Origin of the sequence: Lysinibacillus sp. FSL K6-4013, assembly GCF_038630435.1 — a bacterium.
Classification (GTDB): Bacteria; Bacillota; Bacilli; order Bacillales_A; family Planococcaceae; genus Lysinibacillus; species Lysinibacillus boronitolerans.
The window spans coordinates 173,014-230,684 of sequence record NZ_CP152031.1; the positions used below are offsets into that span (position 1 = coordinate 173,014).

Here is a 57,671-nt window from a genome sequence, read left to right on the forward strand (position 1 = left end):
TAACTGCGCTAGAGTTTACAGAAATGGCTGCAAAGCTGAATGGTGTAGCAGCCAAAAAGGCTAAATTAGAAGCACAAAAAACCCTAGAATTCGTAGGGTTAGGGAATGCTCAACATAAAAAAATTGCCTCTTTTTCTGGCGGGATGAAGCAGCGACTTGGTATTTCCCAAGCAATAGTGCATAAGCCTAAATTACTGCTATTAGACGAACCTGTTTCAGCATTAGATCCAGTTGGCCGTAGAGAAGTACTTGATTTATTAAAAGGACTACAGCAAGAGACGACTATTTTGTACTCAACACATATCTTAAATGATGCTGAAGAAATGACAGACCAACTATTATTCTTGCAAAATGGAAAACTCGTAGAACAGGGAACATTACGTGAGGTAAGGCAACGTTTTGATAAGCAAAATTATGTCATTGAGTTTAGTAGTGAAGAAGAGGCTAAGCTTTTTGCAAATCCATCTAATCATGTAATCGGTTGTTATGTCTATATTGAGATAGTGAATGAGGAGCCAACGATGAAGAAGTTGCTTCAACGATTAAGTGAATGTCCGTATACAATTAGAAAGGTAGAGCGACAGACAGCATCTTTGGAAGAAATTTTCATGAAGGTGGCGAAAAAGGCATGAGAGGATTCAATGTACTTCTGCAAAAGGAATTTAGAGAAGCATGGCGGAGTTGGAAGTTTCTATGGATTCCTCTTGTGTTTGCTCTGCTTGGAATGAGTGATCCACTAACAAACTACTATATGATGGATATTTTAAATGCTGTTGGGAATGTACCAGAGGGCTTTGAAATGCTGATGCCAGAATTAATGCCACTTGATTTAATTCAGGCTTCTATCGGGCAGTTTCAAACGATAGGCTTATTGGTGATGATGGCTTCGTTTGTAGGGGCTATTAGTAAAGAACGTGCTAATGGTATGGCCACATTATTATATGCTCGGCCCATTTCATTTGGCGCATATTTTTTGAGTAAATTTGTTGTTATGAGCACCATTTGTTTTGTTAGTATTTTAGCTGGGTTTGCTGCAAGTGTCTATTATACAAGTATTCTATACGGAACGTTGGATATTGGTGCACTGTTTGTAAGCTTTTCTACGTACTATATTTGGTTGCTATTTGTGATAGCTGTTACGTTAATGATGAGTGCCAGTTTTAAAACAGTTATTGCTACTACATGTGCATTTACAGTGATTTTTGTTGGGCAAATCATCGATATGATTATAGGAATCTTTTGGACGATATCACCCTGGAAGCTTGCAAGCTACGGAATTGCAAAAATTCGAGGAACAATAGAGATGTCAGATTACTGGTGGAGCTTAATAATTACGCTAGCTTTGACAATTATCTGCATCGGCATTGGTATCGTGATGATGAAAAGAAATGCGTCTATGACAAAAATCTGAAGAGAAACGGTAAAAACCAACTTATAATGGATTTTTACCGTTTTTTGTTTTAAATCATCCCACCATTTATAAGTAAAATCAATCCCACAAAGAACATAACCCAAGAAAGGGTTGAACTTGTTCTTTGATCAAAAAGCGTTTGAATTTTTCTTAAAGGCTTATTCATAAATCGGCGGAATAATAAATGGAAGCACAAAAGGATAATTCCTGGTGCAATCATTATCAAATTGTAACCAGCTAATAATGGTAACCATTCATAAAACTCTATTTGATTACTCGTTAAAATACCTATTGCCGCGAAATAAGGAAGAGCGGTTGCAACTTCTAAAATAGAAGTTGAGAAACCTAAAGCTACCATAGAGCTCACATGTAAAGATTTTGGTTTAGGTGCTCCATTTGTCTTTCTCTTTGGTACTAACCAACTGCCAATAAATAAAGCTGCCCCCACAATGGTCATGATTAATCGAGCTGAGTAGCTATCTAGCAAATTAGAAATTGGATTGAATATGACCCCTAGACCTAACATTAAAAAAATCCCAGTACTAAAGTAAAACAAGGCTACAGTCATTAAATAGGTTAATAAAAGGCGGATTTGCTGTTTTTTAGCCACAAGCAATACATAGACGGATACCCCAATAATAGAAGGACTAAACATGTCTAACAATGCTAAGGCACCAATCACAAGCAATATTTCTATGTTCATGGTTGTGACCTTCCTAACACCTGTTTTTTTGTTTCATAAACATGAAAAGCCTGCTCTATAAAGTGTAGAAATTCTTCCTCTAAAGGATATAAACCCATTTGTTCAGATTTGTGTGCGGATTTTCTTATTGTCCACATCTTCTCTAAAAACTCATCATTTCCGATATATTCTATTTCAGCCTTTTCCATCATTCGTTTGATAATAATCTGCACGGAATCAGCTTCAGGGCTTTCCTTATGAAGCTGCTTTAACTGACCTAATAAACCAATCCATTCTAAAGAATTAGGATCATTTTGATTTAAATTGGGTAATTTCTGAAAAAGCTCCATTTCGGCAGCTACAAAAATCTGTTGGCGGAAGGCTTGCTTATTATCTCGTTCTTGATTGGAAAGCTTAATGTATTTTTGGATAAGGGACTCTGTTAGCCCACCTTCGATAGACGAGGCATTTTTTAATCCAAGGATGGCGTTCTTCATCTGCTGTAGTTTCTTTTGTTCTTCTGCTAGAAAAGCTAACTGATGGTCTAAACTTGCTTCCCAATTCCACGAATTATTGATAAGTGTTTGAATTTCCTTCAACTTGAAGCCTAATGCCTTTAAAAAAACAATTTGTTGTAACATTTTGAGCTCATTCTCACCATAAATTCTGTGTCCTCCCTCAGTCTTTGCTATAGGAAGTAACAAGCCGATCTCCTCGTAATAACGCAATGTTCGAACAGAAATGCCAGTTTGTTTTGATACATTGTGAATCGTAAGCAACGTAATCACTCCTCCTCTCTGTTAATGACATTATATTAAATGACGTAACGTCACTTTCAAGCGGAATTGTAAAACTACTTTCTTGGAATCTCTATAACTTAGGAATATAATGGGTGTGTAACTCGAAATTTGTCAAATAACTCGGAAAATATATAGACTACTATAGAAAGAGGGGACATGAAATTGGGAACTGAGAATTCCGATCGTTTCCTGACAGCGTTTAATCGAATAGATCATAGACTACGAGATATTGTAGGTGCTAAGGATTTTATGCCTTTTTATCGGCTGATTGATCAAGCAAAGAAAAAGGATGTCTTGGTGAAGAAATATGAAGATGATCTCCGCTCATATGCAGACTTACGAAATGCGATTGTGCATCATCGTACATCATTACATTATGTGATTGCAGAGCCACATACTGATGTTGTAGAACGAATTGAATACATAGATGCTACCCTTGCTAAGCCGACGCTTGTAGGGCAAATGTTCCGTAAAAGAGTATTGATTTTTCAAGAAAATGATTCTTTAAAACATGTTTTAAAAGTGATACGTCAGCGCAAATATACACAATTTCCTGTTTATTATAATAAGCAGTTTAAGGGGCTAATCACAACAGTAGGAATCACAAATTGGCTTGCGTCAAAGATGGGTGGGGATCATCTACCGAAAAGAATTCCAACCCTGCATGATATCTTATTGCATGAGAAAAATAGCGTGAATTACAAATTTGTCAGTAGATCTATATCCATCTATGAGGCTGAGGAAATATTTAAACAAGGAGTCGAAAGAGGGAGACGCTTTGAGGCATTATTAATAACGGAGCATGGTCAACCACATCAAAAATTACTCGGTATTATTACACCATTAGATATTGTCAAAATTGATTGATAAAAAAACGAGACTTGACAAGCAATTAAGGGCTTGAATGTCTCGCTTTATCTTTTAAGCTGATGTACAAGGAACCATTTGTTTGGACTTGAGCAAAATAAACTTCTTCTACAGACTGCACATTTTGCTTTTTCAATTTCTTCATTACCCAGTCTTCTGTCAGCTCAAGTTCAACAATATTTTCGGTAATAAGTTGACCATCAGAAATAACTTCGGTAGGAAGATAGGTAGGTGGTGTTACATCTGCTTTAACATCCTGCTTTGTAGCCACTTGTTCAGAGGTTTTTTGTAGTACACTGAGTTTCCCATTCGTTTCTAGTAAGGCATACTCAACGTCCTGTACGGAGAAAATAGCTTGTTCACGAAGCATCATTGTAAGCTCATCTAGATGAAGACGATTTTTTTGTAGGGCTGATTCTAATATAAGACCCTTTTGAATCACAATCGTTGGCTTATCATCAATGAGAACGCGGGCCTTTTTAGATTTAATCGTAATAACGGTCATTAAATACGTTAAAGCACTCCACCAAACGAGGGAAATCATACCATCCAAAAAGGGTGTTTCTTCCTGAGAGGCAATTTCTGAAGCGATCGACCCAAATGTAATACCTGTAATGTAATGGAAAAACGTTAACTGGCCTAATTGTTTTTTACCAAGTAGACGTGCCAGAATTAGTAAGGCAAAAAACGAAAGTGTTGTTCGTAGAATCATTTCCCAAAAGTGAGCATGAATAAAGCTTTCCATGCATATATCAACTCCTTTTACAGCTGTCGAATTATAGCTTGTGCAAAATGGTCGATAGTATGCGACAATCATGTGTAAATAAAAAAGAGTGAGGTGGCAACATGAATAAACAATTAAACGTAACAAACCCAATCTATCCAATTATGATTGCTATCGGTGTTGCTCACCTTATTAATGATACGATGCAAGCTGTTATCCCGGCGATGTTTCCGATATTTAAGAGTGAGTTAGGATTGACCTTTACACAAATTGGGCTGATTTCTTTCGTATTAAACATATTTGCTTCTGCATTACAGCCTGCTGTAGGCTTTATCAGTGATAAAAAACCAATGCCCTATGCTTTACCCATCGGTATGATTAGTTCGTTTATAGGGATTGCCATCATAGCATTCACAACGCAGTATTGGATTATTATTATTGCGGTATTATTTATAGGCTTTGGGTCAGCTATCTTTCACCCTGAGGGATCGAGAGTTTCCTTTATGGCAGCTGGATCTAAACGAGGTCTTGCGCAGTCTATTTATCAAGTGGGGGGAAATTCAGGGCAAGCACTTGCACCATTAATTAGTGCTTACATCTTTGATATTCTTGGGCAACGTGGGGCTGCGATCATATTAGTCATTGCAACATTTGGTATCATTTTATTAAGTAAAATTGCTACATGGTATAAAAAACAGTTGGAGCAGGAGCGTACCACTAAGAAAAAGAGAGTACTCGTCTCAACATTGCCTCCATTAACAAAGAAACAAGTTGGAATTGCATTAACTTTATTATTTACAATTATTTTTGCACGATCATTTTATACAACAAATATAACGAGCTTTTATGTGTTTTATTTGATGGATCACTATGATGTCAGCCTGCGACTAGGGCAAATATTAATATTCACCTTCATGGCATTTGGTGTAGTAGGTACCTTTTTTGGAGGTTCTTTATCAGACCGTATTGGTAGGAAAAATGTCATTATTCTTTCTGTAGTAGGCCCTATGCCATTTTGTTTAGCATTGCCATATGTACCATTATGGGCCGCTATGCTATTTTTAGTTATTATCGGTACGTTGATTATGATTAGCTTCTCCGTAACGGTGGTCTATGCGCAAGAGTTAGTCCCAACAAAAATTGGCACAATGGCTGGTTTAACTACGGGCTTTGCATTTGGTATGGGCGCAATAGGGGCAATGGTTATCGGCGTTTTAATGGATTATAAAGGCATTGATTTTACAATGATTGTCGTTTCATTATTACCTTTATTATTACTAGTTGCCTTCTTCTTACCGAAGGATAAACCTGCTTCAGCTGCTGTCTAATAAAAAAACGCGTAGATACGCGTTTTTTTTATTGTCTTAATGGAGCTAAAAATTCTGCTGGCAGTTTCTCCTGATCAATTACATAGCCCTCTGAAATATGAACTTCATGCATTTTATCGTTGTAAGTAAATTTAAAGATGCCGTTGTCAAAATCTGTGCCAATTTCTTTGAAGAATATTCCTTCAATCGATACATACTTAGGACATGTAAATGCTACTTTAAAGTTCTCCTGTTCTTTAATTAAGTAAGCACGTACTCCTTTTTCATAGGTTTCATTTGCATCATCGTCTGTTGGGCGTTGAACAGCTACAATATGAAAATCAACAAAAGGAACTTCTTTTAACAGTACGTTTAGGAACGAACCTTTCGTGATTTCCTCCCAACGGCTTTGTGCGCTTTGCCCAACGATAATTTGCGAAATACTATAATTCTTTGCGACCTCTGCAATAACTTTTTGTATGGGGCGTTTTTCATTATCTTGCAAAATAAATTTTTCAACCTCAAGCTCATCTGATAACTTTTTCCATTGCTCTATATAACTAGATTTTTCTGCGTCAAATGCATCAAGGGGTTGCGAATCGACTGAAAGAATATAGAGTGGGCAATCAAGCATTGTGGCCATCTTATGACCACGACGAATCAAACGTTCGCCATTTAAGCCGTAGTAAACACAAACTAATATACTTTCATCCAAACGCCCTTTTACATGCTTCATAAAAAATGTACACCTCTTATCTGTTGGTATTTTGTTAATTTCACTGTTGATTATGAAAAAATTATCCTAAAACAGCTAAAATCAATGCTGTTACAGTGCATTATGCTCATTTATATTGTATACTTAAAAATGTATAAAAGTTAACGAAAATATATTGGAAAACCCTTGAAGGAATAAGCTTAAATCAATAATTTGAGATTATTTAATTTATGCATTCTGTGCATCTATGTTAATTTGCTTTCATATGCCACACTATTATGCAGTGAGTTAAATAGATAGTCAAGTGTCTTCATTGTACTGATATTAACTGAGTTATAACTGTATAAATTATCTGATTTTCCACAAGTTATTTAGGCTTGCATCGGGTTAGAAGTGACTAAATAACTAAAATAACCATTTTTATAAACAATTAGGCACTTTGATACCCCACCACATTCCATTAAAAAATTTCAAGAATACATCTAATATGTTACTTAGCTTGAACAAATTTCTAAAGTCTTAGCACTTTACATGTCAATCACCACAAAAATTTGCTAGATGATTTTGATAGTAGGAGGTTTTCATTTGGTCACAGTTCTCATTGCGATACTTTTGCCATTTGTTTGTGCTGCTCTAATTCCATTGCTTTACAGGCGACTAAGGCGTGTCACACATCTTGGCTGGTTTGTTTTATCTGTTCCATTCATTTTGTTTCTTTTACTTGCTCGCTATATTCCTCAATTAGCCGAGGGTAAAACGTTTATTCATACATATGAGTGGATTCCCTCTTTTAATATAAATTTCACCACTTACCTAGATGGACTCAGTATGATTTTTGGTCTGCTGATTACAGGTGTAGGTAGTTTGGTCATTTTATATTCTATTTTTTATTTATCAACGAAAGAATCTCTTCATCATTTTTACTGCTATTTATTACTATTCATGGGCGCTATGCTTGGCGTTGTTTTTTCAGATAACCTAATGGTATTATACACATTTTGGGAATTAACAAGTGTGTCATCATTCCTATTAATCGCATTTTGGCATCATAGAAAGGCATCTCGGGCAGGGGCCAAAAAAGCGATGATGATTACAGTCTTTGGCGGACTATCAATGCTTGCGGGTTTCTTAATGCTCTATGTAGCTTCTCATACATTTAGTATTCGTGAAATTGTAGCTAATGTAGAGGTTATACGAGATCATACCTTATTTACGCCAGCGCTTATTCTAATTTTACTAGGGGCTTTTACAAAATCTGCACAATTTCCATTCCACATTTGGTTGCCTGATGCTATGGAGGCCCCAACACCTGTTAGTGCTTACTTACATTCCGCAACAATGGTGAAGGCAGGCATTTATTTAGTTGCTCGTTTTTCACCGGTTTTTGGAGGAGAGGCAGTATGGTTCTGGCTAGTTAGTGTTATCGGCCTAGTTACATTATTCTGGGGCTCCTTTAATGCTGTCCGTCAGACGGATTTAAAAGCATTATTAGCCTTTTCAACAGTGAGTCAGCTTGGTTTAATTATGAGTCTCTTTGGTCTTGGGTCTGTTGGTCATTATTATGGCTATGAGGAAAACTCAATTCTTTACACCCAAGCAAGCTTTGCAGCGCTATTTCACCTTGTGAATCATTCGACCTTTAAAGGAGCTTTATTCATGATGGTTGGAATTGTCGATCATGAAGTAGGTACTCGTGATATTCGTCGTTTAGGTGGCTTAATGTCTTTCATGCCTATCACTTTTACAATTGCTGTGATTGGTAGCTTCTCAATGGCAGGACTGCCACCATTTAATGGCTTTTTAAGTAAGGAAATGTTTTTTGCAGCAGTATTGGCCATTCGTGATGTAGAAGCATTCTCTATTGCTGATATAGGGCTGTTTTTCCCTATAGTAGCATGGGTGGCAAGTATCTTTACCTTTGTCTATAGTTTGATTTTAATTAGTCGTACATTTTTGGGTAAACTACAGCCAGAGAAGATTGATAAAAAACCACACGAAGCTCCACTTGGCATGTTAATATCGCCAATTATTTTATGCTTGTTGGTAGTTGGTATCTTTTTCTTCCCTAATATATTAGGTCATTATATTTTAGAGCCTGCTATGGCTAGTATTTATCCAACATTCCCAACTACAAGTGAGTTAACACCACATATTCATGCATGGCATGGCATCAATGCAGAGTTATTGATGACAGTAGGTGTCATTATTATTGGAATTATCTTATTTAAAACTTTAAAAAGCTGGAAGCCACTTTATCGTCTATTTTCACAAAAGTATACGTTTAATACGTATTACAATCGAATGATAGAGATGAGTGAAAATGGCTCACAGAAGCTTACCAATAAATATATGACAGGTAATTTAACACATTATTTTGTCTATATATATGTATTTTTTGTTGCACTTATCGCAGGTTATTTTGTTTGGTCAGATGCCATGACCTTTAATTTTGACAAAGATTCCGCTATAGAATCCTACGAGTTAATCCTTGTGTTTGTCATGATTTTTGCAGCTGTTTGGATGATTTTTGCAAAGGGTCGAGTGACAGCCATGTTGCTAAATGGTGTATTGGGCTATTCTATTGCCTTCTTCTTTGTTATTTTCCGTGCGCCAGATTTAGCTTTAACACAATTAGTTGTTGAATCGGTTACAACAGCTTTATTCCTTTTATGTTTTAAATATTTACCAGATTTAATGCCAGAGGTACCGCGTAAAAGGGTTCAATGGTCAAAAGCATTGATTTCTATTTTTGTTGGTGCAACCGTAACAATTGTTGGCTTAGCAGTAGTACACTATGATCGCTTTGAACCAGTGTCTACTTACTTCAATGATGCTTATGAATTGGCTGGCGGTTCCAACATCGTTAATACAATACTAGGGGATTTCCGTGCTTTTGATACGATGCTTGAGGTTGTTGTTCTTCTAATTGCTGGCTTAGGGGTCTATGCTCTGACAAAGCTTAAGCCACGAAAGGAGGGAGCAGATCATGAAAATTAATGATGTGATTTTAAGGACCATCACCAAGGTTGTCGTTTTCATTATTTTAACACTCGGTGTGTATTTGTTCTTTGCTGGGCATCACGCTCCTGGTGGTGGCTTTATAGGTGGTCTGGTGTTGGCCTCGGGTGTTGTCTTATTATATCTAGCCTACGATATAGAAACTGTGCATAAGGGGATGCCTTTCGACTTTAAAAAAGTTGCAGCTCTTGGTGTATTGCTTGCAACTGGAACTGCAATAGGCTCGTTGTTTTTCGATGTGCCATTTTTAACACAAGCACATACGTATATAGATGCTCCTATTTTTGGGAAAATGGGCTTTTCAACTGTCACTATTTTTGAAGCGGGTGTTGCTTTGACGGTGGTCGGGGTTGTTGTAACAATTATTTTAAGTATAAGTGAGGATGAGTAGCCAATGGAGTCTTTAATACTTGTTTTAGTAGGTATATTAGTAGCTGTTGCGACGTACTTAATCCTCTCGAAGCAGTTACTGCGTGTTATTTTAGGTACTGCTGTTTTATCTCATGCTGCCCACTTACTGATTCTGACTATGGGAGGTCTAAAAAAAGGGGATGTACCGTTATTAGGAGAATCAGAGGGACCATATACAGATGCATTACCTCAAGCATTAATATTAACGGCGATTGTGATTAGCTTTGCTGTCACGGCCTTTGTTCTCGTTTTAGGGTATCGTGCGTACAAAACAAATGGTTCAGGGAATTTTGATGAATTGAGAGGTACACCTGATGAGTAATATGATTGTTTTACCATTAATTGTACCGGTAATTACGGCTATTTTACTGGTGTTTTTAAAAGAGCATGTGACGCTACAACGCATCATCAGCTTATTGACATTGAGCTTTATTATTATCATTAGCGTCATTTTATTAGTAGAGATTCAAGAGCAGGGAGTGATGCGCATTGATTTTAGTGGATGGGCACCACCATTTGGAATCTCATCTGTAGCCGATTCCTTTGCGACATTATTAGTGTTAGCTGCAAATATTGTAGCCCTCATTTGTATGCTATATGCAATTTTTACAATGGAGCTAAGATATGAAAAAATGTATTTTTATCCATTTACGCTGCTGATGATAGCAGGTGTCAATGGCTCATTTTTGACGGGCGATATTTTTAACTTATTTGTATGTTTTGAAGTAATGTTGCTTGCTTCCTACGCACTGATCAGTCTAGGTGGTGAAAAAATTCAGCTACGTGAAGCATTAAAATATGTGCTCATCAACATTGTTGCCTCTTGGATTTTCTTGGTGGCACTCGCTTTTCTGTATGGAACAGTAGGCACATTAAATATGGCCCATATTTCCATTCGTGTAATGGAGGCAGGAGCTAATCCGCTTATTACAACAGTGGCGCTTATCTTCTTAATCGTCTTTAGCTTGAAGGCTGGACTTTTATTATTCTTCTGGTTACCAGGCTCGTACAGCGTACCACCAACTGCCATTGCAGCTTTATTTGCTGCTTTATTAACAAAGGTAGGGATGTATGCACTTGTACGTACTTTTACGCTGTTGTTCCCTAATAATCCTGAAGTCACACACACAGCACTTGGCATCATGGCGGGAATTACAATTATTGCAGGTTGTATCGGTGCACTTTCTGGTCGTGATGTTAGAACAATAGCCTCCTACAATGTGCTAATTGGCGTTGGTTTTATAATAATTGGGCTAGCGGTAGGCACTGAGTCAGCCTTACAAGGTGTTATCTATTATCTAATGCACGATATGGTAGCGAAGGCTATGTTGTTTTTAGCTGTTGGTATGATGATATATGTCACTGGGGAAACAGTAATTGATAAAATGAGTGGACTTATTCGTAATTATCCCTTTTTTGGATGGTTGTTTTTTATAGCGATGTGTTCACTAGCTGGTATACCACCATTAAGTGGCTTTTTAGGAAAGGTTTTAATCGGGCAAGGTGCGATAGAGGGTGGCCATTTTGTTCTATTAGGACTAGGTTTTTTCTCTAGTTTAATTGTTTTATATTCACTACTGCGGATATTTCTTTCTTCCTTTTTTGGTGAAACCATTATTAGCTTAGAGGATGAAAAACCGTTACCTAAACGTATATTGTTGCCATTAACATTACTGGCTGTTTGCACAATTGGTTTAGGTATTGGGGCAGAAAAACTGGCACCATTTGTCACAGATGCAGCTGAAACACTTTATACACCATCTATTTATATTGATGCAGTTTTAGATGGCCAACAATGGCAAGGTGAGGTGAATAAATAATGGCGATGCAGTTTATTTTAAATTTATTTATCGCAGCACTTTGGTTACTTCTACAGGATGAAGTGACACCACAATTTTCAACATTTTTAATGGGCTTTGTTGTAGGTATGGGTATTCTATATGCGATGCATCGCTTTTATGGTACTCAATTTTACATGCGAAGAGTCTTTTCCATCATCAAGTTATTATGGCTGTTTAACTGGGAGCTATTTTTATCAAGCTATAGTGTATTAAGACAAATCACTACACCTAAGCTAAATATTACACCTGGTATTTTCACCTATAAAACTGTATTAAAGGGTGATTGGGAGATTACAGCTCTTGCTTTACTGCTAACATTAACACCTGGCTCTGTCGTCATGGAGGTATCGGAAGAGGGAGATGTCTTTTATATCCATGCTATGGACATAGAGCAGTCTAAGGATGCCGTTATACGATCGATTGGAAAATTTGAACAAGCAATAATGGAGGTGACACGCTAATGATTAACAATATATTACTTCTTGCACTTGCTTTCTTTAGTATTTCAATTGCGCTGTCGTTATATCGTGTTATCCGCGGCCCATCAATGCCTGATCGAGCAATAGCTCTCGATACAATTGGTGTTAATTTATTATCGGCTATTGCGATTGTCTCTATTATATTGAAGACTAAAGCATATTTAGAAGCTATCCTTATTTTAGGTATTTTAGCGTTTATCGGAACGATTGCATTTACAAAATATATAGAAAGAGGTGTGATTGTTGAACGTAAATCAAATGATTGAATGGGCAGCAGTTATCCTTATTCTTATAGGTTCCATAGTGAGTGTTATTAGCGCATTTGGAATGATTCGCTTACCAGATGTCTATACACGATCACATGCTGCAACGAAAAGCTCTACATTATCCGTTTTAACCTGTTTGTTAGGAGCGTTTATCTATTTCTGGGTGCATGACGGTTTTGTTAGTGTACGGCTTATTTTAGGTATTCTTTTCGTCTTTGTGACAGCACCAGTCGCAGGGCATTTAATTTGTCGTGCAGCCTATCGTTCTCGCGTTCCATTAGCGAAGGGCTCTGGGGAAGATGAATTAAAATCAAAATTGTTCCCTGAAGAACATACGGTTAAATAGAAGGAGGACTGTTTGCCCGAAAGCAAACAGTCTTTTTAGTGCAAAAAAAATGAAAAAGTTGAATTGCAAAATGGATCAATAGATTGTTCAAAGAGAGTGGTGAAATCCCTGCACGAGAGATGAGAGAGCAGTGGCTTGAAGGTAGTAAACATTGGACAAGTCTTAACATTCAAGTGGAGTTTAAATAAGTGAAAGGGAAGTTGAGCGGTTTAATCAACTTCCCTTTCAAATTATGCTTGAAAAACTAATTGATACCCAGAGCCTCTTACCATAACTATTTTAGCTGTGTGACCTGGAATGGTTTCAAGTTTTTTTCTTAAATTGCTGATATGAACTCGTAAGGCTTGTGTTTGCCCAAAGCTATCCTCTTCCCAAATAAGTCGATACAGCTCATCAGCTGGAAAGGCTTGATTGCAATGCTGTGCTAAAAAGAATAAAATTTGGAACTCCTTTGTTGATAAAGTTAATACAGTATCACCGATTGAAACCTTTCCTGAGTGTATATGAAAGTGTAATGTATGAATAATTTTGGTTCCTTCATTTACAGAAGCATGATCAACATGTTGTATCAACTTTTTATGCTCCCTTCGTTCAAGTAGCCGCTCAATTGTTTTTAAGAGTCGGTTGTGGTCAATGGGCTTTAAAATATAATCTATAGCCTGTACATTAAAGGCTTCTAAAGCATAATTTTCGTACGCTGTAACAAAGACAATATCTATATAGCTTGAGACATCTTCTATTTTAGAAGCAAATTCAAGACCTGTCATTTCAGCCATTTCAATGTCTAAAAATAAAATATCAGGTTTTAATATATCAATATTTACGAGGCCATCCTTTGGATTCTGGAAGGTTCCAATAATCTCAATAGAGCCACTTGCCTTTAGCATGGATTCTAATAAACGAATGGCTAAAATTTCATCATCTATAATAATTGCTTTTAACAAGCTGCTCACATCCTCTAAATAGTGATTATTGGAAATCTTATTTCCACAGTCGTTCCTTTGTTTTCGAGGCTATCAAAATGGATAGTAGCGTTATCGAATTTTTTTAATCTTTTAGAAATATTTAGAATGCCAATGCCTTGACTAGCTGTTTTTTCACCATTTTGGATTTGCCTTAAAAGCTCTGAAGATATACCAATGCCATTGTCTATCAGTTGGAAAATCACCATATGCTCTTCCTGCCTTATAACTAATTGTAGCTTGCTACGCTCTTTCCTTACTTTCAAACCATGAAGAAGAGCATTCTCTACTAGAGGCTGAAGTAGTAAAGGAGGAATAAGGCATTGGATAGGCTCATCCATGCAAATATTAAATTCTAATTGCTCAGGATATCTAGTGCGATGAATATTTACATATGCCTCAATAAGACTAAGCTCCTTTTCCAAAGGAACAAGACTGTTGGCATTTTCAAAGGCAAAACTGTTACGTAAAAATGTAGCAAAATCTGTAATCATTGCCCTTGATTTGTCTAAGTCTAAATAGCTTAGGGATAGAATGGAATTTAAGACATTATAAATAAAATGCGGTTTAATTTGTGCTTGTAAAAACGCGGTTTCCATTTTCACAGCTATTTCTGCGGACTCCTTCAATAAAAGAAGATTGCGAACCCTTGTCTTAAGCTCGGTAGCATCCAAAGGTTTATGTAAAAAATCATTTGCCCCAGATTGAAAGGCTGCAATCATATCCTCTGGGCGAATCGCCGCAGTCAACATTAGAATAGGTAGCTCTGTAGACGTGTAATTTTGTCTAACCTGTTGACAAATCTCATAGCCAGAAATAGTGGGCATCATAATATCCAAAATTAATAAATCAATACTAGGTTGCTGTGTAAGGTACTCAAAAACATGGTGTCCATTATCAATTGCTATAATGGAATAGTTTTCTTGTGACAATATATCTATTAGCACCTTTAAATTAACAGCATCGTCATCCACAATAAGAATTTTTTTCTTTCCTATTTGTTCAACAATATGTGGGAATGTTAGGAAAGGATGTTGGTATGTTTGGATTGGCATTGATGGTAATTCCTCATTTGTCGGCTGTGCTTTTCGTAATTTAATTGAAAAGGTTGCACCTTGTCCGACAATTGAATCCACAAATATTTTCCCACCCTGCCGCTCAACAAGCTCCTTTGTAATATGTAAACCTAATCCACTGCCACCGATTGAATAATTGAATTGTTGGAATGGATTAAAAATAGTTTTTAAATTTTCTGGCGCGATTCCACAGCCGGTATCCTTAATTTCAATTACTAAGAATGACTGTTTCTCATAACAAGTTATATCAATTTTTCCTTCATTTGTATACTTCACTGCATTATGAATTAAATTATATAAAATTTGGCGAAGACGATTTTCATCTGCTTGGACAAAGGTTCCCCTCTCAATGTGATTGTAGATTTTGACATTCTTGCTAATGGTATAGGAGAGTACTTCTACAGTCATATGTGTAATGGCATATAAATCAACAGAAGTCATCCGCAATGTTAATTCATTCTCCTTCAGCTTTGAAAAATCAAGTAAATCATTGACTAAATAGGAGAGACGTTCAGCAATATTAAAAATAAGGGATACTTTTTCCTTTTGTTCGTCCGCTGAGATAGGTAAACTATTATCCTTCAGCATAGATTGTGAAATGCCTATAATGCCATGTAAAGGGGTCTGGAATTCATGAGATGTTTTAGCGAGAAACTCATCCTTTAATTTATCTACACGTATAAGTGCCTCTGTTAGCTTGCCTTTTTCTAAATAAGAATCTGCAAAACGATGAGAAATATATAGGGAAAGCATTGTTAGGCAAATAAATGGCAACAACGGTGGTAGAGCACTCAGTTCAAGATTAATATTTGTATTTAACGTCGCAACGATAAAATAAAGCAAAATGGCTAGGGAGCTTAAAGTTAAATACATTACACCAGTCGCACGTCGGTAAATTGCTATAATTTGCACATAGAAAATATAAACAATATTTGCGAATACATACAATGAATTGATATTTTGAAATAGTGAATTAATTGATGTTGGAAGCAATGCAACAAGCATAAGAAGAGTACCTATTGCGCAAAACACTTTCACAACCAAACGATTCATATATTTGATTAAAGCACGGTAAAAATACAACAATATAAAAAGACCTACAGCTATACTAGAGATCATTTGTATTTTCTGAAATGGAGCGTAGGGCATATTTATCAAGGCTAGTAAAAATTTTTCGCCGTGTGTGAGAGTGTAGAGCCCACTTGCGAAACAAAATAAAGAGAAGTAAAGCTGCTCTATACCAAATTTTGAATAAAGATAAGAGCCAAAAAAGTAGATAAACATTGTTAAAAAACCTGCAAGAGTAATTAAATCGTAGAAGAGGGCACCCTCTCGAAGCTTTGCAATACTTGATTGATCCCCTAAAAAAATGGAGCTAATAATTCCTCCTCCCGGTGCATAATCGAAATTTGCTACATGTACAATCAATTCAAGCTCTTTTTTATCAGGCGAAAAATAAGCAGTATACGGGGTATTATGAGGTATATAGCTGCTATCCTCAGCTGGCTCTCCACTATGGCCAACTCGCTTTCCGTTAATATACAATGCGTTCGACATTCGGATATTACTCGTTTTAATCCCTAAAATATCTTCAGTATCATCGATTAAAACCTTGAGTCGATAAGTTCCACTTTCAAATACAGGTATTTGTTTCCCATCAATTGTATATTTTGTCCAAGCGGAAGGGACATCAACAAGATAGCTTTGATAAGCATCAAAGGCTTCACCATCCACTAATTGATTCGGGATAAATGCCCACTCCCCATCTAATTTGATAGGCATATTATCGTGAAATGTATGATGACGTAAATCCATCACACCTTTAATCGCTTGCGGCCCATGAGACTTAGGTTGAGTTAAGAAAAAGGTAATGCCTGCTATCAGCATTGAACCAATAATAATTGCGAACAACAACGATAATTTTTTCATCGTAAAAATCCCTTTCAAATGATTTATATGGATTATACAAGATAACTTACGCCATTAATATAAAATTCCTACTAACGATAAGATCTAAATATTGTGAGCTTAAATGATGATGATCAATCTCTATCTCTGAACTGTTGAAATTAAGTTGTTTTTATAATGGAGGAATAAATAACGATAAAACGGAAAATAGTAAAGTTACTTTATAAAATAAATGAAAATAAAAATAAATTGACTTATCAGAAAATTATGTATATAATATTTGGCTGAAAATTTTTTAGTTTATCTTGATTATTATTTCAAAAGAGTATATCTTAATTAGCAGATAGATTTTTTATTCTTCAATATGAATAAATATCCAATCGATTATTTTAGAGAAATGTATTCTCATACACAATAAATTATAAATAAAAGGAGTTACAGGATATGAAGAACAAATTGTTCATCATGATGCTAGTACTAGTAATAGGTGTACTTGCAGCATGTGGTACTAAAGACAATAATGCAAGCAATACAGGATCTACTACGGATACAGAGGGTAAGCAAGTATTAAAAGTTGGTACATCAGCCGACTATGCACCATTCGAATATGTGGATGCAGCTAAAGGTGAAGAAATTATCGGATTTGATATTGATTTAATCAAATTAGTTGGAGAAAAAATAGGCGTTGATATGCAAGTACAAGATATGGACTTTAACAGTTTAGTGCCAGCACTACAAGCAGGAAAAATCGATGTCGTTATTTCTGGTATGACACCGAACCCAGAGCGTGAAAAAGTGGTTGATTTCTCAGATAAATATAATGAAACAGAGCAAGTAATCCTTGTTAAAAAGGATAGCGGTATTAAAAAAGAAGCGGACTTAGCTGGTAAAAAAATAGGTGTACAAACAGCATCTATCCAGGAAAACTTAGGTAATGAAATTGCGAAAAAGGTTGATGTAGCAGTAGAAGGACGTACACGTATCCCTGAGATCGTTCAAGATATGATGTCTAAACGTTTAGACGCAGGTATTTTAGAGGGTGGCGTTGCGAAAGGCTATTTAAAAACGAATGATCAATTAGAAGCTTTCCCTGTAGAAGAACAGCCTGAAGATTTCAAAGCAATCGCTGTTCCAAAGGGAAGCGATTTGAAAGATAAAATTAACCAAGCTTTAAAAGAGCTAGCTGAAGAAGGCAAAATCCAAGAGCTAGAAGAAAAATGGTTAGAAAAAGTTGAATAATAATCGCGTGCGATAGCTCTACTTTTGGGCTATCGCTTGTGCTTTTCATTATTATCCTTTAAGCCTCTATCAAATTTGTGTTGGGTACAAAAACACAGCTACATCATGATGAAAAGAAAGGAGGGAGCGCTGTGAATTTAGATTTTACAGCTATCGTTCCCTCTATTCCTTATATTTTAAAAGGGATAGGTGTTACACTTCAAATTGCAATCGGTGCATCCATCATCGGTTTTATCGTAGGTATACTTTTAGCATTATGTAAAATTGGTAAAGTGAATTTTTTACGTTGGTTTGCCGATTTCTATACGTCGATTTTCCGCGGTACACCACTTGTATTACAATTATTAATTATTTATTATGCAGTACCACAATTACTAGATATCCAAATTGAGCCTATTCCAACAGCTATTATTGCTTTTGGTTTAAACTCAGGTGCATATATTTCAGAGATTATCCGTGCTGGTATCAATGCAGTTGATAAAGGACAAATGGAAGCGGCACAAGCACTGGGGATTCCATATGCAAAAATGATGAAGGATATTATTATTCCCCAAGCAGTAAAAAATATTTTACCATCCTTAGTAAATGAATTTATTACATTAAATAAAGAAACGGCAGTTGTGACAGTAATTAGTGCATTAGATATTATGCGCCGTGCCTACATTGTAGGGGGTTCGACATATCGTTATCTTGAGCCATTACTTTTTGCAGGGGTAATCTATTACATCATGACGCTTGTTTTAACGTTCCTTGGTAAACGAATCGAGAAAGGAATGAGAAAAAGTGATTAAAATTGAAGATTTACACAAATCCTTTGGACAGAATGAAGTATTAAAGGGTATATCAACTGAAGTTAAAGAAAAAGAAGTAATTGCGATTATTGGACCCTCTGGATCAGGTAAATCGACATTTCTTCGTTGCTTAAACTTATTGGAAACTCCTACAAGTGGAAAAGTAACGATTGCAGGGGATGTCCTTACAGATAAAGGGACAAATATAATGAAAATACGTGAAGAAGTAGGTATGGTATTTCAGCATTTTCATCTTTTCCCACATAAAACGGTGCTTGAAAATTTAACCTATGCGCCAATCAATGTAAAGGGTATGGATAAGGCAACTGCTATCAGCAAAGCAGAAGAATTACTAAAGAAAGTAGGTCTGTTTGAGAAGCGTCAAGAATATCCAAATCGCTTATCGGGGGGGCAAAAGCAGCGTGTTGCCATTGCGCGAGCACTTGCCATGGACCCTAAAGTTATATTATTTGATGAGCCTACATCGGCACTTGACCCTGAAATGGTTAAAGAGGTATTAGCCGTTATGAAAAACCTCGCCGATTCTGGTATGACCATGTTGATTGTGACACATGAAATGGGCTTTGCTCGAGAGGTTGCTGATCGTATCCTTTTCTTAGATGGCGGCAAGCTAATAGAAGATGCTTCACCAGATCAGTTTTTTACAGCGCCATCAACACAGCGTGCAAAGGATTTTTTAGAGAAGGTTTTATAAAATACAAAAGGCATTTAGCTTCCCTGTTTAGACGAGAGCTAAATGCCATTTTTATTTAAAGGACATTTCAAAGAGAAATAGGCTCCTGCAGGAAGTTTATTGTTAAGGAGTCTTCCGGCAATTCATATTATATTGGGATAAATTTGTAACAATAACTTTGCAATTTCCCTACCCACCTCATCATAGCCCCGATGATTAGATATTCCTATTTTTCATTTAGTAGTTTCTCTCTTAATAGCGACTAAAGCGTCAATCATATGTGTTTTAAATTGGGGAGAATTGTCGCAAACCCACCCTACTTCTCGCTTATTCCTTTATAAAGCATGGAGCTTCGCCAATAGCAAACTTGTATTTGAACATTGTGGAAGTTAAAAAAGAATGCTTCTAGCCTCACTAATCATAATAAAAGGTTAAGAAAAATTAACCTAAAAAATGGAATGATTTCATAGTGAAATCTATTGACCTATAATATAATGAAAAAAAGGCTAAAAGTCACCGAATAAATGCAATAATAGTCTTTTTAGTTGGGTATTAAGGATTAGTTATTAATAGGGTTTATAAAATCTGAATTTTTAGATAAATGAAGTGAGGGAGATATGCCACACATGGTTTATGATTCTATAATCATTAAGATTTTCAATAAAAGGATTTTGCCAGGTTTTCAAGGTAATGGAGGAGGAACTTATCTAATTAGCAACCTTCAGCAAAAGACAAAAGAAGAAAATAAACCAGTGATATTACAAGTTCTTCATACAAATCCTGCAAGAAATCTATATGAGAGACTAGGATTTCATGTAGTGTCAACTGATGAACTCTATTTAAAAATGAGGTGGCAATAAACGTATCAAGTCTTTTAAAGCTGCCTCTCGTCCATTATTAAAAACTAAAGAGAGGTGAATGTGAAGTGCCAATATCAAATTCGGCTTTACAGACATATGAAGAAAATTTACAGCAAACGATTCAGTACTTTTTTAATTTAGAGGGACAAATCGAAAGTGTCATTGTACACATTGACAGCAGTATCAAAAACTATATTCAAAAAAAAGAAAGGAGATTTTTATTAGCAAGTAAAAAGAAAGAAAAACATCTCGAAGAAGTAAGAATACTACAATCGGATTTACAAAAATCTTTAATTGGTATGGCACATATTAAACAGCTACTAGTCAATGAAATAAACACTTTGCAAAAAAATAACAGAGAATTACAGCAAACTTTTAAGGAAATGCTTCCCCTACTTCCATTTGCAGTATCAAGCATCCCTTTTGAGACAAGTTTTTCTTCAAATGTTCAATTCAACATATTGCTGTCCCTCTTAATTGAAAAAGAGATAGTAACAAAATTACCCCTCCTAACTGCAACAATTGAATCGAGTCAAGTGAATGAAATAATAGTAACCCTAGAAAATTTTGATGTGAACATTAAAGAGCAAATAAATGAAGCCAAAAGCAGTGTTACTAAATTAATGTCAATCATAACGGATACTGAAAATGAATTGGATAGGCAATTTGGCGATGTGATCTCGAATTTAAAGCAAAGTGATAGATTGACAGCATCGCCCTATACCCAACAGGACTTCATTGCTGAGATTAAAAGCAAGGGAGCACTGTTGAAAATATGGGCAGACCATTATCAAATGCTTCGTACAATGCTTGGAAAAGATATGAAATTCCAAGAAGCTATACATCTAACGGCAAAAGTATTAAGCGAAAGTTTAGAGGAACCAGCGCAAATCTATCAAAACCAGAGTACTTTACAGGGAGCTTATCTACTTGAAACAGGCGCGACCTATATGACATTAGTACAAGATGTAAATCTATCTGAACAACAGGCAAAGCTGTTAGTAGCAGCATACTTATTGCTAAACCAAGAGAGCATAACAGCAGTTGCTGAACAAGTGAAATTAGAGTTTATGGAGATTGAAGCTTTTTATAAAGATAATAAAGAATTATTTTCTTTAATTACTTCCTAATCAGAAAGGAGAAAATGTTATGCCAATTTCGGAATACCAATTAGATAACTATGTGAAGGAACTTCAACCCAGTATCAAAAATATAATTGAACTAGAAGACAAGCTTGGAAAAGCCGGTGGAGGTATAGACAGTATTTTATCCAAATTAAAGGATGAAGGATTTGATCTAGGTGCATGGCTTGGTGACAATCTATTTCGGACAGATAACCCAAAAAGGAAAGAAACAGCTATTCAACTGTTAAATGACTTAAACAATGAATTAATTAATGCAAAAATTGATTTAAATATTTTAAAGCATGATATCCAAGATGAATTAAATACTTTATTAAAAGAGTATGGGGAATGGAAAACTTACTTTGATAATAGGCTACCATTTATTGCGTTCTCCATAGCTGTACCTAAATTTCAGGCTTTTAATCCCTTTCATCGATTAATGCTAGGGTTTGTATTAACCATCGTGTTGAAGGATATATTACTACCAATATTTGAGGTATTAGGGTTAGGTGTTTTCGGTCTTGTTGTCGTGGTGGTGTTAATAGATGGAATAATTCAAGGCGAGAAAAGAATGGAGTTATTTGAAAATATCCAAAAAGAAACAAAGGCTGCGATGGAGGATGTTAAAAAGTTAAGACAGGATATCAATGATGTGCAGGTGCAGGTAAATACCTTTTTTGAAGATGTGGCAAAGAGCTTTCAAGAAACAGGCTTGTTAACGAAGTCATATACAAACCATCAGGAGCTAGTATCGTTAGTAAAACAACAGGCTGGTACATTAAGACGATGGTCGGATCAATATGATTCGATGAAGCGAATGATTAATAAAGGCTTAGATATTGAATTTTCAGCAGAAGTTGTTGCTGCAAATCTAGTAAATAAACAAGATGATGAAAATGAATTAGACAATTACAGCAAACTGTTAATGGGTGCCTACCTTATTGAAATGGGAGAGCAAAATAGTGTTGTTTCTCAAAAGCTTGATATGTCCCTAGAAAGAATTAAAAAAGTAAAAGCAACCTACATGTTATTTAAAATGCATACACCAGATGAAATTGCACAAGTCTTGGAAATGGATGTAAACGAAGTCATGACAATTCAAGAGACGAATAGCGATTTAATAGCAATTGTTAGTTAAAAAATAATTTTAGAATGGATGGATAATATGGCGATTACAGAAGCGACATTAGCAACCTATGTAGAAGAATTACAACCTTCCCTAAAAAATATTTATGAGGTAGAAGACAAGCTGGCTGAATGTAAGGAGGGAATTGATAGTATCATTTCTAAGCTATTGGACGAGGATTTAGAGATTAGTGCTTGGATTGGTGACCATATATTTCGTACAGATAACCCAGAGCGAAAGGCACAAGCAATTAAGCTTTTAAAAGAGCTGAAAAGTGAGTTAAGCGGAACAGCAATTGACTTAAATATTTTAAAGCATGATATCCAAGATGATTTAAATAGTTTGCTAATGGAATTTCTAGAATGGCGAAAGTGCTTTAAAAATACGCTGCCACTGATTTCCTTATCAATCGTTGTGCCTTCTTATAAAAAAATCACTTTAGATAAATACGTCGCGCTTACATTATTTGTAGTTAATCAATGGATTGGAAAAATAAAAGTGCTGGATAGCTTAGTTGCAAAACTTGGTACGCTTGGTGCAATAGCCGCTGTCCTTTATCTTATTACAGGTATTATTCAAGGGGAATTACGGAAAGAGTATTTTGAAAATATTCAAGCAGAAACAAATAAGGCAAAAGAGGATTTAACTAAGACAAAAGAAGAGATTAATCATGGGCAAAGCCAAGTTAATGCTTTCTTTAAAGATCTTGCAAAGACTTTTAAGGAGACAGGACTTTTACACGATAGGGATGTAAATCATCGAGAGCTAGTTTTCTTAGTAAAGGAGCAAAACTATACATTACGCAAATGGTCGGATCAATTTAATGCTATGAAACGGATGCATGAAAAAGGGATGGATTTATCTGTGGCAGCGAGTATAGCTGCAGAAGCATTATGTAAAAACGCTGTGGACCAAAATGAGCTACAAAAAGTCACTAATACTTTATTAGGCTCGTATTTGATTGAGAACCATAAGGATTTAGCTGAAATCTCAAATACTTTAAAAGTTTCTGGAGATCAAGCAAAGAAAATAAAGGCTATGTACATGTTATTTACGAAGCACACACCATCTGAGATAGCAAGAGTTTTAGAAATGGAAGTCCACGAAGTCGAATCTATAAAAGAAGAAAATAAGGATATTTTAGCGAGTGTTGCTTGAAATTAATTGAAATTTCGGAAAAAGGGGTGAGTAGCTTAGCAAAAATGAAAGATAAAGTGAAATTGAGAGTGGCATTACCTGAAGAGGAAGATACCCTTTATTCATTATTTGTATCTACAAGAAAAAGTGAATTTGCCATATTAGAATGGGATGAGCAACAAATAGAAGGTTTATTACGCATGCAATACGATGCTCAAAAAGCTTTTTATCAGCAACAATTTCCTAATGCTAAATATGAAATCATAATGTACGAAGGTTTAGGAATTGGTAGATTGATCACCGAGATACAGCAAGAAGCAATACGTCTGATTGATATTTTTATAATTCCCGAATATAGAGGGAGAGGAATCTGTACAGCGCTATTGAGTGAATTTCAGCATGTAGCTGCTGAATTGAGGTTGCCTATAGAACTTAATGTGTTGATGGGAAATCCTGCACAGAGGTTGTATGAGAGATGTGGGTTTGTTGTTACCGGAGAGGTAGTGCCGCATGTGATGATGGCGTGGCATAGGAATTAATAAATGGTTTTTTGAATTTGAACTTGTTAAGTAGCTTTAGCATTGGAGTTAAAGTGAGTGTCGGAGAACCTTTTCAAGCATATTTGAATTAAAGGAACTTTCCCACTGTAATAATAAATAAAATTAAAGTGAGGTATAAATTATGGCCGAAATGTATATAGGATCTATTGTGGCATGGTCAGCACCATTTGCTCCAAAGTACTGGGCGTTTTGCAATGGTCAAGAACTTCCAATTCAACAGAATCAAGCTTTATTTGCTGTATTAGGAAATCGATATGGTGGAGACGGACAGAATACTTTTTGCTTACCAAACCTGAATGGACGTGTACCAGTAGGTGCTTGTGGGAAATGGGGAATGGGAGGAACTATACCACAAGGGGTCACGCCATATAATTTAGTACAGACTGGCGGTGTGGAGAAAGTAACACTTTCTCCATTGAATATGCCACAGCATACTCATAGTGCAACTACGTCTACATCTAATTTAACTGTAAGTAATATGAACGTTGCAATCCCAGCCGCCTCTCAAGGGGGAGGAAGTAATTCACCAAATAATGCAAGTCTTGCAGCCTCTGTAGATCAAGGTATGGGAACAGCAGATTTTTATACGACGGGAACTACGGATACAACCTTGAAGCCATTTCTCATCTCTGGTGGAACAGTAAGTGGGAATGTAACAACTACGATTTCTCCAGCTGGACAATCGGCGCCCTCTGCATTGGATATTCGGCAGCCTTTCCAAGCAATGAATTATATTATTTGTATTCAAGGTTGGTTCCCTACTCCAGAATAAATAAAATCTATTTTTAAATTTAAATAAAATCAAAGTGAGGTATATTATGGCGGAGAATTACACAGGAACGATTGTAGCATGGCCAGCATCATTTGCTCCACAGGGCTGGGCATTTTGCAACGGTCAAGAACTTTCAATTCAACAGAATCAAGCTTTATTTGCTGTATTAGGAAATCGATATGGTGGAGACGGACAGAATACTTTTTGTTTACCAAACTTGAATGGACGTGTACCAGTAGGCGCGTGTGGAGATGGGGGAATGGGAGGAACTATACCACAAGGAATCACGCCATGTAATCTAGGACAGACTGGTGGTGTGGAGAAAGTAACACTTTCTCCATTAAATATGCCACAGCATACTCATAGTGCAACTACGTCTACATCTAATTTAACTGTAAGTAATATGAACGTTGCAATCCCAGCCGCCTCTCAAGGGGGAGGAAGTAATTCACCAAATAATGCAAGTCTTGCAGCCTCTGTAGATCAAGGTATGGGAACAGCAGATTTTTATACGACGGGAACTACGGATACAACCTTGAAGCCATTTCCCATCTCTGGTGGAACAGTAAATGGGAATGTAACAACCACGATTGCACCAGCTGGACAATTAGCACCTTCTGCATTGGATATTCGGCAGCCTTTCCAAGCATTGAATTTTATCATATGTATTCAGGGGATATTTCCTAGTCAACAGTAGTTGGTGCAAAATGCTAGGTTCATATAACATTCCTTTATTTGATACATAGAAGGAATAGTTTTGTTGGAGGAGATATTTATGAGACAACGTTATAAGAAAATAGTAAGTATCCTACTAATCTTTCTATTATTTTTTCAATGGATACCCAGTGCATTTGCTGATTTTACACTAGCAACACCACCAAGTGTAAGCTATAAAGCAGTGGCTTATGGTGATGGTAAATATGTGGCTACTTCTTTGGGGACGAATACTACAGTTTATTATTCAACAAATGGATCAACATGGACACAATCTACTACTATAACTTCCTCACAAACGATTAATTCAGTCGTTTACGAAAATAACCAGTTTATAGCAGTTGACAACTTATCAAATTTTTATACATCATCGGATGGGCAAACATGGACAACAGCTATTTCAGTGGATGGTAGAAACCCACTTCATTCAGTAACATATGGATATAATAAATATGTTACCGTTGGTGGTAATATACATGTATCAAGCGATGGTATAGAATGGAAAAAAATCCCGCAGATAAATCAACTTTATGGTGTAATATATGCTAATAATCAATTCGTCGCAGTAGGTGCTGATGGAACGATATTGACATCTTCAGATGGGGAAAATTGGTCAAGACAAACCTCTAATACCAAAAATATTTTAAGATCTGTAATTTATGCAAATGGTCAATATGTAGTCGTTGGTCAATCTGGAACGATTCTCACCTCACCAGATGGTATGATTTGGACAAAACGGGATAACTTACCATCAAGTGCAACTACTATCCTCTTAACTAGTGTATCTTATGGAAATGGCCATTATGTAACAGTTGGATTTTCTGGTAAAGCATATTACTCAGCGGATGGAATAAATTGGACTGAACAAGCAACTGGTTTAAGTAGCGGTTTACAGGGGGTTACTTATGGAAATGGTCAGTTTGTAATCGTTGGTGCTAATGGAGCTATACTGTATGGAAATCTAGATGTACCGACTCAGGTTCCCAGAGTTATAACCTTAACTCCAGCGACAAGTATTACGAGTACAAGTGCAAGGGTAGGTGGGGAGATAACTTTTGATGGAGGAGCCGAGATTACAGAACGTGGAATTGTGTATTCAACGAGCGCAGAACCAACTATGGAGAATGGTGAGAAAGTAACTGCTACTGGAACAACGGGAGCGTTTAGTGTTGATCTATCAGGTCTTAATCCAAGTAGTACTTATTATTACCGTGCGTACGCGAAAAATTCGGTGGGAACTAGTTATGGTGAAAATGAGATGTTTGAGACACTATCGGTTTTGCCAGAAATGGCAGGAACGGTAAGCATCATAGGAGAAGCGAAGTATGGTGGTGTGCTAACCGCAGATATTAGTGGAATTACGTATACTCCAATGACGATAACGGATGTGCCGACCTTTCAATGGTATCGTGGTGGAACGGCCATTTCAGGAGCAACCTCTTCCACATATACGTTAGTTCAAGAAGATATCGGTGAGCAAATCAAAGTTACAGTTACTGCTGATGGGACGCATGCGGCAGGAAAAATAACAAGCGTGGAAACAGCTGTAGTAGAAAAAGCGAACAGTCCAAGTACTCCGTCAGCACCAACTGAAGCCAGTAAAACAACAACAAGTATTACGCTAAATGGAGTAGCAGGTCAAGAATACAGTAGAGATAACGGGACGACCTGGCAGGATAGTCCGATCTTTAGTGGACTCACTCCAGATACGGAATATATGTTTATCACGAGAGTGAAAGAAACGGTTACTCATAAAGCTTCGTCAGTAAGTGCAGGAACCCCGATCCAAACTCAACCTGTAGCGATTTCGGTAATGGCAGGCACGGTAAGCATCACAGGAGCGACGAAGTATGGAAACGTGTTCACCGCAGATATTAGTGGTATCACGTATACACCAACAACGACAGCAGATGTGCCGACCTATCAATGGTATAGGGGGAACACGGTAATTCCAGGAGCGACCTCGTCCACATATATGTTGGTAGAGGCGGATATTGGTGAGAAACTCAAGGTTACAGTTACTGCCGATGGAACGCATGCGACAGGAAGTGTAACGAGTGGAGCGACGGCAACTGTGGAAAAAGCGAATGGTCCAAGTGCACCGTCAGCACCAACTGAAGCCAGTAAAACAACAACTAGTATTACGCTAAATGGAGTAGCGGGTCAAGAATACAGTAGAGATAACGGGACGACCTGGCAGGATAGTCCGATCTTTAGTGGACTCACTCCAGATACGGAATATATGTTTATCACGAGAGTGAAAGAAACGGTTACTCATAAAGCTTCGTCAGTAAGTGCAGGAACCCCGATCCAAACTCAACCTGTAGCGATTTCGGTAATGGCAGGCACGGTAAGCATCACAGGAGCGACGAAGTATGGAAACGTGTTAACCGCAGATATTAGTGGTATCACGTATACACCAACAACGACAGCAGATGTGCCGACCTATCAATGGTATAGGGGGAACACGGTAATTCCAGGAGCGACCTCGTCCACATATATGTTGGTAGAGGCGGATATTGGTGAGAAACTCAAGGTTACAGTTACTGCCGATGGAACGCATGCGACAGGAAGTGTAACGAGTGGAGTGACGGCAACTGTGGAAAAAGCAGATGGACCAAGTGCACCATCAGCACCAACTGAAGCCAGTAAAACAACAACAAGTATTACGCTAAATGGAGTAGCAGGTCAAGAATACAGTAGAGATAACGGGACGACCTGGCAGGATAGTCCGATCTTTAGTGGACTCACTCCAGATACGGAATATATGTTTATCACGAGAGTGAAAGAAACGGTTACTCATAAAGCTTCGTCAGTAAGTGCAGGAACCCCGATCCAAACTCAACCTGTAGCGATTTCGGTAATGGCAGGCACGGTAAGCATCACAGGAGCGACGAAGTATGGAAACGTGTTAACCGCAGATATTAGTGGTATCACGTATACACCAACAACGACAGCAGATGTGCTGACCTATCAATGGTATAGAGGGAACACGGTAATTCCAGGAGCGACCTCGTCCACATATATGTTGGTAGAGGCGGATATTGGTGAGAAACTCAAGGTTACAGTCACTGCCGATGGAACGAATGCGACAGGAAGTATAACGAGTGGTGAAACAGCTTTCGTGGAAAAAGCGGATGGACCAAGTGCTCCGCCAGCCCCAACCGAAGCCAGTAAAACAGCGACAAGTATTACGCTAAATGGGGTAGTAGGTCAAGAATATAGTAAAGATAACGGGGCAACGTGGCAGGATAGTCTAATTTTTAATGGACTAATCCCTGAAACGGAGTATACATTTATCACGAGAGTGAAGGAGACACCCACTCACAAGGCATCACTGGTAAGTACAGGAACATCGATCCAAACACAAACTCAAACTGTAGAGGTTCCAGAAATGGGAGGTACGATAAGCATCACGGGTGAGACGAAGTATGGAAGCGTGTTAACCGCAGATATTAGTGGGATCACGTATACGCCACCAACGACATCAGATGCACTAACCTATGAATGGTATCGAGGGAATACGGCCATTTCAGGAGCGAACTCTTCCACATATATGTTGGTTCAAGCAGATATTGGAGAGACGATTAAAGTAAGAGCCAGTGCCGATGGAACAAATGCAACAGGAAGTGTAATGAGTGGGGAAACAACTATTGTGGAAAAAGCGGATGGACCAAGTGCTCCGCCAGCCCCAACTGTAGCCAGTAAAACAGCGACAAATATTACGCTAAATGGGGTAGTAGGTCAAGAATATAGTAGAGACAACGGAACAACGTGGCAGGACAGTCCGATCTTTGGTGAACTAACGCCTGATACAGAGTATACGTTTATCACGAGAGTGAAAGAAACGGCGACGCACAAAGCTTCATTAGTAAGTGCAGGAACCCTAGAGAATACTTCTGTGATTAGTACGTTTACTATCACCTACAACGGCAATACAAACACAGGGGGCACAGTTCCAACAGATAGTGAAACGTATGAGCAAGGAGAAACTGTAACAGTTCTGGGTAATACAGGAAATCTGGTAAAAGTGGGTTACACGTTTGAGGGCTGGAACACGCAAGCAGATGGAAGAGGAATAGATTATGCACCAGCTTCAACTTTCCTAATGGGTAGTGAAAGTATCATATTATATGCAAAATGGAAGCCAGTGACTGTGACTTATACGGTAAGCTTTGATGTAGCGGGGGGAAGTCCTGTCTCTAATCAGACGGTGGTACATGAAGGAAAAGCAAGTCAGCCAACCCCAGCACCAACGAAAGCTGGCCATATATTTGAAGGCTGGTATACGAGTCCTGCCTATACAACACCATATGATTTTAATAGTGCCATTACTAGGCACACAACGATATACGCAAAATGGATACCAATAAAGTATACGGTGCGTTTTGATGTCAACGGAGGAAGTGCCGTCTCGAATCAAACGGTAGAGCATGGGAAAAAAGCAAGTCAGCCAGCCCAAGAGCCAACGAAAGCGGGCTATACATTCGGTGGTTGGTATATAAGTAATGCTTATACAACACCATATGATTTTAATAGTGCCATTAACGAGAACACAACAATCTATGCAAAATGGATTCCTGGGATGTATACAGTGAGGTTTGATGTCGACGGCGGTAGTGCTATCTCAGATCAAACGGTAGAATATGGGAAAAAGGCAAGTCAGCCTAAGATTGAGCCAACGAAAGCCGGCTATACATTTGTTGGCTGGTACACAAATAATGCCTACACAACACCATTTAATTTTGATACTGCGATTACAGCTAACACAGTGATCTATGCAAAATGGATTAGTAATGATACAGGTGGCGGTAATACTGATCCTTCACCAAATCCTGATGCAGGTTCAACAACACCTTCAACCAACGTAGAGGAAATTGTGGTAGATGTAGAGTCGGGTGATGGTGACCTCGTCTCTAAAACAACGGTAAAAAGAACAAAAAACACCGACAACACAATCAGGGATGAAGTGTTATTAACACCAGAGAGCGCAACAGAGACGATTAGGAAATTAAAGGAACAAGGAAATGATAAAGCAAGAATCATTATTCCGGATCAACAGGATCAAGTAAATCAAGTCCATGTATCCGTACCAAGAAATGTCGTGACACTTCTACAAAATAGTGCAGTCCATCTTGAGATTGTCACAGATAACGTTAGAATTGAAGTGCCAAAAACTTCGTTGGAAACGTTTAATGATAATCTCTATTTCCGACTTGTTCCTATAAAAGAGCGGGCTAATCAATTGGATATTAAAGAACAAGCTAAAAAGGAAAGGGCTGTACAGCAGTTGGCAGGAAGTACGGTTGTTGAGTTGCTTGGTCGTCCAATGACCATTGAAACAAATATGCAAAGCCGTCCCGTTATATTAACCTTACCTCTACCAACTGATTTAACACATGAACAGCTTAATCATCTGGCTATTTATATCGAGCATAGTGATGGCACAAAAGAAGTTGTACGTGGGAAAGTTGTAGAATATCAAAAGGGAATAACAGGTTTACAGTTTGAGGTGAATAAGTTCTCCACCTTCTCCATTCTCTACTTACCAGAGAAGGAAGAAGTGAAGGAACCAACTACTGATGGTGTTACACATCTACCTTATATTCAAGGCTATCCAGATGGTACCTTCCGTCCAAATGCTCCTGTTACAAGGGCACAGATGGCAAGTATGTTTGCTCGTCAATTAACAGGTAATGCCATTCCCCAAGCAAAGGCAACCTATACAGATACATTCCAACATGATGCTAAAGATGCAATCGAATTCGCGAAGGAGAAGGGTCTGTTTAAAGGGGTTACAGCAACTAACTTTAATCCAAACGGCTTGATTACACGTGCACAGATGGCTACAGTGGCTGCCCGCTGGATAGAACAGCAATGTGTAGAACGTCCTGATGCAGATTTCTGTCCACCAACCTCACCAAGTGCAGCATTCAAAGATGTGAGCGTCCATCATTGGGCAGTGAAAGCAATTGATACTGTCAATGCAGCGGAGATTATGACAGGAGTAACAGCAGATACATTCAATCCAGATGGTTTTTTAACACGTGCACAAGCAGTGAAGGTATTAAATCGACTGTTTGAACGTCAGGTACTAACAGAAGTCCAAACACCATTATTTACAGATGTGCTAAGACAGCATTGGGCATTTTATGAAATTCAAGAAGCGGCAAAAAAATAAGCTAAAAAGGGTACGACGATTCGTTATGTAATCGCCGTGCCCTTTTTTCATGGTTCAAAAAGGAATTGATACCCCGAACCTCTCACTGTCATAATCTTTGCTCTATGGCCAGCAACGGATTCTAGCTTTTTTCGTAAATTACTAATATGAACCTTCAATGCCTGTGTATGCCCGATACTTTCCTCTACCCAAATAAGCTTATACAGCTCTGATGGGGGAAAAATTTGTCCTGGTCGTTGTGCTAGAAAGAAAAAAATTTGAAATTCCTTTGTAGATAGGGCTAATGCTGTGTTACCGATATATACTCTTCCAGAATGAACATGAAAGTGAAAATCCTCTATTATATGAGCTTCTTCCTCTATGTGGTGTACAGCAGCTTTAACATGAAATTGCTTTCTACGCATGGATATTCTCTTGATTGTCTTCATTAAACGCTCTTTCTCAATAGGCTTTAAAATATAGTCAACAGCCTGTACATTAAAAGCTTCTATTGCAAAACGTTCATATGCAGTGACAAATACAATGTCCATTAAAAAAGGAAGGTCTGCAATCTTACTAGCAAATTCAATACCATTCATTTCGGCCATATCTATATCTAAAAAAAGAATATCAGGTTTGAGTGTAGGGATGTTTGCAATAGCCTCTAGTGGATTTACGAATTTTCCGATAATAGTAACATCGCTATTATCATGTAACGTGGCTTCTAATAAATTGATTGCTAAAATTTCATCATCTACTATGATGGCTTTCAACATTTTTTCACCTCTTATCATCTAAATTTAGAATATTATGTAGCGCAACTGTACTAAATAAATTTTTCGTCATCAGTTTTATACTTGCCTGTAGCAATGGAAGCTGGATTCTGAAATTATTCGATTCTGTAAATTATGTAATTTATTAGTATGTAAAACACATTTATCGTCCAATCTAACTGGATCATTACTTACAATAAAGCAATTTTTTTCTCCTTTAACTGATTTAAGTTTATTAGTATTCTCGCACTTTAGTAAATGAGATGCATTTCCCATATCGTGATGTATTATGAGGGGATAATAAAATATGCCTTTCTACCCATAGTATAGCATGCCAATAGTTAACAAATAATAGATTAAAGCGTGTATCATAATCTAATGATAAAAATTTTAAGCTAAGTGTATTTGTGCATTTTGTGTTTTTAAAGTGCATATACTTACAATCACTCTGTTTTTTGCTTATAATGAGAAAGTCAGAATTATTTCTGAAAAAAGTAGCCACAAAGTGAGCGATTGCGATTGAAAAAATTATTATATGGTATCTTCTTTGTTGTTTTTATAGTCATTTTTTTGTACGTAAACAATCACTGGCTAGTCGTAAGTAAACATGTGTTTGAATCAGATAGTGTGCCTGACAGCTTTGATGGGCTACGCATTGTACAAGTTTCGGATTTACATGACGCTGTCTTTGGTGACAAGCAACAAAAATTGATTGCTAAGGTAAAGGATACAAAGCCTGATTATATTTTTATCACAGGTGACGTGATCGATAGTAATCGCTATAATTTAAAACAAAGCCTACAAGCAGTGGAAGGACTAGTTAAAATAGCGGATGTTTATTATGTACTAGGAAACCATGAGGTAGCGACGAATAAGGTGAATGAAATTTATGAGGCGCTGTCATCGTTAGGGGTACATATTATGGCCAACGAATCGACCGTGTTAGAGCGCGACGGGGAGCGCTTGGCGATTGTTGGTATTGAGGATCCGTTAATGGGTAGAACAACAGAAGATATGCTGGACATTGCAACGGCCTATTTGCCAGACGATATGTTTAAGTTGTTACTAGCACATAGACCAGAATTATTTAATACGTATGTAAATTATCACATAAATTTAGTATTTTCGGGACATGCGCATGGTGGGCAAGTTCGTATTCCTGGGCTTGGAGGACTTGTGGCACCAGGACAGGGGCTGTTCCCAAAATATACAGCTGGTGTCTACGAAGCAGGCGCGACGAAAATGGTAGTTAGTAGAGGGTTGGGTAATAGCACAGTACCATATCGTATTTTTAATCTACCAGAAATTATTGTGATGGATCTAAAGAAAAAATAAGCACTGCGTAAAATTTACGCAGTGCTTTCAATTTGTTTGCGTTCTATACGTTTAACGAGATAAATACTTATTTCATACAAAATAATCATCGGTATTAATACGAGTAACTGACTTATAAAGTCTGGTGGCGTGATAACAGCGGAGCCTACGCCCATTGCGATATAAGACCAGCCTCGTATTTTTTTCATGGATTCAGCAGTCAGTACACCAATGGCAGATAAGAATAGGGCAACAATCGGTAACTCAAATAATAGACCAAGCGGTACTGTAGTCATGATTAAAAAGTGCATATATTCATTTGCTGATACCATGACATCGAAATTGGTAGCCCCAATGCTTACTAAGAATGTATAGCTAAGTGGGTTTACGACAAAATAACCAAAAGCAACTCCTACTAAAAATAGAACTAACATGATTGGTGCATAGAGGCCTAAAAATCGACTTTCCTCTTCTTTTAAGCCTGGTTTAATAAAGCTCCATAGAAAGTGAACGAGGAAAGGCATTGCAAGACCAAAAGCTAAAGTAGTTGAAATCGTCATGTAAAATTTAACTACTTCTAATGGTCCTAAAATAACGAGTGAGTGACCTCGCGTTATGAATGGAAACCAAATATTAATAGTAGAAAAGACAACAATGAAAAATAAAATAAAAACAGTTAACCCTTTGATAATTTGCTTACGTAAATCAGTAAGATGCTCCAATAATGAGGTAACAGGAATAAGGGGCTCATTATACACATGCTCCTCTTCAATTGCTACCTTTGTTGTTATTTCAACTAAAGCCTCCACTGGTTTTGGAGGCTCAGCTTGTGGTTTATCAAGAGGGCTTAAATATTTTCTTTTTCCGTCTTCATATGGATCCATAGGAAACCCTCCTACGAAGCATCAGATTTTTTTTCGACCTTTTTCACGGTATCATCATCATCATCATCCATAAGTCCCTTAGTAGACTTTTTAAATTCTGCAAACGTTTTACCAACTGCTCCACCGATTTCTGGTAATTTTTTTGGGCCAAATACAATTAATACAATCACTAAAATAATGATTAATCCAGGTACTCCAATTGCTCCTAGACCTCCCATAAGTCTTGCCTCCTTTAGAATGATTTTTTTATACTAATGAACCACCTGATTGACTATATTTAATGACTCCCTCAGCACAACGGTAGGCAAGTGCTCCTAATGTACCTGTGGGATTATAACCGCTATTGTGTGCAAAGTTGCCTGCACTTACTGCGAAAAGATTATCAACATCCCAGTGCTGTAAGTAATTATTCACAACACCTTGTTCTGGTGTTAAGCTCATCACCGTACCACCCGTATTATGCGTTGTTTGGTATGGGACGATATTGTAATCGGTAATTTCTGCGTTAGGGACAATTGTTTTTGCACCCATTTCCTTCATAATCTCTGCTGCACGTGCAGAGATATATTTATGGAGAGCTCGATCCTGATCAGTAAAATTGTACGTTAACTGAGTTAATGGTAGTCCGTAAGCATCCTTGTAGGTAGGGTCAAGTGATATATAATTTTCCTTATGTGGCATAGATGCTCCTTGCGCACCAATACCGAATGAGCGTGTATAGTAGTAAATTGATTGCTTTTTAAATTCTGGTCCCCAAGTAGGTGTATCTGGTGGGGTTGGATTTGAGCCGATTGGTCGCGCACCTGTCTGTGTAAGCGCAATGTTACCTCCGTGAATAAAATCTAAATCACTGTGGTCAAAATTATCCCCATTGTAATCGTCTATACACATACCTAACGAACCTGCACCCATAAATGTATTGTATTGTTCCTCGAAGAATCCAGCGGCACCTGGCAAGATTTGATAGCAATAGTTTCTGCCGAGTGTTCCTTTACCAGTAGTAGGGTCATATCTTTCGCCTATGTCAGATACCATTAATAGCTTGGCATTATTAAAGACATAACTAGTTAATACAACAGCATTAGCTGGCTGAATGAATTCTTCTCCCGAAACAGTATCAATGTATCTTACACCTGTAGCCTTGTTACCCTGCTTTAAAATTTCAACAACATTGGAATTGAAGCGTAAATCAAAATTTCCTGTCTTCAGGGCGGTTGGGACAACCGTAATTTCTGCGGACGACTTTGCACCATATTCGCATCCAAAGCGTTCACAAAAACCACAATATTGACAAGCATTGATCGTTTCGCCATCTGGGTTTTTATAAACCTCTGACACGTTAGCTGAAGGAACCATATAAGGTGTTAGTTTCAGGTTTGTTGCAGCTTTTTCGAATTGTGCAAGCATAGGTGTTTTTTTCATAGGCGGTGTTGGATAGGGATTCGAACGCTTTCCACTAAATTTATTTTTATCATCGCCTGAAATACCAGCAGTTTTTTCAAACTTATCCATATAAGGTTCAAGCTGATCGTATGTTAAACCCCAATCTTGAATCAGATAATCTGGTCCAAGCTTATTTGGTCCATATCGTTTATCTGTTAATGTTTTGATCTGAAAATCATAGGGTAAAAATCGATAAGTCATCCCATTCCAGTGTGTTCCTGATCCACCCAGACCCTCACCAAGCAAGAAGGAGCCAAGCTGACGCATTGGTAATGCCTTCATATTTCGATCATTACGAAAGCTTACTGTTTCTTTGGATAGATTTTGCATTAAATCATATCGAATCGCATAACGGTATTCATCATGGACATTTAAATAATCCTCGGTACCACGCTTTTGACCTCGCTCTAAACCAACTACCTTTAGGCCAGCTTTGGCACATTCAGCAGCAACGATACCGCCTGTCCAACCTACACCAACTGTTACAACATCTACACTCGGTAATGTTTTAGCCATTTTTAATCCCCCCTTAATGGTTGCCTAATGAATTAGGCTCAATTTTTTGGAATTTCGCATCTTCTATTTGTGTAATATAAGCCATTTGATGACCAGGGAAGCCCTTCATACGCCAGCCATCCATATTACGATTTCCTCCATACATAGGGTCAGAATAAGCTCCCTCTAATGTAGCTGCTCGTAATAATGTAAAGAAGAACGCGGAAGTAACCCCAACCATTTCTATGTCACCTTTTTGGAAGGCAGTTAAAATTTCATCCATTTGCTTGCCATCTAAATCGTTAAAGCTTTTCTTATAACGCTTTTGTGCTTCATCCTCCATTTTTTGAATACCCTGCCTAAAAATCTCCGCTCGCGTTAAGCGGCTCTGATAGCCTTGAGTTGGGGCACCCACATCAAATGGACCTTGCATATATTCTTTAGAGTTACTCCCATAATTTCCTGCAAGTTGATGATCGATAAAATAGGGAACATCTAAACCAATGGCACCTGGTCCCAAATCGTCTTCTGGGAAAATACGTTCTGTGGCCTTTGATAAGATACTAAAATCTTTTTCATTTCTGAAAAACATCTTAGCCTTCGGTGAGCCGATGGCCTCGTTTGTTGTTTCATGACCACCATGTTCCAGGGTAGAAGTACCTTTACCATGGATGTTGTAGCCTACTAATCCTCCAATTAAACCACCACCGACTAATGTACCAGCAGCAATACCTGTTGTTTTTAAAAAGTCTCGACGAGAAACATTATTTTTGTCTGAACTCATGGAAATCCTCCCCTCAAAATGTGTTAAACGGATCCTATCTTTAATAATCAGCAAAAAATGTGAATTATAATCAATTTTTGTTGGAAAATGTTTAAATTTAATCCAACAACTTTATATTCTCTGTCTTTTTATAACAAGAAGGATATATGAATTGAAAATTTTGTAGAAAATTGTTAGCACTATAAGGATAGTTATAATGGTATTATTATACATTTATTAATCATATTGGAAAATCTTTGTTGACTTCTACTTTTAGTGACTTTACTCTGAAGTTATGCAAAAATATGTGGTTTGTATAGCTAAAAATGGAAGAAGTGAGAAAAAGAGAAATGTGGTTAAAAGGTATTGGTGGTAAATTAATCGTTGCAATTATAGCTCTTGTATTTGTAACATGCGGCACGCTCGGGCTATCTACTTGGATAAATAGTACAAAAGCTGTGAATGAGCAAGTGGAATCTAATTTGGTTTCAAGAGCAGAGGATATTTCTCACTACATAGAAGAACACTTCCAATTAACACTAGTGGAAGTGGAAGCAATTGCAGAGCAAGAGGCAGTTCGGAGCATGGACTTTGAGAAGCAGAAAAAATATCTATCGAAACGACTTGCTAGTAATGAAAATTACTTAGGCTTTGGCATTATCAACGCTGATGGGGTTGCTCATTATCTAGATGATACAACAGCTGAACTAGGGGATCGTGATTACGTAAAAGAAGGCTTTACTGGTAAGTCTGTCATGTCTGAAATTACGATTAGTCGTGTGACAGGTGAACCAGTCATTTTAATCGTTTCTCCAATTGAAACAGTAACAGGTGAAAAAGCCTTATTATTGGCACGTATTGATGGCTATTACCTATCTAAAATAGTAGAAGGCATTAAGGTTGGAGACAGTGGCTACGCATTTATGCTAGACGCTAACGGAACGATTATTGGACATAATAATCACGCGTATGTGAAGGAGCAATACAATCCAATCAAGGAAGCAGACGAAACAGGTCTCAAGACAGGCAGGGCAATGGCTGTTAAAGAAATGCTTGCTAATGATAACGGTTATTTTTCTTTTGAAACGGAAGATGCAGGAATTAATTTAATGGGCTATCATACCCTTGATAATGGTTGGAAAATGGGTGTTATCGCATTAGAAAATGAGATGCTTTCAGGGCTTTCTAAGCTTAAGACAAACTTTATAGTCACTACGATCATTGTTTCGATACTCGGGCTATGCATCTCGTTTGCCATTTCCCGCTCTGTTAGTAGACCACTTCGACATGTACTTCGCATTAGTGAGGGGTTATCAGAAGGAGACTTTACACAGGAGATTCCAGAAAAATATTTGAAACGTATTGATGAAATGGGAACGATGGCACGTGCATTAGATCGAATGATTGATAATATGCGGGAAATGATAGTCAAAGTCAGTCAAGAAGCAACGGCAGTGAATGAAGCTTCGTGTGATTTAATGGGAGATGTAAACGGAGTAACAAAGCATTCAAAACAAATTGCTGGTGCAATAAGTGAAGTAGATCGAGGGGCACAAAGTCAAACTGTGATGGCAGAGGAAAGTGCCTCAGCAATGGAACAAATGGCAATGGGGATACAAAATGTAGCTGAAGTTGCCTCCACAATTGCTTGTAATACAGATTTTATTTCCCAGAAAATTAGTGAAAGCAATCATGCTGTCCAACAATCAATTCGTCGTATGAATGAGATTCAGCAAGGCACAACAGATGAACTAACAATTATTCACAAACTAGAAAAAGAGTCAACGGAAATTAGCTTAATTTCAAAAATGATTACCGATATTTCCGATCAAACGAATTTATTGGCATTAAATGCCTCTATTGAAGCAGCACGGGCAGGAGATGCTGGTAAAGGCTTTGCCGTTGTAGCGGAAGAAGTTCGCAAGCTATCAGAGCAAACAGCAGAATCAGCTACTAAAATTAATGTGCTCATTGAAAGAGTTCAATCTTATACATTAGAAGTAGTAAAAGCAGCGGAATCAGGTGAAGATAATGTTGAGCGTGGTTTAGCTTCCATTGAGGCAGTTGGAGAACGCTTCGAGGAAATGGTTCAAGCAGTAGGAGAAATAGCAGGTCAAATTGAAGAAATGAATGCTTCAGCTGAACAAATGTCTGCCAATACGGAGGAAGTTTCAGCATCTATGGAAGAAATGGCAGCTACTGCACATGCAGCAAGCGATTATGTTCATGAGGTAACAGATGCAACAGCGGAACAGTTGAAGACGGTAGCAGTAATGAACAATCAAACTGAAAAACTATCAGAAATGGCAAAACGTTTATATGAAGCCATTCAAAAATTTAAATATTAAATGAGAGAGGAGCTGTCTATTAATGATAGCTCCTCTATTATGCAATTAAGCGTCTTGCATCGCTGCTAGTAATTCTTCTTTCGAAACGGTGTAATCGCCACCGCCTTGTACCATTTGGTCACTTCCGCCACCCTTACCATTAATAAGAGGCAGTGCCTTTTGAGCAACATCCTTCATGCTTTTTGAAACATTATTACCTCTTGCTGCAACGAATTGTAGCTTGCCTTCATTTTCGGACACAAGTAGAGCTATTACATCTTTCTGTTCCGTAACAATAATACGGGCTATTTTTTGTAGCTCTTGCATTGTTCGCTGATTAAAAGCAGCTGTTACTACACCCTCGTTATTAACAAGTGCCTTTGCTTCATACGTGAGTAATTCCTCTTTCGCAGCAGCAAGTGCTTTTTCTGTATTTTTTTGAGCAGATAGAACTTTTGTGAGTGCTGTGGCAGCTTCAATCTCAGGGACACTTAATTGTCGAGCAACGTCTGCTAATACTTTTTTTCGCATGCCAAGCTCAGTCAATACACGTTGACCACAAACAAAAGAAACGCGCACATTGCCCTTCATTTTTTCGGTACCTAATATTTTGATGGTACTAACTTGTCCTGTAGATGTAGGGTGAGTGCCACCACAACCGTTGTAATCAAAATTAGGGATAATCACAAGTCGAATATCACCCGTCACGGCTACTTCTTTACGAAGGTTATAGTTACCAAGCTCTTGTTCTGTAACCCAGGTAGTTTGAATAGGGCGATTCTCTAAAATAATGTCATTGGCTCTTGCTTCTGCTGCTGCAAGCTGTTGCTCAGAAATCGTTTCTACAGCAAGATCAATTGTTACTTGCTCACTGCCTAGATGAAAGCTTACAGTCTGTGCATTAAAAAGCTCAACAAAAGCAGCTGTTAAAATATGTTGGCCAGCATGCTGCTGCATATGATCAAATCGTCTTGGCCAATTTAATTTTCCATGTACGACGCCATCTAAAGTCGATAGATCACCTTGAATATAGTGACGAATTTCATCATCCACTTTTTCAACATCTATGACCTCCAACGCATTCAATGTACCTGTATCGTGGGGTTGACCTCCACCAGTTGGATAGAAAGCGGTGTTCGATAGTACAACATAATGACGGCCTGATTCATCAGTTCCTTTACCAATAATAGTTGCATCAAACTCTTGTAACATAACGTCTTGATAATATAGTAGCTCTTTCATGAAAAAGCCTCCTTGTATGTAGGGAAATTTAGTTCTAAATTAATTCCATTTCATTGTGGCATAATTACTTACAGGTGTATACGGCTTTTCTAGTTGACCCATGCTGAAATTGATTTAATATAGAAAAGAACAGCTAAAGAAAAAGGAGCAAACATAATGGAAATTACACAATTCTCAATGGAAGAAATTTTAGACCCAACAAATATTATTGAAGGTAAGCGTTATGAATTTATACTGGATGTAGAAATTGATGAAGAGGATGAGCTTTACCACGAAGCTGGTATTGAAATTCGTGTCCTTATTGGTGAAAAAGACGAAGAACCATTCATATTAAATTACTTCATCATGGAAAAGGCTGAAGGTGAATATTTAGACTTTGCATTAGAGGATGATGAACTAGAAGAAATTTTGACATTCTGTAAAGAAGAAATAGCGAAAGCATAGTAAGTAACAGGTAGAGAGTATATATTCTTTACCTGTTTTTTTATTGAATTAAGGATTATGTAAGCTTGATGAAATATACATGTAGTATTGAAGGACTAAACTTAGTTTTAGTGTTCAGAAAATAGGGCAATTTAAAGAGAGAGGTGTTTCTATGTCAACGTATACACAATCCATTTTTATAGCTTTTTTCATAACCATCATGTTATCCTTCGTACTATTTATACCATGGCTTATTTATACGTATCGAAAGTATGGATACTTATCGATGTCCAAAACCATTATCATGTTCTCATTTATTTTTTACTTTTTATCTGCGCTTTGTTTAGTATTATTACCATTTCCATCTACCAGAGATACTTGCTCACTTCAATCCCAAGACACCGTTCATACTAATTTGCGACTTTTTCAATTTGTTGATGATGTTCTAAAGGATAGTGGAGTAGTTTTAACAAATCCATCTACATGGCTTGCTATCACAAAACAGCAGGCATTTTTTCAAGCCTTCTTTAATTTCTTACTACTGATGCCATTCGGCGTTTACTTGCGATATTTTCTTAAAGAAAGAAGGTACTGGAAACGTGCATTTTTAATTAGCTTTTTGCTAACATTGTTTTATGAGGTCACACAAAGAACAGGCATTTATGGCATCTTTAATTGCGCATACCGAATCTTTGATGTAGATGACTTATTACTAAACAGTGTAGGTGCGCTCCTAGGCTTCTTTTTAGCACCAATTGTTTGGGCATTATTCCCCTCTCATGAAGAGGTTGAGGCTAAAGCTGCTGAAATGGAAAAAAATGATATTGTTAAGCCGATTTCTATTTTACTAGCATTGGTCATTGATTTATTTATCGCCCAATTGGTTTGGATGATTATTGGTGTTCTGACAGGGTACAGTGGTACTTTTGAATTCTTAGTGAAAATGGCTCTGTACATTGTACTCTTTGGTTTGATGCCAAGTTTAATGAATGGTGCAACGCTCGGTATGAAGGTGATGCGTTTTACAATGGTCAACAAGAATGGCAATAGTATTGTAAAGCAATCATGGCGTCGCTGTATTGCCATTATCGCTACCTTGTGTTTATCAGATGTCATTTCAACATTAGGTGACATTCAATTAGATATGGATTCACCATTTTATGTTCTGCAAATTGTCATTTCTCTACTTGCCGCAATAGCAGGCTTTGCACTTACAATGATAATAGCCGTTCACGTGGTAAGGGTCATCGTAAGTGGTGGAAAACGACGTTTGTATATCGATCAATATGCAGATTTAATGGCAACAAGGAAAAAATAAGGGGGCTTGTAGAATGAAATACGTCATCATTGGGGGAGATGCTGCAGGTATGTCTGCAGCAATGGAAATCTATCGGAATGTTCCAGGGGCAGAAATAACTACTTTAGAACGTGGTTTTATTTATTCATATGGGCAATGTGGATTGCCTTATGTTGTAGATGGTCGTATTTCATCAACCAAACGTTTAATTGCAAGAGATGTCGAAACTTTTCGAGATAAGTATGGCATTGATGCAAGAGTTGGCTATGAGGTAGAGAATGTAAACATAGAGAAGAAGGTTATTACAGGTACACAAGCAAGTGGTGATAAATTTGAGATTACCTACGATAAACTTCTTATTGCAACGGGGGCTAGTCCAGTCATGCCTGTGAAAAGGGGGATTGAGCTAGAAGGTATCCATACTGTGAAAACAATTCCTCAACTGGAAGATTTGATGGCAGATTTAACATCAGAGATTGAGCAGGTAACCATCATAGGTGGTGGCTATATTGGTTTAGAAATGGCTGAAACCATACATGCCTGTGGGAAAAAGGTAAGGCTTATTCAGCGCGGAAGTCATGTGGCCCGTATTTTAGATGAAGAACTTGCTCAGCATGTTCATGAGGAAGCGAAAAGGAACGATGTAGAGCTGTTATTAAATACGAGCGTTGAAGCTTTTGAAGGAAATAAACGAGTGGAACGTGTTATTACAGATAATGGCGTTCTAGAGACGGATTTAGTCATTGTCGCTTCAGGCATAAAACCAAATACACAGTTTTTAAAGAATACTGGGATTGCACTTGCAAAAAATGGAGCGATCATTGTAAATCGCCATTTAGAGACTTCCCTTGAAAATATTTATGCAGCTGGCGATTGTGCAACTCACTTTAATATTGTGAAAGAACGTTTAGATTATATACCTTTAGGAACGACTGCTAATAAGCAAGGTCGTTTAGCAGGTCTCAACATGTCAGGCAAATTTGCTCCGTTTAGAGGAATTGTGGGCACTTCTATTTTAAAATTTTTCAATTTAACTATTGCTACAACAGGTATTAATGAGCGCGATGCTAAAGAGCTTGGTTTTGACTATGAGGCATTTAAATTATCTGCACGCCATATAGCCGGCTATTATCCAGGTGCACAACGTATGTTTATAAAAGTGGTCGTTCGCAAGCGTGATCAATTGTTATTGGGTGCACAAATCGTGGGACCAGCGGGAGTTGATAAGCGTATCGATGTGTTTGCGACAGCATTATATAGTAAAATGACCTTACCTGATTTGCTAGATTTAGATTTGGCCTATGCACCACCATTCAACGGTGTTTGGGACCCTTTGCAGCAGGTGGCAAGAATGAATGGACGTTTATAATAGGAGGTAGAGAGATGAGCATTTATGATATTAATGTAACTTTAGAAGATGGTACTATCTATAGCCTTGAACGTTATAAAGGAAAGCCGATGCTAATTGTTAATACAGCTTCCAAATGTGGCTTTACACCACAATTTGAAGAATTAGAAGGTCTCTATGAAAAATATCAGGAGCAAGGTCTGGTTGTACTTGGTTTTCCATCAAATCAATTTAAACAAGAGCTAGCGTCAGCTGAAGAAGCTGCCTCCCAATGTCGATTAACATATGGTGTGACATTTCCCATGCATGAGATTGTTAAGGTGAATGGTAAAGAAGCACATCCTATTTTCGATTATCTCACTTCCCACTCCAAAGGATTTTTAGGCAATAGTGTTAAATGGAACTTTACAAAATTCCTTGTAAACCGTAATGGAGAGGTTGTTGGACGATACGCCTCAGCAGATAAGCCAAGTAGCTTTGAGGAAGATATTCAAAAAGTATTAGCTCAATAGATTAGAAAGGTTCATGCACTACTTGTGTATGAATCTTTTTTTTGTCTATAAATTTCAAAAAGCTGAGGATTTAAGGTTGCTGTAAGCTTGCGACAAATTTGCTGTAAGTTTGAGGTCGTATACTAAAGTCAGAAAGAAGAGGTGAGCGTATATGACGCCATTATTAAAGGTACAAAACGTTGGAAAAACTTACGGCAAAGGCGCAAATACTTTTACAGCGCTATCGAATATATCATTTGAAGTAGCAAAGGGAGAGTTTGTTGGTGTAATGGGTCCTTCTGGGGCGGGGAAATCTACGCTTCTTAATGTATTAGCAACGATTGATACGCCAACGACTGGTGAAATTATTATTGAGGATACCAATTTGGCCCGTATGAAGGATGCTGAATTAGCAGATTTTCGTCGTGATAATTTAGGGTTTATCTTCCAGGATTATAACTTGCTCGATTCTTTAACAGTGAGAGAAAATATTGTCTTACCGCTAGCGATTGCGAAGATGCCAACAAAGGCTATTAATGCAAGAGTTGACCGCATTGCTGAATTGTTTGGCATTAGTGAATTATTAAATAAATATCCTTATCAAATTTCAGGTGGGCAAAAGCAGCGTACCGCCTCGTCACGAGCATTAGTGACAGAGCCGAAATTAATTTTTGCTGATGAACCTACAGGTGCACTAGATTCAAAATCTGCAACTGACTTGCTAGAAAGCTTAAGTGATTTAAACCAATCTCAAGCCGCAACAATTATGATGGTTACCCATGATGCCTTTGCAGCTAGCTTCTGCCAGCGCATACTATTTATTCAGGATGGACAGCTTTCTAAGGAAATTCAACGTGGGACTCTAACGAGGAAGCAATTTTTCCAAGAGATCTTGCAGGTGCTGTCTAGCATCGGGGGTGGAGTAAATGACGTTATTTAGTTTAGCGCGTAAAAATATTCAACGCAATTTATCGAATTACTTTTTATATATTGCTTCGATGGTATTTAGTATCGTTATTTACTTTACGTTTGTGACGCTCAAATACAATGATGATCTTTCAGCCTTAAAGCAATCGTCACAACAAATTAAAGGATTGATGAGTGCCTCGTCAGTCGTACTTCTGTTCTTCATTGTTATCTTTATGGCCTATTCCAATTCGTTTTTTATGAAGAAGCGGAAAAAGGAAGTAGCCCTTTACTCTTTACTTGGTGTGCGTAAGCAAAAAATTGGCTTAATGCTCTTCTTTGAAAATTTAGTCATAGGGCTTGTCTCTCTAGTGTTTGGTATCCTTCTAGGTTTCTTTATGTCCCAAGGGTTATTAATGATACTAGTTCGCTTAATGGGCTATGAAGTGGTTGGTAGTCTGACATTTTCAATGGAGGCACTAATTAATACAACGGGCATTTTTACACTATTGTTTTTATTCACATCCTTACAAGGTTACCGTGTGATTTATCAATTCAAGCTAATTGATTTATTCCATGCAGACAAACAGGGAGAGCAAATTCCACGTGCATCATTAGTAGCTGCTTTACTTGGCACTGTATTTATTGCATTTGGTTATTATACAGCTGCCTCTGATATGTTTACGAGTAAAATATGGCGATTCTTTACGGTGTTAGGTACGCCATTAATGGTCATTGGCGTAACAATTGCAGGGACATACCTTCTATTCCATAGTGTGAGTGTCTTTGTGTTAACAGCATTAAAAAAAGCAACATCATGGTCATGGAAGGGCTTAAATTTAATCGGTGTTTCTCAGCTATTGTATCGTATTCGAGCAAATGCTAAATCGTTGTCAATTATTGCAATTTTAAGTGCCACTACGATTACAGCAGGTGGCGGTGTCTTCGGTATGTATTACAATGCAGAAGCTTCTGTACGTCAGATGCTGCCAAACACATTTATGTGGAAAGGCGAGATAGTAGAATTTTCACAAAAGGATGTCTTATATAATGAAGCACTGGCTGTGAAAAATTTACGTGTGGATAATGAATTCTCATTTTTCGAATATACATTACTTAAGGAATCGGACTATAACCGCTTAGCGAAATTACAAGGCAAGGATAAAGAGCTACACATTGCAGATGGCTCTACGGTTTTACTTGATGCAGCCTATGATGAACGATTTTCACATGATTTTACAGGTGAGGACTTTAAGCTACAAAACGGCGACTCCTTTCATGTAGAGAAGATGTACACGGAAAGCGTGTTAAACTTTATAGCAGCTGGAACAGTTCTCGTTGTGAATGATCAAGAATTTAAAGCTACTGATGGCGATGAGATCATGATGCAGGTTGTTGGATTAGACAATGATTTGAAACAACAGGACGTGTCAAAAGACATTTACCAGCAGTTATCTACTGAACAGCAAGAATCATTCTCTAGTGTACCGCAAAGCTATGAGGATAGTTTAGCAACAGTAGGTGCCCTATTGTTTGTGGGAAGCTTCCTAGGATTGGTCTTCCTAGCAGCAACGGGCAGTATTATCTACTTCAAAATTTTAACGGAAGCCGAAGAAGATCAGGCGAAATATGCTATTTTAAATAAAATCGGTGTAAATAGTAAGCAAATCTTAAAGACAGTAGCAGGACAGGTCGCTGTTATCTTTAGTGCGCCACTTATTGTAGGGATTGCACATAGTGCGTTTGCATTACTAGCATTTTCACAGCTATTTAACATGAATATTACAAAACCAGTCATCTTGTGGATGATTGCATATTCAGCTATTTACTTTATTTATTATATCTTTACGGTTCGTTCGTTTTATAAAATAGTGAGACAGGGGAATTAATATGAAAAAAGTATTTTTCGGAATAGGTGCGTTGTTCATCTTATTCGTAGCAGGGTTGATTGTATTGATGACAGTAGATTTTAACCGTTTAAATAAAGATACTTACTATGTTCATATCACGGCTGATGGTGAGGTAGAGGAGTATAAGGCAGATAGTGGTGAAATCTTTAAAATGTATTGGTACGAGCTACCTTCTTACGATAAAAATGGGGGAAAGAAAACATTAAAGTTTTCCGCTCATAAAAATTTACGCCAGGATGCTTATTTAAAGCTTTACGTGAAAAAGGAAACAGAAGTTACTTCATTTGATGAAGTGAAATTCCATGAATTACCTGCTAAAGTACAGGATCAAATGAAATAGCACAAAGTGGGAGTCTCAAAATTATATGAGACTCCTTCTTTTTTACACGTAAGCGCAGTATAACGAAGCGGTAGTGCCAAAATCTAATTGGTTAAATTTGGTTTATTACTTATTGGTATCCCTTTTGTAGATCAATAATAACGCATGTACCTTTTCCTTTTTCCGAGGTGATGGTTACTGTTCCTCCATGAGCCTCAATGATATCTCTAGCAATAGCTGTACCTAAACCAGTCCCAGCAGTATTGTCCGTATTTGTGCCTCGGTAATAGCGTTCAAAAATATGTTCTAAATCCTCTGGGTCTATCCCCTTGCCATTATCAGAAATTGTAAGAGTATGCTCATCAACAGACACATGGACAGATACATCGGGAGCATTATGAAGCAATGCATTGTGTAAAAAGTTCATGATAGCTCTGCGCATAAAATGTTCATCGATTTGATGCAGACTTTTCTCGGTTGTCGCCTCAAACATAAGATTAGCTTGTTCATATTGTGGTGTATTTAATGTTTCAATCACTATCTCTCGAATAAAAGGCACCATGTTCACTTCATTTAGTGTAAGTGGAAGCTGTTGATGTCTTAAACGCATCGTTAAATTTAAGTCATCCAGTAGATTTTGCATATGCAATGATTGTTTTTCTATAATTTGTGCATACTCCATTTGCTCAGTATTGGTTATTTGTGCATCATTCAATAGTTCTGCATAACCTCGTATAGAGGCAAGTGGGGTTTTCATATCGTGGGAGACATTACTAATCCATTCTTCACGCATGATCTCTAGTCTCTTTCGTTCCTGTTCATGAGCTGCCAATTCTCGTGATACTTCATTTAAATTTTCAAAAACCGGCTTGTAGACACCACCAGGAGCCTTAATAGACGTATGATCATGATTTTTTAAATGGTGAATGCGATCTATCATCGCATAAAGAGGCTTTGTTAATGTACGACCAAAAAGCCACCCTACTAATGTAGCTACTAACAAGTCCGCAATCACGATGAACAGGCCAAATTTTCCTATAAACTGTAAGAGTGATGTGCCAGAAACATGCGTCACAATTCTTGTAACACCGCTCCCTTTAATACCGATTAAATAACTAATGGGACCCTTACTGCCAATATACACCGTAGTATCAGAATCGAATTCTTTATATTTATATACTTGAATTAAGTCGATAGGTGCATAGTGCAATGGTGCTTTATCTGGTGCAAAATGAGAATCAATAACTTGGCCATTTTCATCAAGCAATTGTATCCAAGCATTTCTTTGATGCAATTGTTCGAGTCCTTCTGCACGTATGGAGGTTGCTCCATTTTTTATCTCGATATTTTTTTGGAATTCTCGCACAAAGTCTTCCTCTTCGGTGGCAGAAACGCCTTCAGAGTCAGTTGCTAGCCGATAAGTAAGGAGTCCCAGGAAGATAGCTGTATTGACGAAAATAACAATGATGACGATAGAAAGTACGGAAAGGAGAAAGCGAGCGGTTAATTTCCACTTCATTCTTGTGCCTCTTTTGGCATGACAAACTTATAGCCAAGTCCTTTTACAGTTGTGATATATAGAGGATTAGAGGCATCCTGCTCAATTTTTTCACGCAAACGACGAATATGCACCATAACAGTGTTATCAGAACCGAAGAAATCCTCTCCCCATACACGTTCAAACAATGTTTCTTTACTTAAGATTCGATTGGGATTGTGCATAAAGCATGCCATTAATCCAATTTCCTTAGCTGTTAACTCCAATAATACGCCATTTTTATGCACCTCAGTTTCATCGGCATTCAACTGAAATGGTCCAATTTGTAGTGTTTTTTCAACAATATTCGTTACGGTATCTTGTGTTTGATAGCCAGCTCTACGCAATTGAGCCTTCACTCGATAGGCAACTTCTTTAGGACTAAAAGGTTTTGTAATATAATCATCTCCGCCAATGGCTAATCCTAAAATTTTATCGATTTCCTCGTTTTTAGCAGACATAAAGAGTACAGGGACATGGGATACTTCACGGATACGCCTACATAAATCGTAGCCCTCACCATCTGGAAGCATGACATCTAGAAGTATAATATCAGGTGTTGTTTGTTGAAAGCTTGTCCAAGCATCGTGAATGGTGCCAGCTGTATAAATTTGTTTGTAGCCCTCTTTTTGTAAGCTTACTTTAAGAAGATTCGCTAAATCAGCCTCATCATCCACTACTAAAATGGTTGGTTCTTGCACTTGTTCACACGACCTTTCGATTTGGAAGAATCTTTACTGACAATCATTATAAATGAAATGTATAGAAAAGAGGAAATGTTGGTTTGCACATCTTAACCAACAGATGATTTTAAGAGAAGCAACATTTTGTATATAAACCGCTCCATAGTGAAACCTTTAGAGATGGTAAAGCGTAAAAAGAGTATGACAAATTAGGAGGAATGACGATGTTTAAAAAAATAGCAGCAGATGCACTTGGACTTTCAGATATTGGAGTGGTTGTACCGCGAGAGGACTATGATAAGACAGATGCAGATGATTTTATCTTACATGAAATTGATGAAAAAATTTATTTTTTAATTAAAACGAAGGCAGATGAGTATTGCTTTACGAATCGTGCCATTATTCATGTAGATGGCGAAAGCGCTATGAGTAAGAAACGATTACTGCGACGCTATGATTATTCAATGTATACTGTTACAGAAGTTTTTCTCGAAACAGCAGGAACAATCGACCTTGATGTCGAAATTAAGTTTACAATCGGCAATTCCCCACTATCCATCGACATTCATAAACGCTTTATAGATGATATTAAAGATTTATATAAAGCACTACATGCCATTAGCTATGAACAAAAGAACAATGCTTATAAGCTAGAAGTAGCAGAAAAAAGTTTACACATTGCTTCTTCTTCACTTGGACGAATTGGCAATGACAACATTTCTCCATCAGCGTCATTCGAGGAAATTACACGCTTTGCAAATACTTGGATGATCGATCATAAAGATAAGTATAAAAAAGAAGACTTCTCACATATTTTTGATTTATATATGAACAATTGATAAAAATAGCTCTCTGCAAGTGTGGAGAGCATTTTTAACATATAACGATATACATAAAAATTATTCTAGGAGCGTGATAGAAAATGACAAACGAATTGCATGTGCTAGAAAAAGAAGAGGTAGAAAGTGATGATTTTATACAGCGACCTCAAGCCGCTGAGACATTGTTCGTAAATGAGTTTATTGATGGTATTTTAGATCCGTCACAAAAGATGTTAGGACCGGTTAAGGATGGTGGAACGATTATTGCCAATACAACACCTGGGTGTTGGGGGCCCATGCTTACACCCACTATTCGTGGAGGACATGAAGTTACGAAGCCCGTGTTTGTAGAAGGGGCAGAGGTGGGTGACGCTATTGTTATAAAAATTAAATCTATTCAGGTCACATCTCTTGCAACTTCATCTGGTCATGATGAGGCAATTGTAGATCGATTCATTGGTGATCCGTTTGTTTCTGTAAAATGCCCAGGCTGTGGCAAGCTTCACCCAAGCACAGTTGTAAAAGGAATAGGGCCACATGCAATTCGATGTTCAACATGTGATACAGAAACCGCACCCTTTAAAATGACAAATGGCTATACGATGGCACTAGATCATAAAGGGCAAATGGGTGTGACTGTTGGACGTGAGGGTGCTAGACGAATTGCACTTGATGCTAGGAACTTCATGAGAACACCTGAAAATTCTGTACAAAATCCTGTTGTTGCACTAGCTCCAAGTGACTTAGTAGGTGTAATGGCGAGAATGCGACCATTTTTAGGTCAGCTTGGTACAACCCCTTCTAAAGCGATGCCAGATTCTCATAATGCTGGTGACTTTGGTTCATTCTTAATTGGAGCACCACATGAATATGCTTTTACCCAAGATGAATTGGATTTACATCGTACCGATGGACATATGGATATCAGCCGAGTTCGTGAAGGGGCGACAATAATTTGTCCGGTTAAGGTACCAGGCGGTGGTGTATATATTGGAGATATGCATGCCATGCAAGGGGATGGGGAGATTGCTGGTCATACAACCGATGTAGCGGGGATTGTGCAGCTTCAAGTAAAAGTCTTGAAAAAAGTAGCATTGGAAGGCCCTATTTTACTACCAAATGTAGAAGATTTACCTTACACAGCAAAGCCCTTTACGAAGGAAGAAAAACGTCGTGCACGTGAGCTAGCGGAGGAATTCGGTGTTAAACAGGTAGAGGATGCATTCCCAGTGTCGGTGGTTGGTTCTGGGAAAACGTTAAACGATGCGACTGATAACGCGATCAATCGAGCTGCGAAGCTATTTGAGATGAGCGAGCCAGAGGTTTTAAATAGAGCAACAATCACAGGCTCCATTGAAATCGGACGCCATCCAGGGGTTGTTACAGCCACCTTCCAAGTACCTAAATCCGTATTGAAAAAGGTAAGAATATATAAAACTATTAAAAAACAATATGACTAATAGATGATTTCTTGAAAAAGCAAACTTTTAAAAGTTTGCTTTTTTGTATGGGTTACAAGTCAGATAAGTAAAGGTTTGTCTGAAATTTGAAGTTTGGATTGAAATCTATTGTTGTATTGATATAATAGTTAAAGTTTAACAATGATTAACATGACGTATATAAATAAATGAGTATGGAAGAGAAAAGTTGGTGTCGAATGACAGAAATTATAGGTGCGGAAAACAAAATAGAGAAAAAGAGTAGTATAAAACCTTTTATATTAAAAATGAGAGGAGGAGGTCATGCTCCTTCTCGAACAAATTTCGCAGATGCCTTTACTGGAGCAATAGGTGGATTAATATGCATTTTTGTGTTGCTATGGCTAACTAACATTACCGATTCACCTTGGTTAATGGCATCATTAGGTGGTAGCTGTGTTCTTGTATTTGTCGTCTGGAATGCACCATTGTCACAGCCTCGAAATATAATTGGAGGTCATTTCATTTCAGCCTTTATTGGGTTGACCATGTATTCATTACTAGGCTCCAATATATTGTCTATTAGTCTTGGCGTTGGATTAACTATATTTTTTATGGCCTTTTTAGGTGTCATCCATCCTCCAGCAGGCGCTAATCCTATAATTATTATTTTAGGAGGTTATGGTTGGAATTATTTACTAACCCCTGTATTCATTGGAGCAGTCATCATTGTATTTTTCGGGTTGCTGATAAATAATTTACGAGAAAAAAGAAAATATCCATTGTTTTGGTAAGGATGATATCCATCTATGAAGTGTGTTCACTTAATAGATGGTTTTTTATTTGTTAACGTTTTCGCTATGCATACCGATATTTTTTTAGCATATGTTAGTTAAGATTTGTTATATTGAAGAAAGAGTGTAAAAAACATGTATTTGAATGGTAGGGGAAGATCTTTGTTGGTAGAAATTGATGGGAGGATCCATTTTTATGCTGTTGGACTGTGATGAGCAATTATTCATGGCTTATAAACAAAAAAGTGAAAAGGGTGCTGAAAATATACTAGCAACATGGCTGGAGGCAGAGTCAAATCTACAAGAAGATCCAAAAATACTTGGTACTTCGCTTTCACCCAAACTATTTTTAGTAAACGAAGAAACGGCTAAGAATATTGCCTTTTCCACAGCACGTAAATATTGGGGTCATGTATCAACAGAAATGCAAATGTATTTTGACAAGTATGGTTTGGATTCAAAATTTGTGAATGAGCGTCTCAGTGCTTTTTTCTATACACAAAAAGGTAAAGATACTTTTTTTGAGCAGCTTTTTGCCCAACATACAATAGACTTAGAACGTTTAATTTGGTTGGTTTTCGGAAAACGAATGCAAATGGCTATGCCAGTTAATGAGCTACAATCAATTATTTTATATAAATTTCAAGATGAATATTTAGTGCATATGATGTATAAAGAGCATGCGTCTTTTTGGCATTGGCTTTTCACAAAAAAAGTTTATTCACTGCTTATCCACAAACCATTAGAGCAATTCACATTTCTTTATGAAATAATGGGACATTTCGAGCAATCTATGAGAGAAAATTGTGAACATGTGGATAACTTTGTGTATAACTATAAGGCAATACTGGATAAGTGTATAACTCATGTGGATAAGCATAATGCTAGCTGTTTGGCAAAGAAACAGTTACGTCTTTATCAAATTGTTACTCATTACTGCTTATCAGAAGGTGATTTTAATAGTGTCAAAGCGTTTATTACCTCATTTGAAGCCGAATGGCGCTACTCAATGTATGCACTATCAGAGAAGGAAAAAGTGTTAATTGCCTATATTTTATTTCATATAGCAAATAGAGAACAGCAGAGTGAAAAGGTTATACATTATGGTGAATATTTATTAGAGGATGAACGAATAAATAATTATGCCATTGAGATACTACTGGAGTATAAAGAACTATTACCAAATCGTAAACCAACACCACCTGCCATTATTAAAAATTATCAGCTAAATTATTTAGAAAATTTATATGCCATTCTACTTGAGCACTATGTAAAAATGGCACGTTATGAGGATGGCTTACTTTTATTAAAAGAGCATGTTTTAGCATCGAATAAAAAAATTAATTCCTCATTAGTACAAAAAAACTTTAGTAGTGAACAACTTATTGCGATTGAGGCATACGTTCAACAGGATATAGCACTTCATGTGAATAACTCTCTACAGCATATTGGCTTGTCTGTGGAGGAGTGGCGACGCAATTATCGTCAACCAGATGCACCATACTATGTTGTAGCACAAAGTGCTTCTCTGCATATGTTAAATATTTTAAGAGTATTGTTTGTCACCGAGCAGTACGAGCTTTTTGAAAAATTAATGGAGATTTATAAAAAATATCTACTAATTGATGATCATTTTGAAAACCTACGTATGTTTATTAGTGCGTATGTATAAAAAAGGTGTCTAATACGTCACAGTATTAGACACCTTTTTTTACTCTAAAACGCCTTTTTCTTTCAAAGCTTCGATTTGTTCAGCATCAAAGCCCAGAGATAATAAAACTTCCTCATTATGCTCTCCTAGCTTAGCGCCAACATGCTTGTATTCAGGCTGCGCACCATCAAATTTAAATGGAGAGGCGATTTGTTTTTGCATAGTCCCATCGCTTTTGGGAATAGTTACAATCATTTCTCGTGCCTTTAGCTGTGGGTGCTCACATGCTTCAGGAAATGTTAGAACTGGCTCTACACAACCTTCAAAATCCTCGTTAAATACTTCAAGCCATTCCTCATATGTCTTGGACAAAAAGGCGTCGTGAACAGCCTCTTTAAAACGAATTTGTGTATAGTAGGAATCATTGAAGGTGTTATCGATTAACTCAGGAATATCGAGTGCTTCACAGAGTAATTTGCGAAATTGAGGCTCTAAACTACCAACAGAGAAAAACCGCCCATCCTTTGTTTTGTAAAAATCATAGTAACTGCCTCCATTTAAAATTTCTTGCTCTGGCTGTGGGACACGTCCACCTCCAATAAATGCAGCTCCATACATAGCATTAAGTGAAAAGACAGCATCTGTCATACTAATATCGATGAACTGTCCTTCTCCAGTTTTTTCACGATGAAGGGCAGCAGCAAGCACGCCAATTGCTGCATGCATTGTCCCTCCAGCTATGTCAGCTAGTTGAACGCCCATGGAAACAGGCTTTTTATCCTTATGGCGGGAATAGTCGAGTATGCCTGCTAAGGATAGATAGTTATTATCATGTCCTGGTCGATTACTATAAGGCCCTGTTTGACCATAGCCAGTAATGGCACAATAAATAACCTTAGGATTTATTTCTTTAAGCGCTTCATAGCCGATGCCAAGTCGCTCCATTACACCGGGTCGAAACCCTTCGATAATAACGTCATACTCCTGTACAAGTGATTTAACAATGTCGATAGCTTCTGGTGATTTTAAATTTAACGTTATGGATTTTTTTGATCGATTTAAATGTTGATGGATGTATGCCTCGTGATCATCGTCATAGGGAGGCATAATTCGCGTTAAATCAACTCGCTTAGAAGATTCAACATGGATGACATCTGCTCCTAAATCAGCAAAAATCATTGTTGCCATTGGTCCTGGTAGTAATGCAGAAAAATCGAGAATTTTTAACCCCTTTAAAATGCCCAAATCTTCCAACCCCTTTTTGTGTAGGCTACACAACCATCTGTATGATGATGGCGAGTAGCGCTTTTCTCATAATCCCCATTGTGTGAAAAGCGTATTCTATATACTGTATTATTACAGTTTATTATATTTTAATGAGTATTATAACAGATTGAATCTTAACTTGCCTATGCTAATTTTTATTATAAAATAAACGCTTCAACTTTTATATGTCAGAATAACAATAAAAGTAAAAAAAATTAGAATTTGGATTTTCTATCAAATTTCAGATAATTAGAGTCAGCTGTTAGAATATTTAATCTAAGTATCTAAAATGTTGGAATTTTGTTTGCTAGATTCTATAGGATACGACCTCTTTTATTGTTACAATCCTAGAGGTGTATTGGATTCTTCTTACACAATTAATACATGTTACTTTTACCTATAGGAGTCTTTGCTTATAATAGGCACTAATTGTTTAAAGAATCTCTCAAAATATACATATTAAAAAATATAAACAGGAGGGCAGAAATGAAATCGCATCAGTTAAAATTAAAGCATCTTATAATGGGCGTAGCGATGGCGGCATTCTTTTTTACAAGCATTGGTAGTGTTTGGGGCGGGTATAGGATGAACATTGATTCCATTAAGGAAAATACGCTAGAAACGAATAGAGTTTATGCTCAAAAATTGGCCTCAACGGCTGATTCCTATCTACATGAGGCTTTTCAAATCTTAGGATATAGTGCGGATCAGATCAGGACGAAAATGGATGATGAACAAGTATTGAATCAGGAAACAGAGCGATTGAGATTGCAAAATCAAATGTTCAATTCTGTGGTTATAACAAATGCAAAGGGACTTGTTTTATCTGTCTCCCCACCCTCTATAGAGATTAAAGGAGAGGTTTTAACATCAATTGGCGCTAAAGAGGCATTAGCCAAAAAGACACCAATTATTTCTAAGCCATATGAGGCGATGACAGGGCGGCTCATCATTTTTATATCGTACCCTATTTTCTCAGAGTCCAATGAATATCTAGGAATGATTGCTGGCACTATTTATTTAAAGGAACCTAATGCCTTTAAAACCTTATTGGGAGAACATTATAGTAAGGATGGTTCTTACGTATATGTAGTTGATTCAGATGGACGAGTTATCTATCATCAAGATCCAAGCCGTATTAATGACGTTGTAACCAAAAATAAAGTGGTTCAGGCTGTTACATCCGGCAAGGATGGTGCTCAACTAGTTGAAAATACAAAAGGTGTGAAAATGCTAGCTGGCTATAGTGCAGTGGCATCGACAGGGTGGGGAGTTGTTGCACAGAAACCTTTAGATGTAGCATTAGCACCTTCATTTGATCGTGTACAGGAGGTCATTATAAAATCTGTTCCTCTTATGATTGTTTCGATCATCATTGTACTTTGGGCTGCAGCACGTATTGCGAATCCTTTACAACAACTAGCATCATTAACAGAAGAAAGTTTAGATAAGAAAAATGTTGAAGGTTTAAAATCTGTAAGTGGATGGTACTTTGAAGCCTATTCTTTGAAGAATGCATTGGTTCGAAGCTTATCGTTTCTACATGGACAGGTCTCTTTTTTTAAGGATCAATCTA

51 protein-coding genes (2 of these 51 only partly in view) are annotated in these 57,671 nt (G+C 37.4%); 36 read left to right on the plus strand and 15 right to left on the minus strand.

The features are described from left to right. Positions 1–632, plus strand: the 3' portion of a protein-coding gene (locus MHB39_RS00935; protein WP_342545605.1) for an ABC transporter ATP-binding protein. 253 nt of this gene lie to the left of the window's left edge; only the last 632 of its 885 coding nucleotides appear in the window; its start codon lies beyond the left edge, outside the window; the stop codon is at positions 630–632. Beyond that, positions 629–1,411 (plus strand): ABC transporter permease subunit, encoded by a 783-nt coding sequence (locus MHB39_RS00940; protein WP_016992403.1) that lies wholly within the window; start codon positions 629–631, stop codon positions 1,409–1,411. The genes MHB39_RS00935 and MHB39_RS00940 overlap by 4 nt, the downstream gene beginning before the upstream one ends. 49 nt (positions 1,412–1,460) lie before the next feature. On the opposite strand, the gene MHB39_RS00945 is transcribed toward MHB39_RS00940, so the two are convergent. Together MHB39_RS00945 and MHB39_RS00950 are read right to left on the minus strand one after the other, a co-directional pair. After that, the gene (locus tag MHB39_RS00945; protein WP_342545607.1) at positions 1,461–2,114 is read right to left on the minus strand and encodes a GAP family protein; all 654 of its coding nucleotides are present in this window, start codon (positions 2,112–2,114) and stop codon (positions 1,461–1,463) included. Beyond that, positions 2,111–2,872, minus strand: coding sequence for a MerR family transcriptional regulator (locus tag MHB39_RS00950; protein ID WP_342545608.1), 762 nt, complete (start codon positions 2,870–2,872; stop codon positions 2,111–2,113). Before MHB39_RS00950 ends, MHB39_RS00945 begins: the two co-directional genes overlap by 4 nt. 177 nt (positions 2,873–3,049) lie before the next feature. Here MHB39_RS00950 and MHB39_RS00955 point away from each other — a divergent pair, with 177 nt between their 5' ends. Next, positions 3,050–3,760, plus strand: a complete 711-nt coding sequence (locus MHB39_RS00955; RefSeq protein ID WP_333006319.1) for a CBS domain-containing protein — start codon at positions 3,050–3,052, stop codon at positions 3,758–3,760. A 25-nt stretch (positions 3,761–3,785) separates the two neighbouring features. Here MHB39_RS00955 and MHB39_RS00960 read toward each other — a convergent pair whose 3' ends face one another. Next, positions 3,786–4,505: a DUF421 domain-containing protein gene (locus tag MHB39_RS00960; protein WP_016992400.1), complete on the minus strand. Its 720-nt coding sequence runs from the start codon at positions 4,503–4,505 to the stop codon at positions 3,786–3,788. Positions 4,506–4,606: 101 nt separating this feature from the next. On the opposite strand from MHB39_RS00960, the gene MHB39_RS00965 reads away from it, so the two are divergent. Next, complete coding sequence (locus tag MHB39_RS00965; RefSeq protein ID WP_342545611.1) at positions 4,607–5,812, plus strand: MFS transporter; 1,206 nt, start codon at positions 4,607–4,609, stop codon at positions 5,810–5,812. A 28-nt stretch (positions 5,813–5,840) separates the two neighbouring features. On the opposite strand, the gene MHB39_RS00970 is transcribed toward MHB39_RS00965, so the two are convergent. Next, positions 5,841–6,527: a histidine kinase gene (locus MHB39_RS00970; protein ID WP_036075307.1), complete on the minus strand. Its 687-nt coding sequence runs from the start codon at positions 6,525–6,527 to the stop codon at positions 5,841–5,843. A gap of 564 nt (positions 6,528–7,091) precedes the next feature. On the opposite strand from MHB39_RS00970, the gene MHB39_RS00975 reads away from it, so the two are divergent. The 7 genes from MHB39_RS00975 to MHB39_RS01005 are packed head-to-tail and all read left to right on the plus strand — an operon-like array spanning position 7,092 to position 12,867. Then, positions 7,092–9,503 carry a Na+/H+ antiporter subunit A gene (locus MHB39_RS00975; protein ID WP_342545612.1) on the plus strand — a complete coding sequence of 804 codons (2,412 nt, stop codon included), beginning with the start codon at positions 7,092–7,094 and terminating at the stop codon, positions 9,501–9,503. Continuing rightward, a complete protein-coding gene (locus MHB39_RS00980) occupies positions 9,493–9,915 on the plus strand; it encodes a Na(+)/H(+) antiporter subunit B (protein ID WP_016992399.1) in 423 nt (140 codons plus the stop codon). Before MHB39_RS00975 ends, MHB39_RS00980 begins: the two co-directional genes overlap by 11 nt. Before the next feature lie 3 nt (positions 9,916–9,918). Beyond that, positions 9,919–10,257, plus strand: a complete 339-nt coding sequence (locus MHB39_RS00985; RefSeq protein ID WP_004233143.1) for a Na(+)/H(+) antiporter subunit C — start codon at positions 9,919–9,921, stop codon at positions 10,255–10,257. Continuing rightward, positions 10,250–11,755, plus strand: a complete 1,506-nt coding sequence (locus tag MHB39_RS00990) for a Na+/H+ antiporter subunit D (protein WP_342545613.1) — start codon at positions 10,250–10,252, stop codon at positions 11,753–11,755. Before MHB39_RS00985 ends, MHB39_RS00990 begins: the two co-directional genes overlap by 8 nt. After that, positions 11,755–12,237, plus strand: coding sequence for a Na+/H+ antiporter subunit E (locus MHB39_RS00995; protein ID WP_016992398.1), 483 nt, complete (start codon positions 11,755–11,757; stop codon positions 12,235–12,237). The genes MHB39_RS00990 and MHB39_RS00995 overlap by 1 nt, the downstream gene beginning before the upstream one ends. Continuing rightward, a complete protein-coding gene (locus MHB39_RS01000; protein ID WP_004233151.1) occupies positions 12,237–12,521 on the plus strand; it encodes a Na(+)/H(+) antiporter subunit F1 in 285 nt (94 codons plus the stop codon). The genes MHB39_RS00995 and MHB39_RS01000 overlap by 1 nt, the downstream gene beginning before the upstream one ends. After that, positions 12,499–12,867 (plus strand): Na+/H+ antiporter subunit G, encoded by a 369-nt coding sequence (locus MHB39_RS01005; RefSeq protein WP_016992397.1) that lies wholly within the window; start codon positions 12,499–12,501, stop codon positions 12,865–12,867. The genes MHB39_RS01000 and MHB39_RS01005 overlap by 23 nt, the downstream gene beginning before the upstream one ends. Before the next feature lie 230 nt (positions 12,868–13,097). Here MHB39_RS01005 and MHB39_RS01010 read toward each other — a convergent pair whose 3' ends face one another. Then, on the minus strand, positions 13,098–13,811 hold the full coding sequence (locus tag MHB39_RS01010) for a DNA-binding response regulator (protein WP_342545614.1): 714 nt from the start codon (positions 13,809–13,811) through the stop codon (positions 13,098–13,100). A gap of 14 nt (positions 13,812–13,825) precedes the next feature. Beyond that, complete coding sequence (locus MHB39_RS01015; RefSeq protein ID WP_342545616.1) at positions 13,826–16,834, minus strand: ATP-binding protein; 3,009 nt, start codon at positions 16,832–16,834, stop codon at positions 13,826–13,828. Positions 16,835–17,257: 423 nt separating this feature from the next. Here MHB39_RS01015 and MHB39_RS01020 point away from each other — a divergent pair, with 423 nt between their 5' ends. From MHB39_RS01020 to MHB39_RS01070, 11 genes are all read left to right on the plus strand, one after another. Then, complete coding sequence (locus MHB39_RS01020) at positions 17,258–18,052, plus strand: transporter substrate-binding domain-containing protein (RefSeq protein WP_036075293.1); 795 nt, start codon at positions 17,258–17,260, stop codon at positions 18,050–18,052. Between the two features lie 131 nt (positions 18,053–18,183). Beyond that, positions 18,184–18,843 (plus strand): amino acid ABC transporter permease, encoded by a 660-nt coding sequence (locus MHB39_RS01025; RefSeq protein ID WP_036075291.1) that lies wholly within the window; start codon positions 18,184–18,186, stop codon positions 18,841–18,843. Further along, positions 18,836–19,558 carry an amino acid ABC transporter ATP-binding protein gene (locus MHB39_RS01030; RefSeq protein ID WP_036075289.1) on the plus strand — a complete coding sequence of 241 codons (723 nt, stop codon included), beginning with the start codon at positions 18,836–18,838 and terminating at the stop codon, positions 19,556–19,558. The genes MHB39_RS01025 and MHB39_RS01030 overlap by 8 nt, the downstream gene beginning before the upstream one ends. Positions 19,559–20,163: 605 nt before the next feature. Continuing rightward, positions 20,164–20,397, plus strand: coding sequence for a GNAT family N-acetyltransferase (locus tag MHB39_RS01035; protein ID WP_342545617.1), 234 nt, complete (start codon positions 20,164–20,166; stop codon positions 20,395–20,397). A 65-nt stretch (positions 20,398–20,462) separates the two neighbouring features. Further along, complete coding sequence (locus MHB39_RS01040) at positions 20,463–21,527, plus strand: hypothetical protein (protein ID WP_342545618.1); 1,065 nt, start codon at positions 20,463–20,465, stop codon at positions 21,525–21,527. Between the two features lie 19 nt (positions 21,528–21,546). Further along, the gene (locus MHB39_RS01045) at positions 21,547–22,659 is read left to right on the plus strand and encodes a hypothetical protein (RefSeq protein WP_342545619.1); all 1,113 of its coding nucleotides are present in this window, start codon (positions 21,547–21,549) and stop codon (positions 22,657–22,659) included. A gap of 27 nt (positions 22,660–22,686) precedes the next feature. After that, positions 22,687–23,805, plus strand: coding sequence for a hypothetical protein (locus tag MHB39_RS01050; RefSeq protein WP_342545620.1), 1,119 nt, complete (start codon positions 22,687–22,689; stop codon positions 23,803–23,805). Continuing rightward, positions 23,802–24,323, plus strand: a complete 522-nt coding sequence (locus MHB39_RS01055; RefSeq protein ID WP_342545621.1) for a GNAT family N-acetyltransferase — start codon at positions 23,802–23,804, stop codon at positions 24,321–24,323. The genes MHB39_RS01050 and MHB39_RS01055 overlap by 4 nt, the downstream gene beginning before the upstream one ends. 142 nt (positions 24,324–24,465) lie before the next feature. Continuing rightward, positions 24,466–25,116 carry a tail fiber protein gene (locus tag MHB39_RS01060; RefSeq protein WP_339280571.1) on the plus strand — a complete coding sequence of 217 codons (651 nt, stop codon included), beginning with the start codon at positions 24,466–24,468 and terminating at the stop codon, positions 25,114–25,116. Positions 25,117–25,162: 46 nt separating this feature from the next. Beyond that, positions 25,163–25,813 carry a tail fiber protein gene (locus MHB39_RS01065; protein ID WP_342545623.1) on the plus strand — a complete coding sequence of 217 codons (651 nt, stop codon included), beginning with the start codon at positions 25,163–25,165 and terminating at the stop codon, positions 25,811–25,813. 78 nt (positions 25,814–25,891) lie between these two features. Beyond that, positions 25,892–32,011 (plus strand): InlB B-repeat-containing protein, encoded by a 6,120-nt coding sequence (locus MHB39_RS01070; protein WP_342545624.1) that lies wholly within the window; start codon positions 25,892–25,894, stop codon positions 32,009–32,011. A 47-nt stretch (positions 32,012–32,058) separates the two neighbouring features. Here MHB39_RS01070 and MHB39_RS01075 read toward each other — a convergent pair whose 3' ends face one another. After that, entirely contained in the window at positions 32,059–32,766 is a 708-nt protein-coding gene (locus MHB39_RS01075; protein WP_342545625.1) for a DNA-binding response regulator, read from the minus strand. Positions 32,767–33,282: 516 nt separating this feature from the next. Between MHB39_RS01075 and MHB39_RS01080 the strand changes: the two genes are divergently transcribed. Continuing rightward, a complete protein-coding gene (locus MHB39_RS01080; RefSeq protein ID WP_054548899.1) occupies positions 33,283–34,098 on the plus strand; it encodes a metallophosphoesterase in 816 nt (271 codons plus the stop codon). 14 nt (positions 34,099–34,112) lie between these two features. Here the strand turns inward: MHB39_RS01080 and tatC are convergent, their stop codons facing one another. Genes tatC through MHB39_RS01100 form a run of 4 tightly spaced genes read right to left on the minus strand, consistent with a single transcriptional unit; the run spans position 34,113 to position 37,683 of the window. Next, positions 34,113–34,961, minus strand: coding sequence for a twin-arginine translocase subunit TatC (gene tatC, locus MHB39_RS01085; RefSeq protein ID WP_342545626.1), 849 nt, complete (start codon positions 34,959–34,961; stop codon positions 34,113–34,115). Between the two features lie 11 nt (positions 34,962–34,972). Next, positions 34,973–35,179, minus strand: coding sequence for a twin-arginine translocase TatA/TatE family subunit (tatA, locus tag MHB39_RS01090; protein ID WP_342545627.1), 207 nt, complete (start codon positions 35,177–35,179; stop codon positions 34,973–34,975). A 28-nt stretch (positions 35,180–35,207) separates the two neighbouring features. Next, positions 35,208–36,920 (minus strand): GMC family oxidoreductase, encoded by a 1,713-nt coding sequence (locus MHB39_RS01095; RefSeq protein WP_036075915.1) that lies wholly within the window; start codon positions 36,918–36,920, stop codon positions 35,208–35,210. Positions 36,921–36,933: 13 nt separating this feature from the next. Next, positions 36,934–37,683 carry a gluconate 2-dehydrogenase subunit 3 family protein gene (locus MHB39_RS01100; RefSeq protein WP_016993258.1) on the minus strand — a complete coding sequence of 250 codons (750 nt, stop codon included), beginning with the start codon at positions 37,681–37,683 and terminating at the stop codon, positions 36,934–36,936. 329 nt (positions 37,684–38,012) lie between these two features. Here MHB39_RS01100 and MHB39_RS01105 point away from each other — a divergent pair, with 329 nt between their 5' ends. Further along, positions 38,013–40,010, plus strand: coding sequence for a methyl-accepting chemotaxis protein (locus MHB39_RS01105; protein ID WP_342545628.1), 1,998 nt, complete (start codon positions 38,013–38,015; stop codon positions 40,008–40,010). A gap of 45 nt (positions 40,011–40,055) precedes the next feature. Here the strand turns inward: MHB39_RS01105 and MHB39_RS01110 are convergent, their stop codons facing one another. Then, positions 40,056–41,231 carry a serine-tRNA(Ala) deacylase AlaX gene (locus MHB39_RS01110; protein ID WP_036075917.1) on the minus strand — a complete coding sequence of 392 codons (1,176 nt, stop codon included), beginning with the start codon at positions 41,229–41,231 and terminating at the stop codon, positions 40,056–40,058. Between the two features lie 156 nt (positions 41,232–41,387). Between MHB39_RS01110 and MHB39_RS01115 the strand changes: the two genes are divergently transcribed. The 7 genes from MHB39_RS01115 (at position 41,388) to MHB39_RS01145 (ending at position 47,946) form a co-directional block, all read left to right on the plus strand. Next, positions 41,388–41,675 (plus strand): DUF6509 family protein, encoded by a 288-nt coding sequence (locus MHB39_RS01115; protein ID WP_036075918.1) that lies wholly within the window; start codon positions 41,388–41,390, stop codon positions 41,673–41,675. 151 nt (positions 41,676–41,826) lie between these two features. Beyond that, positions 41,827–42,972, plus strand: coding sequence for a VanZ family protein (locus MHB39_RS01120; protein ID WP_312124596.1), 1,146 nt, complete (start codon positions 41,827–41,829; stop codon positions 42,970–42,972). Positions 42,973–42,985: 13 nt separating this feature from the next. Continuing rightward, positions 42,986–44,320 carry an FAD-dependent oxidoreductase gene (locus tag MHB39_RS01125; protein ID WP_342545629.1) on the plus strand — a complete coding sequence of 445 codons (1,335 nt, stop codon included), beginning with the start codon at positions 42,986–42,988 and terminating at the stop codon, positions 44,318–44,320. Positions 44,321–44,334: 14 nt separating this feature from the next. After that, positions 44,335–44,811, plus strand: a complete 477-nt coding sequence (locus tag MHB39_RS01130; protein WP_048390772.1) for a glutathione peroxidase — start codon at positions 44,335–44,337, stop codon at positions 44,809–44,811. 151 nt (positions 44,812–44,962) lie between these two features. Beyond that, entirely contained in the window at positions 44,963–45,730 is a 768-nt protein-coding gene (locus tag MHB39_RS01135) for an ABC transporter ATP-binding protein (RefSeq protein ID WP_016993265.1), read from the plus strand. Beyond that, on the plus strand, positions 45,717–47,585 hold the full coding sequence (locus tag MHB39_RS01140; RefSeq protein WP_339280575.1) for an ABC transporter permease: 1,869 nt from the start codon (positions 45,717–45,719) through the stop codon (positions 47,583–47,585). Before MHB39_RS01135 ends, MHB39_RS01140 begins: the two co-directional genes overlap by 14 nt. A 1-nt stretch (position 47,586) precedes the next feature. Continuing rightward, positions 47,587–47,946 (plus strand): YxeA family protein, encoded by a 360-nt coding sequence (locus MHB39_RS01145; protein WP_342545630.1) that lies wholly within the window; start codon positions 47,587–47,589, stop codon positions 47,944–47,946. Between the two features lie 109 nt (positions 47,947–48,055). On the opposite strand, the gene MHB39_RS01150 is transcribed toward MHB39_RS01145, so the two are convergent. After that, on the minus strand, positions 48,056–49,444 hold the full coding sequence (locus MHB39_RS01150; protein WP_342545631.1) for a HAMP domain-containing sensor histidine kinase: 1,389 nt from the start codon (positions 49,442–49,444) through the stop codon (positions 48,056–48,058). After that, entirely contained in the window at positions 49,441–50,163 is a 723-nt protein-coding gene (locus MHB39_RS01155; protein ID WP_258859437.1) for a response regulator transcription factor, read from the minus strand. Before MHB39_RS01155 ends, MHB39_RS01150 begins: the two co-directional genes overlap by 4 nt. A 206-nt stretch (positions 50,164–50,369) precedes the next feature. Between MHB39_RS01155 and MHB39_RS01160 the strand changes: the two genes are divergently transcribed. The 4 genes from MHB39_RS01160 to MHB39_RS01175 all read left to right on the plus strand — a co-directional run bounded on the left by MHB39_RS01160 (position 50,370) and on the right by MHB39_RS01175 (position 54,850). Then, positions 50,370–50,984: a PH domain-containing protein gene (locus MHB39_RS01160; protein WP_016993270.1), complete on the plus strand. Its 615-nt coding sequence runs from the start codon at positions 50,370–50,372 to the stop codon at positions 50,982–50,984. Positions 50,985–51,067: 83 nt separating this feature from the next. After that, positions 51,068–52,426 (plus strand): acetamidase/formamidase family protein, encoded by a 1,359-nt coding sequence (locus tag MHB39_RS01165; protein ID WP_258859435.1) that lies wholly within the window; start codon positions 51,068–51,070, stop codon positions 52,424–52,426. Positions 52,427–52,623: 197 nt separating this feature from the next. Further along, positions 52,624–53,178 carry an HPP family protein gene (locus MHB39_RS01170; RefSeq protein WP_342545632.1) on the plus strand — a complete coding sequence of 185 codons (555 nt, stop codon included), beginning with the start codon at positions 52,624–52,626 and terminating at the stop codon, positions 53,176–53,178. Between the two features lie 226 nt (positions 53,179–53,404). Continuing rightward, on the plus strand, positions 53,405–54,850 hold the full coding sequence (locus tag MHB39_RS01175) for a hypothetical protein (protein WP_312124600.1): 1,446 nt from the start codon (positions 53,405–53,407) through the stop codon (positions 54,848–54,850). A 39-nt stretch (positions 54,851–54,889) separates the two neighbouring features. Here MHB39_RS01175 and MHB39_RS01180 read toward each other — a convergent pair whose 3' ends face one another. Beyond that, positions 54,890–56,074, minus strand: coding sequence for a CaiB/BaiF CoA-transferase family protein (locus MHB39_RS01180; protein WP_016995185.1), 1,185 nt, complete (start codon positions 56,072–56,074; stop codon positions 54,890–54,892). Between the two features lie 507 nt (positions 56,075–56,581). On the opposite strand from MHB39_RS01180, the gene MHB39_RS01185 reads away from it, so the two are divergent. Beyond that, positions 56,582–57,671, plus strand: partial view of a sensor domain-containing diguanylate cyclase gene (locus MHB39_RS01185; protein WP_342545633.1) — the 5' portion only. It continues 479 nt past the right edge of the window; the window shows 1,090 of its 1,569 coding nt (coding positions 1–1,090); its start codon is at positions 56,582–56,584; its stop codon lies off the right edge, out of view.

Coding starts and splice junctions, on each gene's coding strand:
- MHB39_RS01095 (WP_036075915.1), bottom strand. CDS start 36,920: ATGGCTAAAACATTACCGAGTGTAGATGTTGTAACAGTTGGTGTAGGT.
- MHB39_RS01035 (WP_342545617.1), top strand. CDS start 20,164: ATGGTTTATGATTCTATAATCATTAAGATTTTCAATAAAAGGATTTTG.
- MHB39_RS01125 (WP_342545629.1), top strand. CDS start 42,986: ATGAAATACGTCATCATTGGGGGAGATGCTGCAGGTATGTCTGCAGCA.
- MHB39_RS00970 (WP_036075307.1), bottom strand. CDS start 6,527: ATGAAGCATGTAAAAGGGCGTTTGGATGAAAGTATATTAGTTTGTGTT.
- MHB39_RS01075 (WP_342545625.1), bottom strand. CDS start 32,766: ATGTTGAAAGCCATCATAGTAGATGATGAAATTTTAGCAATCAATTTA.
- MHB39_RS01120 (WP_312124596.1), top strand. CDS start 41,827: ATGTCAACGTATACACAATCCATTTTTATAGCTTTTTTCATAACCATC.
- MHB39_RS00945 (WP_342545607.1), bottom strand. CDS start 2,114: ATGAACATAGAAATATTGCTTGTGATTGGTGCCTTAGCATTGTTAGAC.
- MHB39_RS01145 (WP_342545630.1), top strand. CDS start 47,587: ATGAAAAAAGTATTTTTCGGAATAGGTGCGTTGTTCATCTTATTCGTA.
- MHB39_RS00965 (WP_342545611.1), top strand. CDS start 4,607: ATGAATAAACAATTAAACGTAACAAACCCAATCTATCCAATTATGATT.
- MHB39_RS01070 (WP_342545624.1), top strand. CDS start 25,892: ATGAGACAACGTTATAAGAAAATAGTAAGTATCCTACTAATCTTTCTA.
- MHB39_RS01165 (WP_258859435.1), top strand. CDS start 51,068: ATGACAAACGAATTGCATGTGCTAGAAAAAGAAGAGGTAGAAAGTGAT.
- MHB39_RS01020 (WP_036075293.1), top strand. CDS start 17,258: ATGAAGAACAAATTGTTCATCATGATGCTAGTACTAGTAATAGGTGTA.
- MHB39_RS01060 (WP_339280571.1), top strand. CDS start 24,466: ATGGCCGAAATGTATATAGGATCTATTGTGGCATGGTCAGCACCATTT.
- MHB39_RS00990 (WP_342545613.1), top strand. CDS start 10,250: ATGAGTAATATGATTGTTTTACCATTAATTGTACCGGTAATTACGGCT.
- MHB39_RS00995 (WP_016992398.1), top strand. CDS start 11,755: ATGGCGATGCAGTTTATTTTAAATTTATTTATCGCAGCACTTTGGTTA.
- MHB39_RS01150 (WP_342545631.1), bottom strand. CDS start 49,444: ATGAAGTGGAAATTAACCGCTCGCTTTCTCCTTTCCGTACTTTCTATC.
- MHB39_RS01110 (WP_036075917.1), bottom strand. CDS start 41,231: ATGAAAGAGCTACTATATTATCAAGACGTTATGTTACAAGAGTTTGAT.
- MHB39_RS00955 (WP_333006319.1), top strand. CDS start 3,050: ATGAAATTGGGAACTGAGAATTCCGATCGTTTCCTGACAGCGTTTAAT.
- MHB39_RS00960 (WP_016992400.1), bottom strand. CDS start 4,505: ATGGAAAGCTTTATTCATGCTCACTTTTGGGAAATGATTCTACGAACA.
- MHB39_RS00940 (WP_016992403.1), top strand. CDS start 629: ATGAGAGGATTCAATGTACTTCTGCAAAAGGAATTTAGAGAAGCATGG.
- MHB39_RS00980 (WP_016992399.1), top strand. CDS start 9,493: ATGAAAATTAATGATGTGATTTTAAGGACCATCACCAAGGTTGTCGTT.
- MHB39_RS01175 (WP_312124600.1), top strand. CDS start 53,405: ATGGCTTATAAACAAAAAAGTGAAAAGGGTGCTGAAAATATACTAGCA.
- MHB39_RS01135 (WP_016993265.1), top strand. CDS start 44,963: ATGACGCCATTATTAAAGGTACAAAACGTTGGAAAAACTTACGGCAAA.
- MHB39_RS01160 (WP_016993270.1), top strand. CDS start 50,370: ATGTTTAAAAAAATAGCAGCAGATGCACTTGGACTTTCAGATATTGGA.
- MHB39_RS01100 (WP_016993258.1), bottom strand. CDS start 37,683: ATGAGTTCAGACAAAAATAATGTTTCTCGTCGAGACTTTTTAAAAACA.
- MHB39_RS01170 (WP_342545632.1), top strand. CDS start 52,624: ATGACAGAAATTATAGGTGCGGAAAACAAAATAGAGAAAAAGAGTAGT.
- MHB39_RS01045 (WP_342545619.1), top strand. CDS start 21,547: ATGCCAATTTCGGAATACCAATTAGATAACTATGTGAAGGAACTTCAA.
- MHB39_RS01115 (WP_036075918.1), top strand. CDS start 41,388: ATGGAAATTACACAATTCTCAATGGAAGAAATTTTAGACCCAACAAAT.
- MHB39_RS01000 (WP_004233151.1), top strand. CDS start 12,237: ATGATTAACAATATATTACTTCTTGCACTTGCTTTCTTTAGTATTTCA.
- MHB39_RS01050 (WP_342545620.1), top strand. CDS start 22,687: ATGGCGATTACAGAAGCGACATTAGCAACCTATGTAGAAGAATTACAA.
- MHB39_RS01140 (WP_339280575.1), top strand. CDS start 45,717: ATGACGTTATTTAGTTTAGCGCGTAAAAATATTCAACGCAATTTATCG.
- MHB39_RS01105 (WP_342545628.1), top strand. CDS start 38,013: ATGTGGTTAAAAGGTATTGGTGGTAAATTAATCGTTGCAATTATAGCT.
- MHB39_RS00985 (WP_004233143.1), top strand. CDS start 9,919: ATGGAGTCTTTAATACTTGTTTTAGTAGGTATATTAGTAGCTGTTGCG.
- MHB39_RS01130 (WP_048390772.1), top strand. CDS start 44,335: ATGAGCATTTATGATATTAATGTAACTTTAGAAGATGGTACTATCTAT.
- MHB39_RS01065 (WP_342545623.1), top strand. CDS start 25,163: ATGGCGGAGAATTACACAGGAACGATTGTAGCATGGCCAGCATCATTT.
- tatA (WP_342545627.1), bottom strand. CDS start 35,179: ATGGGAGGTCTAGGAGCAATTGGAGTACCTGGATTAATCATTATTTTA.
- MHB39_RS01015 (WP_342545616.1), bottom strand. CDS start 16,834: ATGAAAAAATTATCGTTGTTGTTCGCAATTATTATTGGTTCAATGCTG.
- tatC (WP_342545626.1), bottom strand. CDS start 34,961: ATGGATCCATATGAAGACGGAAAAAGAAAATATTTAAGCCCTCTTGAT.